Origin of the sequence: Arundinibacter roseus (genome assembly GCF_004348825.1) — a bacterium.
In the GTDB taxonomy this organism is placed as follows: Bacteria; Bacteroidota; Bacteroidia; order Cytophagales; family Spirosomataceae; genus Arundinibacter; species Arundinibacter roseus.
The window spans coordinates 57,672-115,342 of sequence record NZ_SMJU01000002.1; the positions used below are offsets into that span (position 1 = coordinate 57,672).

Consider the following 57,671-nt stretch of genomic DNA (forward strand, 5'->3'; position numbering starts at 1 on the left):
TGATTCCTGATTCCAATTCCGTAAATTTGTCATATTAATAGATAGCCAAATATAACATGCGTTTAAGTATTTGTATCGCAATTCTCGTTTCGCTTGGGCTGCTTGGATGTGTAGATTCACCCAATTTTGATAATACACCAAGCATTCAATATAATAGTATCGATAAATTTACCATTTTCGATACCTTCTCTCAGGCAAATGCGGATTCCCTCGTAATCACGATTGACTTTGAAGACGGTGATGGTGACCTTGGTGTACCTCCTGAACAAATCAGCGATACGGCCTTTGTTAATCGTGTCTATAAAGATTGGGGAAATTATGAACTGACTGTTTTTGAGCGAAATGAAGACGGAACCTTCAAGCTCCGGCCTTTGGCGCTTTTTAGTTCTTTGTTCTTTCCCGTGTTAAAACGTGACGGAAAACCCGGACCAATCAAAGGTAAACTTGATCTTCGGCAGACCTTTCCGGCGACTCGGTTTGGAAAATTGACTACCGTAAAATTGCAGGTTCGCATTCGGGACCGCGCTTTGAACGTAAGCAACGTGATTGAAACCGATACAATTTCAATTTATCTGGATTAATTAACTACCTGCCGAAGGTACCGGAGCTGTGACCTGCATCATAATTCGGAAGGTTGTGCCGTGGCCCGGTTCGGAATGTTTCACAAAGAGTTTGCCGTGGTGGTAATTCTCAATGATTCGTTTGGCAAGTGTAAGTCCTAAACCCCATCCCCGCTTTTTGGTGCTAAATCCCGGACGAAAAATCTTACTCAAATTACTTTTACTAATGCCTTTTCCTGTATCCTGAATGTCAATAAATACTTCATTCAGATGTAACATCGGGATCAGGGAAATGCGGATTTCGCCAACGCCACCCATCGCATCCACCGCATTTTTACAAATGTTTTCAATCACCCATTCAAATAAGTTGCGATTGAGGAGCACCCGCTGCCCTTCGGTTAGCTGATCATCAATATAAAATTTGACTTTCGATGAAACCCTTCGTTCGAGATACGTTACAAATCCGGTCACGATTTCGGCCAAAGGTTCTTCTTTGAGCGTGGGCATTGAGCCAATGTTGGAAAATCGGGTCGTAATCATTTCCAGGCGCTGTACATCCTTTTCGATCTCATCCGCAATGGAAGGGTCCATGTCCGGATCTGATCGAAAATATTCGGTCCAGGCCATTAAGGAAGATAGGGGAGTGCCAAGTTGATGAGCGGTTTCTTTGGCCAACCCTACCCATACCTGATTTTGTTCCGCTTTTCGGGCCGAGCTAAACGCAAGATATGCCAGAAATCCAATGATAAAGATTCCCGAAAGCTGAATGTAAGGATAGTAGCGTAGCTGAGTAAGCAAAAAAGAATTGCTGTAATACACATATCCAACCCGATCTTCGCCAATTTCAACCGGAATCGGGTTGTGTTCCTGCTTCATTTTGGCGAGGTTTTCCTGAATAATCCGTTCCTGATTTTCAGGACTTACGTTTTCCGGGAATGCAATGTTATTATGAGCAGCAGGCATGTTGTTTTCATCAAGGTAGATGGTCGGGATTTCGTAAAAACTATTGGCCTCCCGAATCATCTCCATGATTCCGTTCAGATCTTCGTCATAATCACTGTTGATGGCATAGCGCATCCATTCTGCAAAAAGCTTGATTTGCCTTAATTCCCGCTCTTCAAGTTTTTCGACCAGATCATTGGTATAAAAAAGTGAACCGATGCTGATCAGAAAAAGATTGAAGCCAATGATGACCTTATAAATATTTTTTTGACCATAAGAGTCAATCAATGAGCGCCTTAGCTTCAAACTATTGAATAGTGCCACGGGACTCTTATAATTTTTTGTACGCTTTTTCCTGCTTTGGGGTATCTGTTTCATACTTGCCTGAAACGCCTTCATTCGTTGAGTAAAGGCAACGGAAAACGATTTTTTAGAATAACGAATTAAAATAGAAAACAGGTAAGACCCGGCCTCCGGCAGGCGAAGTCAGTCATAAATGTGACATTTGTCATAGACATAGAATCTTAATCTTGTGAATTTAGCAGAAATAAATCAGAACAATTTATATAGTTTCTAAATAAACTTAACTGCTCTGATTCCGGTTTTCATATATGAACATTGTGGTGTAAATTTGCCCTTAGAATACAGAAAAACAGAATGTACAATCAGTTCAAATCCGTAAGTATCTCGTACCGAACCGCTCCCCTGGAAATTAGGGAGCAAATTGCACTCAACGAAGAAGAAGCCAAAGCCCTCATGCTTCGTCTTAAAGACTTCTTTGACCTGTCAGACGTTCTGATCGTGTCTACCTGCAATCGTACCGAAATATATTACTCATCTCCCAATGATTATAATTCCGAACTGATTTCGTTGCTTTTGATCTCGAAAGGATTGACAAACACAGAGGCGTTTGCTCCTTTATTTGATTCATACAGCGAAGGTGAACTTACAATTCGGCATCTGTTTGAGGTTGCCACCGGTTTGCATTCACAGGTGGTTGGCGATATGCAGATTCCTAATCAAATCAAGCAGGCATACCAATGGTCTGCTGATCTCAACATGGCGGGGCCCTTTTTGCACCGTCTGATGCACACCATCTTTTTTGCCAACAAACGGGTTGCGCAGGAAACTTCCTTTCGGGATGGCGCCGCTTCTTCGTCCTATGCAGCCGTAGAATTAGTAGAAACACTGACAATCAGTCCCCGTATTTTAGTGGTAGGATTGGGCGAAATAGGAACTGACATTTGTAAAAATCTTGCTCAAAAAGATAATTCAGACATTACTCTCATCAACCGTACCCGCTCCAAAGCCGAAGAACTCGCTGCTACCTATGGGTTCAGAGTGAGTGATTTTGAAGTGATGACTCAGGAACTGGAACGAGCCGATGTAATAATTTCTTCAATTGCACTTGATCAGCCTTATTTTACCAAAGCAATGGTGCAAAAAGCCGGTGGCCTATCGTATAAGTACTTCATTGATCTTTCAGTACCACGCAGTGTAGATCCCGAGATTGAGCAAATTGCTGGTGTTGTTTTGTATAATATTGATACGATTCGTGAGCGTGCCAACGATGCTCTTGCCCGTCGTATGCAGGCGATTCCGTCGGTGCGTCGAATTATAGATGAGTCCGTAGCAGAGTTCAACGATTGGTCCAAAGAAATGATCGTTTCACCCACGATTCATAAATTGAAAAATGCTCTGGAACAGATTCGCCTCGAAGAAATGGCACGGTTTACCAAGATGCTCAGCGAGGAAGAAATGACCAAAATGGACAAAATTACGTCCAGCATGATGCAGAAAATCATTAAACTGCCCGTCTTGCAACTTAAAGCAGCCTGTAAACGTGGGGAAGCTGAAACGCTGATTGATGTTTTGAACGACCTCTTCAATTTGGAAAAGAGCGTTGAAAAAAATAATCACTAAATAAGTAGCTATTAGGCTATCAGAAATTAGGGATTATGTTGTTGTAAATCAGCACTTTGTGATCCTTTTAAGTATCATCTAAATAAGCTCAAATACTTAGATAAGTGATTATTGAAGAGCTGAGCCTCCAAAATCTTCTGTGTAATGAATGTCTCCGGCAAGTGTTCGCAGTTGCACCCAATCCACAAATCCTGTCCCTTTGAATTGTAGCGAAATAGCCTGCAATTCCCCGATTTGGCCTTCATAAGGCTGCCGATGCCGCAGCTTTTCATTGACGTACAGTTCAGCAACTTTGTTTTTGCAGACAACCTTAACCGTAATCCAATCCGAAAGATCTACACCCAGCGCAGGCAAGAGTTTGCCCAATTGCTGATTGGCGTGGTCGTAGCCTACCTGCGTGTCGGCAATTTTTAAATATCCATACTGAATACAACTGGGGTGTAACAAGTTGAAAGCCAAGGATGATAGCTTGTTCTCGCTATTGCCAATCAACGCTATTTCACTATCGAAACAGCTAATTCCACCTTCTTTCATCGGATTTTTTATTCGCGCTTCAAACACCATTGTGTCCATGCTGCAGGTAAAAGGCTGAACATAGGAATACTGCGTATAAAAATCTTCCTTTATGGTTTGAAAAGGAAGTTGTGAAAGCGGGAGGTGCAGGGTGTTGCCCTGAATGATTTTATCGGCTGGAAAAAAAAGACTCTTCCCAATTTGCGCCTGCCAATGATCCGTTTTGATCGGAATCTGAAAAGACTTCACAAAGTTCTTTCCATTTTTTACAATTCGGATATGCGCAAGTGTAACCTTCGGGTGGAAAAATAATTGACTAACTGTGCCCGACGGACTGCTTAATATTTTCTTTCCATCGCCAAAATTTATAAAGGCACTATCATAGGAATTTTCGCCCAGGTCGTATGCGAATTTTATAAGGGAAGGTGCTTTTTGAGCATTGCTTGCTGATACGATACGAAGATTAATCTGCGAAAGGACGGGTGCATTGCTGTTTACGGAAGGAGCCTGATCCGGGCGAACGAAAAAATAGGCCGTGAGCGAGGCCAAAAACCAGGTGACGGCCAAAAGCCCCCAAATCCAGTTTTGAGATTTAGATTCCGTGGGGATCGGTAAAGGCGGAGCGGGTATTTCTTCCGTTGCTACTTCCACAGGCGGGGGCGGAATACTGCTTGCGGAGCTTTTGTCTACAAAATCTTTCCAGGAATCGTAGCCCGCAAAAACGGCAAAAAGGTCTTTATTTTGTTCGTAAAATTTGCCGGTATAATTATCAAGTAAAAAACGACGTACCGTATCGCGGCTTATCGTTCGTTCGCCAGCTGATGTGTTTGGGTAGCGTGCGTGATACACGACAAGGAGTGTGTTGCTAAGGGCTTCATAAAATTTCGTTTTTTGCGTAACTGTGGCATAACTCGGACCAAAAGAACTCCATTCGTTGATCCATTGTTTTTGAAGCACGGCTTCTACTTTCTTGCGCAGGGAACCTTCCAGATAGTGATTTCTTGATTCATCAAATGAAGGATTTGATGCAAAGCTCCTTTGTGCAATTTTTTTATATCCAAACGATTTCATACCTACGCAAATTTTCACCTGACTGATACCCTATCTTCTCAATGCCTCTGCTTTTACATGCAAGTAGGCAGATGTACCAAAAAAGACCAACTTCCTTATTCAGAGATTGCTATCGATTTAGTTGCAAAACTTGCATAATGCAAGTTACTACTTGCATGCAAATTTACTAGGCCTGCATTCTGATTAATGGAATATTTGTAGAAAGATTTTATACTATATCCAAGGGCAACGTTTATTCGTTGGAGCTTTCCGGTATTTCTCCGCACCTTAGTTCTTCGGGCAACGAACCCGAAGAACTTTTACTTTAATCCCAATTCCTGATAGGAAATTAGTACGATTGCCAGGATCGCTATGAGAAGACCGATTTTGTTTACTGTGTTAAGTCGTTCACGAAACAGCAGAAAGGCGGTAGCTGAGGAAACCATCATTGTGAGGATATTATAAATAGGAAAAACGAAGGCTGCACTATTGCCAAAAGCTGCCAGGGCTTTTAATAAAAAGTAAAAGGATAGGAAATTTGGTATACCCAAAATCAAACCTCCTACGACACTGCGAACTGCAACCTGATCACCTTGTACTCTTACACGAATTAGTAGTAAAAGGGTACTGACGAGGGCAGCACCTATGCATGAAATAATCATAAAAAGAGTTACTTCTTTGGGTTCATAATACTTCATGCTTAGAAAATTGATGAGCGTATTATTTGCACCCGTCGCCAAAAAGGTGAGCATCGGTAAGGCGAGGGTTAACAGGCTTACAGATGAGCCAGCTCCCTCGCCCGATGCGGTGGCAGGAGCCGTTGTTCGCTTCTGAATAGCGCCTAGCGCCAGGGCAAGCAGCGCTAGAAACAGCCCCAAATAATTCCAGAATGTGAATATTTTGTTGGCGTTTTTAAAGATAAATAGGCCAAACAAAACCGGAATGATGAGCGACATATTTGCCGATAGGGAAGTCGCCGTGACGCTAACCTTCTGCGTTGTTTGACCAATCAATACAAAAGCAAGCACAAAAAGAGTCCCTAGCGCAAGCGTAAGCAGCGTAGCGGGTGACTGCCACTCCACCTGTTTGAGTTGTTCCAAATCTTCTGAAAGTACCAGGCCCGTAGCTACACAGGCATAATAATTGAAAACAATTGCATGGAAGGAATCCACTTTGTAGGCCGGATAAGCCCGCATGATGAGATAGAGGGCAACCGTAAAGATGACGGCGAGCAGGAAGTAAAGCATGTAACGTAAACTAAATCAAGTTGGTAATTTTTTTTCTTCCGACAAGAGCAGGCTATATTCGACCGCCGGATACGATCGTCGCTTCGGGTTGCAATGTAAATAGTAATGCCTAAATTTTTTGTATGGGAACACTTAAAGACACACTAAGTTTATACGCAGGCGTAGTTCGGCGCGTAGGATACACACTTACCGTTGGGCTTGGCAATGCGCAGGAGCGCAACCGGTTGCTTGCGCTTTATCAGGTATATGCACAACCGACAACTTTGGAGGATCCCACTCCTGATGATCCGCATATTCTGCCAAAAACAGATATTTTGGAATTATTAAAAAATGATGAAGCGGTTTACGAAGGGGTAAATGAGTGCGGGTTTGGTCATACCACCGAGTTTGAACTGAAAGTGATCAGCAATTTGGTGCGAATGAAGCAACCGAAACGAATTTTTGAGATTGGTACTTTTCAGGGAAGAACTACCCTGAATATGGCGCTTAATTCGCCCGCTGATGCCCAAATTGTGACTTTGGACCTTCCCGGCAGCGAATTGGACAATACACAAATGAAAATTGCCGTAGGCGAAGCACGCTATGTAAAGAAAGATCGCTCCGGTGAGCGTTTTCTTGAACATCCGCTGCGTTCAAAAATTCAACAGGTGTTTGGTGACTCGGCCACGTTTGACTTTTCGCCGTATAAAGCTTCTATGGATTTGATTTTCATTGATGCCTCACACGCGTATGAGTATGTACTGAATGATACACAAAAGGCGTTGGAAATGATTCGTCCCGGAGGCATTATTTTATGGCATGATTATACCAATTGGGAGGGCGTAAGAAATGCACTGAATGAACTTTATCAAAAAAATCCGAGCTGTCGAAATCTGCGCCATATCGGCGGAACAAGCATTGCGCTGCTACAATTGTAAGAGTAGATAGATGTAGATACGCACAAAAATCCCCCGGTGAAGATTTCTTCCGAACCGGGGGATTTTTACTTATACTTCCAGAAGTTCCTGCGATTCCCTCTTCTCGGTCTTTTCGATTGCCAAAGGCTTGGGTTTAATGATCAGGCGTAGCGACTGATCGTAGGTAATGTAGTTCCAAAGCCAGTTTATAAAAATCATAATTCGATTTTTGACACCCACAATTGACATGAGGTGAACGAACATCCAGGTAAGCCAGGCAAAAAAGCCCTGAAATTTCCAGAAAGGTAAATCAACTACGGCAAGATTGCGACCAATTGTGGCCATAGAACCCAGGTCTTTGTAGCGAAACGGTTTCAACGGTTTGCCATCCAACTTGTTGATCATGTTTTTTGCCAGATTCTTAGCCTGCTGAATAGCCGGTTGGGCCAACTGCGGATGCCCCTCGGGGCTTTTTTCATCGCCCTGCATAATGGCTACGTCGCCTAATGCATAGATCGAAGAATAGCCTTCTACCTCATTCATGGCATTTACTTTCAGACGACCGCCACGACCCAGCGTTTGTGCATCGAAGCCTTCCAATACGCTTGCTTTGACGCCGGCGGCCCACACCAGATTTTTGGTTAGTAAGGTAAGTCCCTGTTTGGTTTGAACAACATCACCATCAAATGAAGTAACCATTTGTTCGGTCAGGACAATTACACCCAAATTTTCAAGATATTCCCTTGCTTTTGCTGACGACTCGTCGGACATCGCCGCCAATACCTCGCTCATGCCTTCCAAAAGGTAAATCTGCATGGAGTCGAAGTTAAGATCGGGATAGTCTTTGGGCAAAATACAACGCTTCATTTCTGCCAGGGTTCCTGCCAGTTCAACACCCGTAGGGCCACCGCCAACTACCACCACGTTCATCAGCGCAATCCGCTCTTCTTCGGTTTCGGCGGTAAGTGCATCTTCAAAGTTTTGCAAAATACGGTTCCGAAGGGCCAGCGCCTCAGCCACAGATTTCATCGGGATGGCCTTTTCTTCAATTTCCTTCATGCCGTAGTACGTAGTGTCGGCGCCGGTTGCAATAATCAGCTCGTCATACGTAATTTCTCCCAATCCTGTCACCACAGTTTTACGCTCAGGAATGACCCGCTTGACGTCGGTAATTCGGATGTGGACGTTTTTACGCGATTGAAAAATTTTGCGTAACGGAAAAGAAATTGAGCTGGGTTCCAGCCCGGCCATCGCCACCTGATAAAACAGGGGCTGAAACTGATGGTAATTATTTTTATCTAATAAAACTATCTGTAATTCAGGTCGTTTTGAAAGTCTTTGCGCTATTTCCAAACCCGCAAAACCTGCGCCAACAATTACGATTCTCTTCTTGCTATTTTTTGGGATGTTCGGAGTCATAGTTTTCAGGGGTTACCAGTAAATCTCTTATTAAGTAACATCCTTATACTACTAAATGTTCGTGCCAGAACAACCAAAAAGGGAACAGTATCTGCTATTTTCAGACAACTGTTCCCATGATTTATATAACTGAAAGTATATTATTTCAGTGCGCAGAGTGGCTTGCTTCCAGAATGCGTTCGTAATAGTTTTCGTAAGCAGGCAAAATCCGCGTAATATCAAACTCGCGGGCACGTGCCAGGGCATTTTCTTTAAACTTTGGCAGGTTTTCATCCTGCAAAACCACCACCGCTTTGGCTACCATATCGTCCACATCGCCCAAATTGCTCAGAAAACCTGTCACCCCCTGAATATTCAGTTCGGGTAGGCCACCCACGTTAGTCGTAATCAGGGGCACTTCGCAGGCGAGCGCTTCGAGAGCGGCCAATCCAAAACTTTCGGACTCAGAAGGCATCAAAAATAAGTCGGCTACGGACAATACTTCCTCAATTGCGTCTAATTTCCCCAGAAAACGGACATCAGGATACATGTCCAATTCCATGCAAAGCCGTTCAATGCGGGCACGCTCGGGACCGTCGCCAACGAGCAAGAGCTTGCTCGGAATCTGCTTTCTTAGTTTATGGAAAATCATAATCACGTCGTCGATCCGTTTTACCTTCCGGAAATTAGACGTGTGAACGACCAACTTTTCGCCATTTGGGCAAATCGCCAATTTGAAATGTTCTTTCTTTTGGCGTTTGAACCGTTCGAGATCAATGAAGTTTGGAATGACTTCTATGTCCTTAGTTATCGCAAAGTGACGGTACGTATCGCTTTTCAAAAATTCTGAAACGGCTGTAATTCCATCCGATTGATTTATGCTAAATGTAACTACGGGCTCATAGGAGGAATCTTTTCCGACAAGCGTGATATCCGTTCCGTGCAGAGTCGTGATTACAGGAATATGAATGCCCTGCGCAGCCAAAATCTGTTTGGCCAAATAGGCCGACGATGCATGCGGAATGGCATAATGCACATGCAGCAAGTCGAGTTTCATATACTGCGCTACGTGTACCATTTCGCTCGACAGCGCTGACTCGTAGGGCGGGTATTGAAACAACGGATACGCCGGAATATTGACTTCGTGGTAGTACAGATTCTCGTTAAAAAAATCCAGTCGGGGCGGTTGGGAATACGTAATAAAATGAACCTGATGACCAACTTTTGCCAACGCTTTTCCTAATTCTGTGGCTACAACACCACTCCCGCCAAATGTGGGGTAACAAACAATGCCAATTTTCATGTGTAGTTTTAAAAAAGACAGTGGGAAAAAGCAGTTTTTTCTCGCAATGTCGAACTTGTTTGACTGGTTTTGGATTAGTAACACAAAAACAAGTCTTTTTTATTCCAAAAGTTTGTATAAAGATTTTATTAAGAAGCGTAAAGCGGTCATTTGTATCGAAATAGATTATTTTTCTCTGACTAATTCATCTCTCATCTCCTTGTGACGATCCACCGAAAACCCACTTCCCGCGCTATTTTCGGCGGCTTGCTTCGTCTGATTCGGATCCGGAATTTGGTCATCATCGTCCTTACCCAATACCTTGCCCGCATCCTGCTGATTGGCCCGCGTCACGAATGGAGAGAGCAACTTTTCGATCCGAAAATGCTGCTGCTGAGTATTTCTACCGTATTCATTGCGGCAGCGGGATATATTATTAATGATTATTTTGATGTAAAAATCGACATTGTAAACAAGCCCGAACGTGTCATTATCGGACGCTATCTCAAACGCCGTGTTGCGATGGGAGCCCATCAGTTTTTGAACGTTGCGGGGGTATTTCTGGGTTTGCTAGTCAGCAAATGGGTTTTTATAGTCAATGTTTTTTCGGTAACGCTCCTGTGGTTTTATTCTGAGCGCTTCAAACGATTGCCCTTTGTAGGTAACGCCGTTGTTTCCATTCTTACGGCCCTGAGCCTGATTGTGGTTTCGGTGGTATTTCCTGAAAATCGGCACCTCGTGTATATCTATGCCTTATTTTCGTTTTTCATTACGCTCGTTCGGGAGATAATCAAAGACATGGAAGATGTTCGCGGCGATCAGGCCCACCGCTGTCGCACGCTGCCTATCGTGTGGGGAATCCGTCGTACCAAACTGTTTTTGTATGTTCTGATTGCTGCGTTTATCGTGTTGCTGTACCTGATGGCGCACTCGCTGAACAACCTCATGCTTGGTTGGCTTTTTACTTTTTTACTTCTCCCCATAGCCCTGCTTGTTTATCGGCTCGTGATGGCCGACACCCGGCGGGAGTTTGCCCGGCTAAGTGGCCTGTGCAAGATCATTATGCTGCTCGGACTGACCACTATGCTTTGGGCCTGATCACTCAGTAATTGGTGCCGTTTACTGGTTATGATGTGCAATGTATAGCGTGATTTAGTATTTTTGATTCTTTCCCAAACAGTAATCTTAATCCGATGAACAGCATGAAAAAACTAGTAATTGCCCTTCTTTTGTTGGCCTCCTGGACAACCAATTTTACATATGCTCAGGAGTGTATGGGCGTGGCTCTGAAAGTAGGTGGCGGATTTGAAATGATAACTTATGATGGCAGAGGCAAAGAATCAGGTAGGTTAACCTACGTCATCAAGAATATAAGTAAACAAGGCGCTGATACAAAAATCGACATGGAGTTTGAGTCTATGGACAAAAAGGGAAAATCAGAAATGAAAACTACCTACACGATGCTTTGCAATGGCAATGAACTTCGGGTAGATGCCAACGCATTTTTGGGCGAAGAGCAGCGCAAATCCTTCCAAAGCTTTGAGATGACATTTACTTCCAAAGACATTGTTTATCCCGGAAATCTATCCGTCGGTCAAAAACTGCCGGACGGTTCGTTGAGTGGTGAAGGCGCCACCGGACCGATGGCCATAGAAGTAGATATGGTTATGAATAACCGTAAAGTGGAAGCAAAGGAAAAAATTACGGTGCCGGCCGGGACCTTTGATACCCACAAAATTACCTCGGACATGAACGTTTCTACAAAAACAATCATGAAAATGGCATTCGATTTTCAGACGGTTTCGTACCGTGCCAATGGGGTTTTGTGGGACGTTAAAACAGAAACCTACCGCAAAGGAAAATTGATAAGTTCTACTGTTTTGAGCAAGTTGTTTTGATTCGGAAGTAGAAAAAAGTGTATAACAGGAAGCCCGGGTTTTGACTGAAATCCGGACTTCCTTTTTTTAATGCCCTTCAGGACCTAGCTTTGTAGCTCATGTTCTTGATTTTCCTTTTTTGTGCCTCGGTACGCCCTTTTTTAATGAAACGCATTGCCATTTTTGCCTCCGGCTCAGGTACAAACGCCGAGCAGATTTCCCGATATTTTTCAGAACGCTCTGACGTGCAGGTTGCGCTCATCCTGACCAACAACCCTGGCGCAGGAGTCATTCAGCGGGCCCGCAAATTGCACATCCCGACCTTGATTTTTGATCGAAAACTCTTCTACGAAACCGAAACAATCGCCGAATTCCTGACCAATCAGCACATTGACCTTATCGTGTTGGCAGGTTTTATGATGCTTGTGCCGGAATATTTAATTAACCGTTTTCCAGATAAAATCCTGAATATTCATCCGGCTTTGCTGCCAAAATATGGCGGCAAAGGAATGTACGGGGAGTTTGTTCATCAGGCGGTAGTAGCCAACGCAGAAAAAGAATCCGGAATTACGATTCACCTCGTTAATTCCCGCTACGACGAGGGAAAGGTTATTTTTCAGGCAAGTTGCACACTCGATCCAACTGACGACCCGGCCGCTGTGGCCGGGAAAATACACCGTCTTGAACACGAACATTACCCCAAAGTCGTTGACGCCTATTTAAGAGAACTTACCGATTGATAGGGTAGCAAAGATGGTCAACATCCATTCGAAGCCATTCTTACTGATATGCAACCTTTCTTCCCGGACGAGTGAAACTCAACTTATATTTTTTCGTTATATTCGTAGAAACAAAAGTTTTTTTTAGCCGAACCAATGCCTGTCACGTATGAAGATTCTTTTTAACATATTTCTGATATTTTTACTCCTGACTGCTTTTGTACCTCCTTTTCGTCGTCTTATTTTCCATTTATTAGTCGGAAGACAGCTCGTGAAAGAGCAAAGGAGGCAGGAAAGAGCCCGGCAACAAGCCCAACGGGAAGGAAGTATTCGCGTCGATGTCAATCCAAATGCCAATAAATCAAGGTTTAGCGGTGGCGAATATGTCGACTATGAGGATGTAAAGTAGCGTACTTATCCTTTCAAAAAACTGCATGCAACGAAGGCTGTCTCCAAAGGGCAGCCTTTATTTTTTGTAGTAGCATGTGAAATGAAACGTGTATTTACTAAAATAAAAACGGCCTGTTTCCGCTAAGGAACAGGCCGTTTTGGGTATTTCAAATACAACTTTACAGATTCTTTTTCTTCATTTCCTTTACTGCATAATCGACCGCCCGCGCTGTAAAAGCCATGTAGGTGAGCGAAGGATTTTGGGTCGAAGTGGAGGTCATAGAAGCGCCGTCGGTAACGAATACATTAGGCACGGCATGCAGCTGATTCCATTTGTTGAGCATTGATGTTTTGGGGTCTTTACCCATGCGAACACCGCCCATTTCGTGAATATCAAGCCCGGCGGCCTGCTTGCTATCACTTGTACGTATATTGGTAAAGCCCGCCATCGTGAACATCTCGGTCATTTGTTCAAGATAGTCTTTCACCATTTTTTCGTCGTTGTCGTCATAATCTACCGAAATCCGGAGTTGCGGAATCCCGAAGGGATCTTTCAGGGAAGGGTCAAGCGCCACAAAGTTACTTTCTTTCGGAATTGTCTCACCCATCATGTGCGAGCCCACATTCCAGTTGCCGGGCGTCGATTTCAGTAAATTAGCCTTCAATGATTCGCCCGCACCGCTTCGGTCGGTATGTGACGAACGGTTGGCACCAAAACCGGCGGCATAGCCGCGCAAAAAGTCGGTTTCCTGTTTGTACAAATTCCTGAATCGGGGAATATAGCTGCTATTCGGGCGGCGTCCGTCGGTTGTGGTATCCAGAAAACCTTCGTACTGTCCGGATACACGGGCGCGGTAGTTGTGAAAAGCTACATATTTACCCAGCGTTCCGCTATCGTTGCCCAGGCCGTTGGGGAAGCGCGACGAAGTAGAATTGAGCAGTACGAGGTTGGTGTTTATGGCGGCGGCATTTACGAAAATTATACGCGCATAAAACTCCATCATTTCTTTTGTTGTGGCGTCAATCACCCGTACACCAACGGCTTTTTGTTTTTTCTCGTCGTAAATAATGGAATGTACGACGGATTGTGGGCGAAGGGTCATTTTACCAGTTTTCAATGCCCACGGAATAGTGGAGGCGTTGCTGCTGAAATATCCACCAAACGGACAGCCCCGCTCGCAAATGCCCCGATGCTGACATTTGGCCCGTCCCTGATCGTAATGAATCTGCTGAGGATCAGTGATATGGGCCGCCCGGCCAATGATAATGTGCCGGTCTTTGTATTTTTTTGAAACCTGCTCTTTGAAATATTTCTCGACGCAGGTCATTTCGTGTGGCGTCAAAAATTCCCCATCCGGCAGGGCGTCAATGCCATCTTTATTTCCGGAAATACCGGCAAAACGCTCCACGTGGCTATACCAGGGCGCAATGTCGTCGTAGCTGATGGGCCACTCCACTGCAAATCCATCGCGGGCGGGGCCTTCAAAATCGTACTTACTCCACCGCTGCGTTTGCCGGGCCCACAGCAGCGATTTTCCTCCCACCTGATAGCCCCTGATCCAGTCGAAAGGCTTTTCCTGCACATAGGGATGCTCCTTATCTTTTACAAAAAAGTGCGCCGCCGATTCTTTGAAATTATAACACTTGCTCACAATCGGATTTTCCTCTACGACTTCGCGCGGCATGCGTTCGCGGTGTTCAAACTCCCACGGCATCATGTTGGTGGTGGGGTAGTCGATGTTGTGTTTTACATCGCGGCCACGTTCGAGCACCAGCGTTTTCAGACCTTTTTCGGTCAGTTCTTTCGCTGCCCAGCCGCCGCTGATGCCAGAGCCGATCACGATGGCGTCGTACGTACGAGCTTTTTGGCTATCTATATTAAAATTACTCATTTTCAAGTAGTTGATTCAAATGATATTGCCTGCAATCAGGCTGGAATTTAGAAAAAAGAAAGAGGTAGATCAGGTAGTTTTGACGGGAACACAGCCATGAAAACGCCCCGGAATCATCTCGTAGTGCGTCAGGTTTGTCATCACGTATTCAGATGACATATAGCCCTGAATCGTCAGACCTTTCACCATTCCGTAAAACGATTTGCGGGCCGCATCATCGCTCAGTTCCATTCCTTCCAGAATATGAATGCGCTGTTTGGCGCTGCATGCAGTGAAAGATTTTCCAAAGGTACTTTGACTAAATGCGTCCAGCGAGGCCAAACCTGAGACCAGCGAATCCTGCGCTTTTTTATCGTAACAATCGGTAATCATTGTTTGTACAAACTGATGTACGCCCAATTCTTTGGCACCGGGTGTGTCCGTTTTTGGAATAATTGTTTCCACGACTTCGGCCAAAAGGGAGTTTTCTGCCGGATTCAGAAGAGCATTGTTTGAAAGCTGCTGCCGATTCCAACCGTTGGCCCAGGCTGGCAGGGCGACAAACGCTCCTATGGTGGACGCTACATTTTTGAGTGCTGTGCGACGTTGCATTTTTTGTAGATAAAAAGATTGTTATGATATAAATAAAACCAGAAGTTGGGGAAATCTAATGATGGTTCAGCGATGTTTCTTATCAGTAAATTGCCTTATAAAACGATTGTAAAACAAATTCCGTACAAAGGTTATTTTTAAAGGCTGTATCAATGAATCGCCACGTAGGTTTCGCCATCTGAAAAAATCTCATGAATATACTGTTTTTCATCGTTAGGAATGGTGTATCGAACCGAATTCCCGACAAAAAAACCTCTTGACAACGTGATTGTACCCGTACCGATATTTACGATTTTCCAGGTTTGCCCGGCGCGGGTAGGAGCGGGCGGAACTTCAAAAACCGCATCGCCACCCTTGTGAATATAAAGTTCAATTTCGGGAGAAAGCGTCGTGTTGTCCGTAGTTGTCAGGAAGCTGCGCTGCCCGGAATTTCTCCGATGAACCACGCCTTTGTCGTCAATCGTCAGGACATCTTCCTGCTCAGCGCCGTAGGTGAGTCCGGTTAGCTGCACCGGATCGGCCGGTGCAGCCACGGTCAGCGCGTGTGCAATAACCGTGGTGCCAATGCCTACCTGCCCGGAAAAGTAGTTTTTGAGCTGATTGGGTGCAATGTACACGCCCCAGCCATTTTTGATAATGGCTGGATTTACACCCCGAAAATCTTCCAGACGCAGCCCGTAGAAATTTTCGATTTCGGCCATATTCCCGGCAGTGCTACTGTTGAAAAAACGAAGGTTGATTAGGTCAAAAGCATCCGTTTTGTAATTCCGGCCATTGTTGGCAAAGGTACCCGTTGCCCGAATCGCCGCCACTTTCGAGATATGTCCGCCATCCCGAAAACCAAGCGAATCGGGAAAACCGCGCAGGAAATTGAACTCCGAGGTTGTGGTGTGCACATCGGGAAACGTCATTCCCGACTTATAGTTGGCATAATTATTCACAATTAATCCCTGCGAATTGGCATAGCTTTCGGTGGCCAAACCTACGGTAGTTGAGTCCGGTGATTCGAGGTCATATCGAGGTTCGTTGATTCCGACATAAATTCCGCGTGAAAGCAAGGTATCGTATTTTGTCGTCACGAGCAGCATATTATTGAACGGAGATGCATACTGTTGCGAGATAGAAACGGCGCCACTTCGCCATACCTTTGCGGTGTCATTTTGATTAAATAACGTCGTATCAGCTACCGTTTTCCAATTGGATTGTGCCCAACTCCCCATCGAAACAGTCGACAGAACTACCCAAAATACTAATCGTATGTACTTCATTTCCAATAAATGTTACATGAACTAGTGAAATTAGTGAAAATATGTAGACTTTAAGTCCTGACTGATTGCAGAGAACCAAAGAGCAACCCAAAATCCCCCCAACTGCTCCCCAAAAACCTCCCATCCGAATTGAGGGAATCATTATTTTTCAATTCCAATAAGGTACGATTAAGGCAAACCTGCTCGAAACCTTCGACAAAATCTACATTATATTTCAATTCCAATAAGGTACGATTAAGGCGTGTTGGGCGAGAATGATGATGATCTGCCGTTGACGCATTTCAATTCCAATAAGGTACGATTAAGGCGTTTCCGACCGAAAGCAGCCGTCAGGATACGCACCATATTTCAATTCCAATAAGGTACGATTAAGGCTTGTGAGCTTCTGTGATTCTAAAACCCCTAAATCTTATTTCAATTCCAATAAGGTACGATTAAGGCTGAAGGCATGATTAACGTAACACGCCTAGAAGTCATATTTCAATTCCAATAAGGTACGATTAAGGCCCGGGGGTGATTCTTGTTGATTGATATTTATTTCATTATTTCAATTCCAATAAGGTACGATTAAGGCAATCCCGGCAGACGTTAAGCACCACAAAGCACACTTATTTCAATTCCAATAAGGTACGATTAAGGCATCAACTGCCGCTGCACCTGTGCCTACCTTCCCGCATTTCAATTCCAATAAGGTACGATTAAGGCAAGACCTCATCCACGAATTTTTCAGTTGCTACACCGCATTTCAATTCCAATAAGGTACGATTAAGGCAAAGCATATTCGACAATATCAAGAGCGATACTTACATTTCAATTCCAATAAGGTACGATTAAGGCCCTCTGTGGCTGATGTGGAGACACGCTTTAAAAACCTATTTCAATTCCAATAAGGTACGATTAAGGCGGCCTCTTTTAAACCCTTAATCCTGTCATCCGATTATTTCAATTCCAATAAGGTACGATTAAGGCCTAGAAAAAGCATTAAAATCAGGCACGTATTCAGAATTTCAATTCCAATAAGGTACGATTAAGGCAATTTTCACGAAGACTGCATGTATCGAATTAAACCATTTCAATTCCAATAAGGTACGATTAAGGCAACGACGTAGCACCTATTACGGTATTCCGAATCCCATTTCAATTCCAATAAGGTACGATTAAGGCACCCTCTAATAAGTTTCGTAGACTATCTACGTTGTATTTCAATTCCAATAAGGTACGATTAAGGCGCATGCAGCCAACCAACAAAATAGTAGTTCTGAATCTATTTCAATTCCAATAAGGTACGATTAAGGCCTGCAAAGCCCGCAAAAGCCCCCGCCGCACTTTCTCCATTTCAATTCCAATAAGGTACGATTAAGGCGCTTCTTTGTCCTGTCCGAAGTGATACCCGCCTTTTTATTTCAATTCCAATAAGGTACGATTAAGGCACTACAATCCTGATGCACACGTCAGGGGAATGGATATTTCAATTCCAATAAGGTACGATTAAGGCAACTACATTTCACCGAAGCCGAAAAAGCCGAGGTGCATTTCAATTCCAATAAGGTACGATTAAGGCGTAAGGTGTTTTGCCGGAAACAGGGTAAGAAAATTGCATTTCAATTCCAATAAGGTACGATTAAGGCGAATCCGCCCGAAAGGAGTTCAAAATAGCGGACATTCATTTCAATTCCAATAAGGTACGATTAAGGCTTCATCGATAATTACAAGTGTGTAGGAGCCTAAAAGATTTCAATTCCAATAAGGTACGATTAAGGCATGCAATAACCGCAATCAGGGGCGCTTTGGATAATCTATTTCAATTCCAATAAGGTACGATTAAGGCCCTAAGCGCCCCGGCTCTTGCCCTGCTTAAATCTTTCCATTTCAATTCCAATAAGGTACGATTAAGGCGCCTGTGCAAGAGCTGCAATCGCATCGGCAAGTTCATTTCAATTCCAATAAGGTACGATTAAGGCTTCCTCAGTGGGAATTGGTGATACCTCCATCGGAATCATTTCAATTCCAATAAGGTACGATTAAGGCAGGCGAATGAGGTCCACAGGGTTTTTGTTGGGTCAAATTTCAATTCCAATAAGGTACGATTAAGGCTTTTAGAGGTTGCATCACTATTCGGAATTACAGAAAAATTTCAATTCCAATAAGGTACGATTAAGGCATCGACCGATTGAGGTCTGAATGGTTATACCGCCCATTTCAATTCCAATAAGGTACGATTAAGGCCTCGAAACAGGAAAACTAAATTCGTTTGCTAAACTTATTTCAATTCCAATAAGGTACGATTAAGGCTAACAAATCCACAGGTTAGAAGGAACCCTAAGCGCATTTCAATTCCAATAAGGTACGATTAAGGCATACCGGAATAGCTGATGGGTAGAACGCCAATTTCATTTCAATTCCAATAAGGTACGATTAAGGCACATGAAAATTCTTGAAGAAATGTGGTTTGATTACCTATTTCAATTCCAATAAGGTACGATTAAGGCAACCCGCTACTTGGTCAACGAGCTTTCATCTATTTTATTTCAATTCCAATAAGGTACGATTAAGGCAGGAAGAAAAGGAAGCCCCAAAGGATGTAGAGTTATTTCAATTCCAATAAGGTACGATTAAGGCCCAAATACCGCCCGTTCACAGCGCAAGAGGCGCTATTTCAATTCCAATAAGGTACGATTAAGGCAAAAGCAGGAAGGCGCAGTGAGTAAGGAATGGATACTATTTCAATTCCAATAAGGTACGATTAAGGCCAAGTTGTTGAGATTGAAAAGGTAAACGGCAGGATATTTCAATTCCAATAAGGTACGATTAAGGCAAAAATATTGCTTCACTTGCAGTCGTTGAATTGTTATTTCAATTCCAATAAGGTACGATTAAGGCTGTAAAAGGTTATAGGTCGGCCCCGGTACAACTTCATTTCAATTCCAATAAGGTACGATTAAGGCCTTACGAAGTATAAACCATCTTCCCGAACCTCAAAATTTCAATTCCAATAAGGTACGATTAAGGCTCTATCAAATTTTGACAAAGCACTTGACAAAGCACTATTTCAATTCCAATAAGGTACGATTAAGGCAAGGATTTAATCCGCAACGCTAAACCCGTACCGATATTTCAATTCCAATAAGGTACGATTAAGGCACGAGTCCGGCAAGGTATATGGCTGTTAGGTAGTTGCATTTCAATTCCAATAAGGTACGATTAAGGCTCAAATACGACCCTTCAAAGGGAAGGTCAATGTTATTTCAATTCCAATAAGGTACGATTAAGGCTCCCGCTGTACTTGCTTTCCGCCCATTCAATTAAATCCATTTCAATTCCAATAAGGTACGATTAAGGCATTGCAGGAACATCAGGACTTCAAGAATTACCAAAAAATTTCAATTCCAATAAGGTACGATTAAGGCATTAATAAACGCAACAACTACACCCCCAAAGAAAAATTTCAATTCCAATAAGGTACGATTAAGGCTTTGTAGGTTACGAAATAACCGAACGGCATGCAGAAAATTTCAATTCCAATAAGGTACGATTAAGGCAACTAGGTATTCATCATAATCAAAACCCCAAACAATAATTTCAATTCCAATAAGGTACGATTAAGGCTTGGAGCAATTCCATTGGACTTATAAACCACTGTGTAATTTCAATTCCAATAAGGTACGATTAAGGCGGGCCAAAAGCCCCTTTTTTTTGCGTACCTCCAACAAAATTTCAATTCCAATAAGGTACGATTAAGGCGATTTGCGGCAAGTATAATCTAGTCTACGCCCAAATATTTCAATTCCAATAAGGTACGATTAAGGCCTTAAAAGCTATGCATAAAAACATAATGCCACCCTAATTTCAATTCCAATAAGGTACGATTAAGGCTCAATGTACCAGCAGGGGCGTTAAATGTCAGACTATAATTTCAATTCCAATAAGGTACGATTAAGGCTACGCATGCATTAATCAGAATCCAGGAATCGGCTATATTTCAATTCCAATAAGGTACGATTAAGGCCTAAAATATAGGGCTTATTAATAACCTGACTTGCTATATTTCAATTCCAATAAGGTACGATTAAGGCATCCATATCTTTGACCAAAGCCTCTACGCTTTCTTCATTTCAATTCCAATAAGGTACGATTAAGGCGGTGGTAATGGAAAATAGTTGCCGCCCCAAATAATTATTTCAATTCCAATAAGGTACGATTAAGGCCTTTCCAATTGCCGCCTTTATCCCGATATTGAACTTCTATTTCAATTCCAATAAGGTACGATTAAGGCGTCCCGTAATTTACATCCCAACAAAGGAGCGATACGAATTTCAATTCCAATAAGGTACGATTAAGGCTGGAGCAATTCCATTGGACTTATAAACCACTGTGTAATTTCAATTCCAATAAGGTACGATTAAGGCTCCCTGCCGTATCCGTCACAACAGCCGCTCCATTAAGATTTCAATTCCAATAAGGTACGATTAAGGCCTAAGCCCACGTTCCTTGCCGTTTATGGGGAACTAAATTTCAATTCCAATAAGGTACGATTAAGGCGCTTTAGGTGTAGCACTTTTGCGGGGGTTGATTTACTTATTTCAATTCCAATAAGGTACGATTAAGGCCCGTGATGAAAACGGGCTTTGGAAGCAAAGAAAGCACTTTTTTAGATGATTTTTTGCTTAAATTATCGTCGATCAGCAATACAAGGATTTTGCCTTTCCTTCGACGACCGTTGATTTTCAGTAAGTTAAAGGCTCTGTGCGCCTGTAAACCCTCTTTTCAACATGTCAAAGAACAGGTCCGTAGGACATGCGACGACTCCGTGTCTACAAAAAGTTGTCCGTACTCATGCGTTCCTGACCAATCACTTCCTTTTCCAGCCATCGCTCATCCCGGCTTTTGAACAGGATCAAACTGTCCTCTTTTTCCTGCATGATCTGCCGCGCACCGTTCAACATTTCCTTCAATTTTACATCTGTAATTTCTCCCTCAAATACCGAATTCTGTATCCAATTCAGGTACTTTCGGCAGTGTTTGAGCATTTTTCCTACCCGCTTTTCACCCATATCATACACCAGTATTACATACATAGCAAAGTCCGTTTGGTTTGTGTTCTATTGTCTTTTTCACCACATCATTTTGAATGGGCGGTAGGTTTCTATGCCCAATAGGTGCTTGCTTAGTTTGTAACATTCCAGTTTTACCAAATGCCGATAACTGACGTTCCGACCCAACGATCTATGCTTGAAGGTCTCTTTTAACCGATCTTCCAGCGCCTGCACAAATAGTTTGCGCCCGCCTTCTTTTAAGGTACAGCCGTTTAGCTCCATCCGAAAGTCCGTAGCCTGAATCTGCCGCTTGTTTAATAGGCTGAATATAGTTCGATCGATGAGTAAGGGCTTGAAGATCTCGGCCAAATCAAGCGCCAGTGAGTACCGCCTTGCCCCCGGTTCGTGTAAAAAACTGATCGTAGGGTTGAGTTGGGTGTGGTAAATTTGGTCCAGACACACGGTATAGCACATCATATTGCCAAACGATATCAACGCATTGACTTCATTCAGCGGGGGCTGTTTCGTACGATTCCCCATCTCAAAGTCTGTGATGATCGCCCCGAAGGCCTCGTAGTAAGTTTGCCGGATGTTGCCTTCTATGCCCATCAGCTCGTCAATGCGTTGAGCATTGGGTATGAGCAAAATATACTGACTGATGCGCTCAATCGGAACCGAAAGGTCCCGGCCCCGCGCCTGATAGTATTTCAGATTTCTCAGAATATTGGCAGCAGCGCCTTCCACCAGCAACCGGGCAATCTCCATGCGCTTTTTGGGTGTCAGGTACGCACGCGTCTGTTCTACCTGCATCTTGCCAGCCAACAAATACTCCTTGGCCATAAACGACCCGGTATAGTGTTCGTAATAGTCGAAAAAATGCACCGAAACATGATTTTTACCCAGAAAATTGTACATCGCCGAGTTAGCATCCAAACTGCCAAAGCAGTACAGATTGTCCACACCCTCAATCGGAATATGGCGCGGTTGCCCTTCGTTGCCGTGTTCATCCACAGGCGTAAAACACAGCGTGTTATCCTTGCGACTCAGTCGGCCCGGATTGAAAAGATAGTAGCTTTTTTTCATAGAAAAGGGTTAGTAAAGAAATCCAAACAACCAAAGCGGAAGAGTATTCCCAAATCCGGTTTCGCTGTCATCTTTCACCAAATAAGCGTCTTGAACTCCCTCAATTTGTTTTTTGCCTTTATGTTTTCCTCCCACTTCAAATGTATAGATTCCGTCAACCAAAAAATCGCTCACGGCGGACTCCTGTACCGAATGCCCGTAACTTACCTGATTCAAAAAAAAGGTTTCCCGCAGATTTCCGATATCCGGTTTTTGTAGAGATAGCGCATAGGCTAAATTGGTATTTTCAAGGTAGATTTTTTCAGGTTTTTGCAAAACAGTCATTCCGGTTCCGCCCCGATATAGCAACTTTATCAATTTTGCCTGCTCCAAAAAATGCAGATAATTGTTGACCGAATTGCGATGAATGCCGCTTTTATCGGCCAATGCGGATACATTGGGCTTGAAGGGCACATTTTCGGCCAATACGTAGAGCAATTGGAGCATTTTTTTAGCATTTCGAATATCAAAATCTTTTAGTTCGGCCATATCATACTCCACAATCATCCTGATCAACTGCTGAATGCGCCGTCCGTAGCCGCCGGTATCTTCCCTGAAAAAGGGGTAATAGCCTGAACGAAGATAGGCTTCAAAATGCGCCAAAGGCCGAAATCCCACCGGAAAGAAAGATTTCCATCCTTGATTTTCCGAAAGCAATAAAGGCAACGTCAGCGCTTCCACCGTGATGATTCCCTCAAAAGCCAGGTATTCGCGGTACGACATGCCCGGTAGCTCATACATCAAAACCCGTCGGCTCAGATCCACTTCCTGCCGGGAAATATCAACGATGGACGAGCCCGTAAATACCACCTGCAAATCGGGATAAAGGTCATAGAGGTTTTTGAGGTGCGTAGCCCAATGAGGGTATTTGTGAACTTCGTCCAAAAACAACACCCTTCCCCCTTTTCGCCGGAATTCTGCGGCGGTTTCCACCAACGAATGTGTCGTAAAATAGAGGTCGTCCAGGGTAAAATATGCCGCTTCGGTGGCCGACTTACCCAATGATTTCAACCGCTGAAGCAGCAAGGTAGTTTTGCCGGTTCCGCGTGCGCCTTTGATGCCGATCAGGCGGTTATTCCAATGAATCTGTCCGTAAAGTCCGCGCCGAAAAGAATCCATCGTAAATTCCGTCAAACGCTCCGAGGTTGCCAGTAATGTTTCCATTTTGCATATTATAAAATGCAAATATAACTTAATTATGCATAACGAAATGTGCATTTTCCCTACTCTTCCCCAATCCAGCAAAAATCAAAATAACTGCATGAGCGGCACTTGCTGACGGGCAATCGCGGCGGACAGTGCTCTTTGGCCAATAGTTCCCCAATTTCGTGTACCCACAGCTCCATCTGTTTTTCTTCGACTTCGTCCAGCGTTACCCGCTCGGTAAGGCGCAGTTTAGGATACTCGATCAGTCCATGACTGACCGCTACGCCATTCTTACGCAACAGATACAAGTAAAACTGCACCTGCGCCGTGTGCGCTTTTTCTTTGGCATTCGACTTTTTGGTTTCATGAACAATGCCCTTTTTAGCGTCGAAAAAATCAATTTTAGCCGTTAGAACTCTCACCACTCCCAACCCGTTAGCGGCGGGCAATTCGTACGAAACCGCCACTTCCTGATTTTTCTCGGCGCGTTGCGGATAGCTTTCTTCACCAATGAGCTTGCCCTCATACACGATGTCAGACGTATGCTCCATGCGGATCGCGTGGGCGTGCAGCCACATCTCCCGCTTGCAGATATGGTAAAGGTTGACGAGAGTGGCGTTGATGTTCATAGGTCAGCGGTTCAAAAAATACTGCCTGAACTCCTCCATTTCCTGTTTCTCGATGTCGAGATACTTCTGGAAAATAGTTTCTCCTACCTGTTCTCGAAGGGCCGAAATCCCTACATCAATGAGCCTTAATCCCTTGTCTGTCAAAAGGATATTGTCAAAAGCTAAGCCGCCGATTCCCGAAGGACGCTTAATGTCCCGGTGTACAAACCCAGCCTGATGGAGTTGATGAAGCTCATCCTCAAACACATCGAGCCACAACTCCCTGATACTCTGTTCGTAAGCCCTGAAATCCATTGGTTTGAGCCTTTCCATTACCAGCAGCTCAGCTTGTAAGTTTTCGTCAAAATCCAGACGAATAAACCTAGCTACCAGAGAATTAACTTCATTTGCAAATTTCATTTTTGCCGCTTCTGAACCAATATCCGACCGGGTATCGCCCACAAAAAGCTTGGCAACTTCCGAATCCGAGAGCGCAATGACCACATTGTTTGCACCCGATGATAAGCGATTGGGGTAGTTCATAGGGGAATGGGGATTGATGTTTACAGGATGATTATAGAAATTGTTAACAAGCTAAGAATAGTCAAGAGATTGATTGGTTCTGTAATCAGAAAAGTAATTAATGATTATAAAAATTGAGTTTCATTACTCTCGAATTTTTTGTCATCCATACCAAAGTTTACATCATAAAAATCCTTCCAGAAATGAATGTATTTATATCCAAACTCACTTTTAACTTCATCTGAAAAATGAACAATTTGCATTTCTATTTTTTTATTTGCAAACAATGAAAAGATGAATTTGGAAAGAATCCCCTGTAATATTTTCTCTCCAATCTTTTGTTTTATAAACTCTCGTTTATTTTGAATAAATGATACATACAGGTTGAAGACTTCTTCACCATTAATGCAATAATCAAGAGTTGGTTCTATACCATGAATTTTCAAAAAGGTTAATTCATTTTTTGAAAAAATCAAATCCTTTGTACCATTGACGATTCCTTCTACTTCAATCGGGATGTTAAGCGGGATAAAACATGAAATATTTTCTTGGTCTATTAACTTAAAATCCCAATGAATTGATTTGAAATGTAGCTTTTCAATTTTAGAGCGATAAAACTTTAATTGTTCGCTGTGATTTTCATTGCTGATTTTATCTGAAGTACCCCAATAGTTTATTTTCGCAAAAACTGAATTATACAAAAAATCAAAGTCCTTATTCTTTAAAATGTTCTGATAATCAGTTGTTTTCAACTTTTTTGTCTCCTGATAGCGCAAATCCTGCCCATAAATTATTCGCTCTTTGTTATAGTTAAAGAGGTACAAAGTACATTCTTTTTTATTAACATTTCGATTAATACGACCTGCTAACTGTTCTTCACTGTCAATCATAGAACGGTCCTTAAAGCCTAAGTCCATGTCAATATCTACGCCTGCTTCCACCACTTGCGTTGTAATCAACAAAACTCGTTTTTGTCGGGTAGCCGGATTTTTCAGGAGATTAATAATTTCTTTTCTCCGATGTTCTAAAATTGTGCCAGAAAGCACCAGTATTTCATCAAAGAAGTTGTTATTGATTTTACTTAATTCACCATAAAATTCAGTCGCAGACTTCTTAAAAATGAACTCAACGATACAATACACACTTCCTTTTGGCTTGGCTTGGCCAAAATCATAAGTAGCATATTCTTTCGATTTTTCTAAAAGCGTTGTTGCAATTTCTGTTAACTCTAAATCGGTACGCTCGAACAAATCAAAGTTAAACTTTACTCGCTCACTGAAATTGGGGTTCAGGAAATAATCTTTTTTGGCATTGGGCAGAAGATAAACAAAGTCGCTAACATACTCTTTATCAATAACCTGCAAATTTCCTAACTTGGGTAAAGTAGCAGACATCAAGATAAATTTGATGTTGTAAAGCTTGGCATAGTGGGAGATGAAATACAGCATCTTATCCCAATGGGCGGGGTCATAAGATTGAAGCTCGTCAATCACCACAATTGAATTGGCCAATCGGTGAAGCATATAGTTAGCTTCTTTTTCATTGGTTTTCAGCAAGTCAAAAAACTTAACGTGCGAAAGTAAGCAGAATGGATAATTGACAAAAAGGTTATCAATATAGTTTTTCTTTTCATCTCCATAAGCTCCATCTACTTGTTCTTCCTCTATTTGTTGCTTGTAACCTGCCTTTGAGTGAAGTTGAACTAACTCATTTTCAGTTAGCCCAAGCGTTTCTTTAATTGCGGTATAGGTTTGCGTGATAAGAGTTGTAAATGGAAAAACATAAAAAACTTTGTTAGTTCTGCCTGCACTGGCTTTTAGTAGTTCAACAGTAGCCAACATAGAAAGATTAGTTTTACCTCCACCGGTTGGGGCTTCAATGTAAAATAAGTTATTATGGCTATTGGTTCTAATGTTTCTGATTACTTCCAAAGCCATTTCCATTCGCAACAAATTCAAATTTTCGTTGCTCTGATCTGTGGGATTTTGCAGTTCATAGCCGATCTCTAATTGTTGGTAAGTAGCTTTGTTGTAGTTCACTTTGCCATTTAAAAGTGAATTGCTAGAACTTACAAAATTGTACAATTTAGTGATTCTTTCTGGGCTCAAAACACCAAATTCTTTTATTTCAATGCCCGTCATATACTGGCCTGACGCTAAATAATCAGAAGCTGTGAGCAAAGAAAAACTAAGACGTACTAACGAATAGAGAGAAAAAGGCTTTAACAAATTTGGTACTGTATCAAGTTTTTCAAAAGCATCTTTCAGATGTAGTGGCAGTAAATCGGTAATCTGAGGTGCTATTTTATACTGATAATTAGCTACGTACACTTTCATGTTAGCGACCTCATCGGATGTAAACCCAATCTTTTCTTTATATTCGTCATTCAAATATTTACCATGATGCTTAAAAATAGGATACGAAAGCATTAGTGTAGCCAACATGGCAATTGGGTTGAACTGAGATTCTACTTGTACTCTTGCTTCGTCAATGTGCTTGACAATAAATAAATAAGCCCCTAAACTTGAATGATGGGTAGAGAGAACGCTTTTTGGTTTTTCTTTGCCCCTAAAATGGGGATTATTCATTTTATCAGGGCTTGCCTGAAAGTTCTCGTTGATTTTTCCAAAATCATGGAAGACGACGGTATTGACAAAAAGCCGTTTGAGAAAATCACCTAACTTTTCACTTTCTATTTTCTGATTGCCTAGAAAATCATGGATTAGGTTATCAATCACGACATCTAGTCCATGATTTTTCGTGAGCAACTCAAATTTTTTTAGCACTAACTCAATATGCTCTTGAAGAGTTTCAGGCGGGAGTGGATTAACCGCATTTTTGGGTGATATGTGTGCATAATATGAATCTGCATCTATTAGAAAGGTCTTAATAGAAGGCGTTGCATTTAAAATATCGGAAACCGTTTTATAAGAGTTGGACATAATACTCCGAACCAGTTAGATGAAATAGATTATCAATATTTGCAGACTGCTTTATGCCAAAAGTAGTAAAAACAGAATCCCCCAAAACGTATTGAAATAAAGTGAGATCGAAGCCTCTAGGAAGTCTTTCAAAGTACATGAATGGAGTTTCTTCCTCCCAAAAAGACATGAAATCAAACAATGGAGTAGTTTTCTGTTGATTGATAATATCTTTTTTAATGAAGAGCGTTTTGATTTTGAAAATACCGAATGGGTTTTCAATAGCTTGATAATCATGCTCTTGAAAATTTTCCCACCAAGCGGCAAATTCATTTTTACCGAAATAGGGCAAGTATTCAGCCTTACCCTCTTTAAGGTATTCATACAGCAAGTGTTGCTTATCGTTCTCTAAATCCAGCAACGCATAAACCCGATAACCGGGTTTAATGAGCGTTGCCTCTTCGGTCAAATAGGTAGAGCCATTATTGGCGTAACCCGCTGTATTTGAGTATTTAATGACAGTTTTTTGGAAATTTCCTTTTTCGTGATCCAGAGGCTCAATCCCTATTTTCAGGTCTTTAAACTCCTCATAATATTGTGGTACTTCCCCTTTTCTTTTGTAGCCTTCTAAGCCTACAATAGCCCCAAAAATGCCCAATAGGGCAGGTTTATGGAGCATATTATAGGATAGATTAACAGTATTGTTGGCATCGGGCTTGCGGAAAAAGCCAAAATCACTTTTTAAATCAATCGATACTAATTTTTCCATTGTGTCTTCCGGATTTATAGTTCCAATTTGATTGCATCCGCAGGTTCATTGACTATTTTGGTGATACCCGTGTTGTAATACAACTCAATTCTTTCGATTTCTCCTTTCACGTGTTCTTTGGATAATATTTCAGTAACTTTCTGAAAATCAATTGTTTTGTCATTATTTATAGTAACCAATTCCACGAAAGAAGGAAGCACCAATTTTGAGTTTTCTTTCAACTGAACCCAAAGCAATAGTTCGTTTTCTGTACCCGCTTTCGCTGCGGAATCATAGTAAGTAACCCCCTTTCTTAGTCCTTCTTTCAATTTCTCAATATCATCAATTGAGATTCCATCCACTCCCACACGCTTTACATCGTCTTCAATATTTCTAGGATTCACAGAAAAGTGATGCACATAATGCCCTTCTTGAAGCTTTGACTGTGTGCCAAGCGTAGTCATGGTGCTATCGTTATTTTTCTCACTCGGATTTCTAAATGGCGACATGATTTGTTCAGAATAAATCACATTTTCGCCGAAGCGATTAACACCATGCGTTATTTGACATGCACCATGGATTGAAATATTGGTTTTACCTGCATAAGTGCCTCCGAAAAGACGAACATCTATATAGCTCATTATACTTTTAAGTACTTCTATCCTGAGTTTATTCTTATCAGAAATTTTGAAAATATCTTTTCCAAAGTGGCTTTCAAATGTTTCGTCTAATGTTCTGGGACTCATATTTTCATCAAAGGTCTTTGAATAGAAAACATTAGAATTGAGATTTTTTTTCCAATAGTTTCTTACCGACCATTTTAAGGTTTTATCAGTCGCATATACTGTTCCATTTGGTAAGGTTCGAGGTTGATGCGAGAAATCAGCATTATAGTTTGAATTGATAGATTTGATAATGGCACAGCCAAATACACGATTATTGAACAAGTTGCTCATGATTGATAAGGTTTGAAAGTTTTTGATTAGTTATTATCTTTTTGTTTGTCAGCAAAGAGCTGGTTTTCTGAAAAAACGCCTGCAAGTAACTCTGGCATAAAGTCTTTCATGTTAATACTCTGTTCATTTTCTTCCCTGTAACTCAATACAAACGCTGCTGCGTTTCTAAATTTTTTAGAGAAGTTTTCATGCCTATATCTATCAAAATCCTTGGCAATAGCCTTTCTAAATTCTGATAATTTAGACTGTTGCAAATACGGTTCGAGTAGACGATAGCTTGTATCATCAGACCTGCTTTTTCGTAGAATATAGTCTATCACCTGCCCTGCGGCAAAGGCAAAATCTGCATCAGTAGCGGTGTCAGTGTCGGCTTCGCCCATTGAAAGGCGAGCCACAAATTCTTGATATTGTTTTAGTTTACTGGCCATTGTTATTTCATTTTTGCGGTTTTTGGGTTGAAAATTTTCGTATAAACTGAACCAGATGTTCAATTTTTCTTTGATGCTATATCCATTGTTCTGCTTTAAATCGTCTTTGATATGGCTAAAAACCATATCCGAAAAAATGTGCTCATCAATTCCTTGCCTTTTTGATTTATAGACAAAATCATACACAGCTTTTCGGTATTTCGAAAATGCTTGAAAAGTATTCCCTAAATGTTCATAATCTTCATTTTTCAAGTCACTGAAATAGTCCAAACGAAGATATTTGTTTTGAAGTAAAGGTTTAAAAACAGCTTGCTCAAAGGTAAAAATATTATTGATTTTTGGATAAAAAACAAAAGATTTTCCTCCCTTTTCTTGAATTTCAAAAAAATTCTCAATTTGTGCATCAAGCTCATATTCAAACTTACTTACAAAATCGAAGTCTTTGAAAACTATATCTTTTCCAACATACCAGTTTATTAAATAGTAGTTGTTGAAATCCTTTTTATAGTTTTCCCAAAGTGAATTGATTATTTCTGTGAAGGTAAGCAATCTATTTTGGTTGTAGAGAGCAATGACTTTCTCTTGAAGTTCTTCTTGGTAAATAAATAAAGGGAAGGGATTTGGTATTACTTTGGGTTTTGCACTTACAACGTCTTTGAATTGCTTCAAAATATTTGCATCTACACCGTTTATCTTGTATGTCTCAAAAGTTGCTGTTTTGTGAGACATAAAGGGTTTCTTATCAGGAAAAGTTGAAATAAAATCGTTATCGTTAAATTCATTAGGTGGATATTCTCCCATGTAATATCTTTCATAAGCATCTTTCCACTCATCTAATGGAATATCTGTGAGATAAACTCTTATATAGTCTTTTTCCTTTAATTCTGATAATATAGAAACATCAATAATTTCTTGGACATCTTTTTTCTTTGAAATATCTTTTTTAATTTTCATTTTAGGTATTTCTTCAAAAATTTGGTTTAAGCAAAATTTTTCAAAATTAGTAATTTTGCTTTCTAAATCTTGGTTAATCACATCCAAGCAAAGTTTCTGAGCATTTATAAAGTAAGCAGGTATGCTTTCTTTAACTAACCCCATTTTATATAATTTAATTTGTAGTTCAAGTTCATCTTTATCATTTGGATCATCCATTTTACTTTTGATCTCTCTAATGATGGTTTCAATCTTTTGCTTATCGCTTCCCAAGCTAAAATTAAAAGCTATTGAAAATGGTGACGCAGAATGAATTTTTTGCTTTTTGTCGAATTTTTGTTGCTGATTCATAGATATATATGAACTATATCTCTCAAATGACAATATTTGTGATAGGTCTTCATCCAATTCAGCGACGCCATCATAGTAGACATATTTTTCTATTCGTGAATCTCCTTCCTGTGCGATATTAGTTAGTATGTGTAACCCTTTGCTTGGTCTGTAAGCAAGATTCTTAAAATCCTCACCAAGGTTTTGCGTAAAGTTGACTATTTCTTTTATCATAGTTTTATAGATTCTGTGGTGTTCAAATTAAATTTAACAGCAAGTGAATTTTCATTTGGGTTGGAAATTTTAAGTAAAAATAAAAGAGATCATTTAGTCAATAGTCTCGGTTTCACCCACTCCCCATCACCTCACAGCACCCATTTCCCATAGAAGAAAACCGCCCAAACCCACCCAGATACCCCACTTCCAGCAGTTCGGCGGGGGCCGTGAGTTCAAACTGAAAGTTGTGGTAGCCTACTACCTTTGTTTCGGCGTCCTTATTTTCCTTTACCTTCATTTTGCGGACTTTCAGCCGCTCGGGCTCCGTCAATAGCCTGAACCTGACCAGGCGTTCGGCCAGGTGAGCGTCCATTTCGGGCAGGGCGTTGGGGGCTATTGAGCGGTATTTGTCTACCAGATTCAGGGCAAAAAGTCCGGCAAAGGCCTCGTCGTCAGGGCGCAGGTATTGATCCAGGCCATTGTGCTTGTCGGCCACTATCATCGGCGACAGTGTCCGAAAGGTAGCCGTAGTTGTACCCATCCATGTAGTATCTGTGGGTAACGTTTCAACGCGCTCTACTACAAAATCTGCCTGATGTTCGTGGTTGTACAAGCTCAGCCGCTGATCCTGAAACAATCCAACAATGAAATGTTCGGCGGCTTCTTCTACATAAAAGGATAGTACGACTGTACAGATTTCTGAACGGATAGTCATATACGTATCGCCCGGACGAATCCGATCCATGCGGGGAATGTGCAGCGATGAGAAGGTAAAATGTTTAAAACTCTTGGTGCTTTGTGCCGGGCTGTATCCGGTCTGATGCAAAAAGGTAGCGTAGGCTTCGTCGGCCTGCCGTAAAAGCCCGTAGAGCCAGCTTTGCAGGGGATACTGATAGTTGAAGAGCAAGGGCTGACGGTCACGAAGGGGGCGGAGGTAAAGTTTAAAGCGCATAGAGTATGGATTTGTCGGGAGCATAGTTACAGTTTTTACAAGATAAGTACAATTAATTTGTGCCTTATTTTTAAAATATTATTCTTATTTTGACACGTCAAAGTTCACACCCTCCCGTGCAATCCACTTGCACGGAATAAACTTTTCTAAAAAAAAATGACAACCCCTCAGTACGATCGCCTGAAAAGGCTCAACGAACGCCTCAACCAATGGGGCGGGCGTCCTGTTCCCAAAGCCGAACTGCTCCGGCTAACCTCCGTGTCCGAACGGACTTTCAAAGAAGACCTCGCGCTGATGCGAGAGGAGTTTCAGGCACCCATTCAGTATTGTCGCCGCACCAAAGGTTTTTACTACGCCTCACAATTTGATCTGATGGCCTCAGTTGCTCTCAACGACCGGGACGTGCAAACGCTCGAAACGGCCGTAGCTGCTTTGGCACAGTTTAAAGACCTGCCGCTTTTTGCCGAGCTGCGCGGAACCGTCGATAAAATTGAAAGTGCGGTGCGGTTTCGGGTGCGGCCTTCTCCACAGGCTCAGCGCATTCAGTTTGAATCGGTGCCGTATTTCCAAAATATTGAGCTCATTGAGCCGCTGCTCCACTGCATCGTTCAGCAGCAGGTCGTCGAGTTTGACTACCAAAAGCACGATCAGGCGCAGGCCGAGCGCTACGACCTGCATCCCTATCTCATAAAAGAGTACCGCAACCGATGGTATGTGTTGGGACACTGTCCCAAACGACACAGTTTGCGGATTTTTGGGCTGGATCGCATCGTGGCCAACAGCCTTCAATCGACCGGGGCATTTTTTGATGAGCCTGATTTTGATGCCTCGCAGTATTTTGCCTACACGCTTGGCATTGCGGTCTATGATCAGCAGCCCGAAGAAGTTGTTTTATCCATGACTCCCGGTCACGGACGGTTCTTTAAATCACAGCCTTTTTTTGCGTTTCAGCCCGACGATATTCTGATGGACACACCCAAAGAATTCAGGATTCGGTTTCCGCGCATTAGTATCAACAAAGAGCTTGTGATGGAGCTCGTGCGCTGGGGAAATCAGATTCGGGTAGTTTCGCCGGAATCTTTGCGGCAGAAAGTAGTGGAGTATTTGCAGCGGGCATTGAATCAGTACGAAACATAACTGCCAATAGTTTTTGGTTGTGCGAAACAGTTCAAATAGCGTTGCATGTCACACGTACACAACTTTTTTGCACGCATGTATATGGTGCGTTCTGTTTGCAATAGCTGTGGTTTCTCCTCAATCCTGATGAGCTCCCCCACACGCTGCAAAGGGGTCGCTCCCAGGGGAGCTCAAAAGGATGAATATTCTGGATGACTGGCTACAAACAGGCAGCTCCTCCGGAGCATTTTTGGGTGTTTCGGAAAAACTCCTGTTTGATAGGCTTTATTTAAGGAGATTTGTGGTATAAATGTCTATAAATAAAGATTTTGTATAAGTAATTAAGCAAACTTAGTTTAGAGTATAATTTTTTAATGGGCATCTCTTGAATACTAGTACTACTTATGCCTCGTAGAGGCTTACCGTTAGTAGAATAATGTCCATTTATCTCTCATGAGCTCCGTTAGGAGCGGCCCGTGGGGGCTGCTGATGATTCGCTCTTAACGGAGCTAGTTATACTCATTATCAACAAATTGGCTACAAACCGTTAGCCCGGCATGGAATGCTCCTGCGGAGCATTTGAGAGATCATATTTTAAAAATATAATCTAATTCTGCTTGATTACTTATCTATTGTGGCTGTTAACCAGTAGCTAGCAGTTATAATTTACTGCACCTGCTGTTTCCAGGCCGCATATTTGGTCCGCATAGTGGCGAGCCGGGTTTTGTAGGCAGGATCGGCCACTACATTTTTGGTTTCAGAAGGATCTTTTTTCAGGTCAAATAATTCCTCGTAGCCGTGTTCCGTGTAAGTCATGTACTTAAAGGGTGGCTGTACAATGCCTTCTACTTTCGGGATTTTGGGGCTGCCCATGAACGTGTGTTCATAAAAAAACTCCTGCCGGTTGGCCTTGGACTTTTTTGGTGCACTTACTTCCTTCACCAGGTCAATTCCCTGCATCTGAGCGGGGATTTCCAACCCGGCAAGCTGCAAAATGGTTGGCGCAATGTCGATATTGAGCGCAATGTTTTCTTCTTTCTTGCCCTTAATTTTAGCATTTCGGGGATCATACACAATCAGCGGCACGCGAATCGACTCCTCGTGGCCGTACCATTTTCCGGCGAGGCCGTACTCGCCCAGGTAAAAACCATTGTCGCCCATGAAAATAATGACCGTGTTGTCGGCCAATCCTTTTTCTTCTAATTTCTTCACCAGATTTCCTACTACTTCATCTACGCCGCTAATCAGGCGGTAGTAATTGCGGACGCTTTCCTGATACATCCGGTTGTTTTCAAACCGCAGGTGCCAGCGTTCACGGGCGATGTTCTGTTCGGTACGGAAAAAATCCGGGAACGAATTCCAGTATTTTGGGTCTGCCTTGGGCGACTCCGCGATAGAATCCGCCGCATACATCGGTTTGTAGCGAGGCTGAATAATGAACTGCCGGGGGTCGTTGTCCTGCACGTGTGGAGCCTTAAAACTCACCGACAGGCAAAAAGGCTGATCCGTAGAGCCGTCAATAAATTTCAGGATGTCTTTGTTGACCTGATCCGTATTGTGAATATCGTTTCCGTTTTCGTCCTTCATCTCGTAGTCCGGCTGACTTTTGTTGGTGCAGGCCCAGAAATCAAAGGCGCTTTGTGGCTGATCTTTGGGAGCGCCCACGCCATATTTCCCCACAAAACCAATGCGGTAGCCCGCTTTTTTGAGCAGCATCGGATAGGTTTGGGCCAGGGCTTCGGGTTTAAAACTCGTGTTAAAATCTTCAATCCCGTGCCGCGACATATATTGTCCGCTCAGCATTGTGGCCCGGCTCACGCAGCAAATGGACGTAGTGACGTAGGCATTTTTGAAAAGTGTACCCTGCCTTGCCAGCTGATCGAGGTTAGGGGTTTTAATCAATGGATTTCCCATAATTCCCAAAGCATCAGCTCGTTGGTCGTCCGTAAGCAGATAAATAATGTTGGGTTTGGCGGGTGGTGCGGTTTTCTGGGTCAGATAAAAACCTGTACTTATTACTACCACAAAAAAGGAAACGATCAGGGTACGTATCATGGGTAAAAAATAAAAATGGCTTAACTCTATTCTATTAACTTCGTCGGCGGTGTAAACAGCAGCGGCGACTTCATTCCAAAATGGGTTTACCTTCGTAATTTACCGTACGGTAAGGCACGGTTTCGGTTTCATCAATAAGGTACTTCCACTGCTTTACATACTCTAATCCGGGCTTAAAAGCATCCTTCCGTTTCTTCAACTCACGTACAAGCGCTTTTTCCATCGTGGCCTGTAATTTTGCAAACTCAGGCTTTCCCACCAGATTATTGAGTTGATACGGATCTTCCTGATTGTCAAAAAGTACCCACGGACCTTTCAGGTCGCGGGCGTAGGTATAGCGCTTCGACACCACGCCCCGGTATTCTTTGCCGCCCATTTTTCGGGCCCATTGACCAAAAGGCTGAACGCAGGAAATCAGCGTGTATTCGACAGTATTTTTCTTAAATTCCCGCAAAACGTCCGAATAATCAATACCCTCAACCGACGCCGGAATTGGCAGCTTACACATGCCCAGGAGCGTAGGCATGATGTCGGGCGTATTGAGCAGAACGTCTGATTTCCACTGCGTGTTTTTTCCAAATAGTTTAGGATAATGCAATAGAAATGGTACCCGAATACTTTCCTCGTAAGGTTGTTGTTTGTTCCAGAATCCATGTGCACCCAGCAGATCGCCGTGGTCGGAGGTAAAAACCAGAATCGTGTTTTCCTCAATCCCTGTATCTTTCAGCGTTTGCCAGAGCTTGTCCACCGACTCGTCAATGGCAGCCATGTGGGCGTAGTAGCCTCTCAGGTCGCGGGTTGCTTTTTCGCGGTTGGCTTCGGGAATATTCGGATTGAGAATCATCGGTTTATTCTCAAACATCTTTTTGTATTTTTCAGGAGCCGTCTGATACGGATCGTGTGGGGCACCCATGGAAATAAACAGCACAAAAGGCTTTTCCTTTGTCGCCTGATCTTTAATGTACGTGATGGCGTCGTCAGTTTGGGCAATGACATCATAGCCCGGCCATTTCAGTTTCACATCCGAGTCGCCGGCGTAGTAGGCCGAGTTGTTGTAATCGTGGGTGCATTCCAGCGCTTTCCAGTAGCCAAATCCCTGCTGCCGGGTCGGCGGAATGTAGCTATTGCGCCCGTGGCCGTCGAGGTGCCATTTACCAATGTAGCCCGTGGTGTAGCCGTTTTGGTTAAAAACTTTGGGTAGCGTGATCCGGTCGATGCCCAACAGCACGTCGTTCATGAAGACTCCGTGCGTCAGCGGATATTGTCCGGTAAGCAGCGAAGCCCGGTGCGGCGAACAAACAGGCATGCCCGAAACCGCATTTCGTACGTGCATACTTTCTTTCCTGAGGCGGTCGAGGGTAGGGGTGTGGGCGTTTTTATCTCCCAAAAAACCCATCGCCTGCGACCGCCACTGATCTACCAGTACGTACACAATGTTGGGTTTTTTGTCCTGCGCAAAGCCGTTGGTTACAAGGCCAGCTACGAAAAGTATTGTACAAAATAATCTCTGTGATAAATTCTTCATGAGAAATAATTTTAAAAGAACGCTGAGCAGAAATTGATTAAAGAATCGATCTTATTTCCACTCAGCGTCAGGTGTTTGCTATGTTTTTGTGAGGTTTGGCTTTCATAAAAAGACAAAAGCCAGGCCAACCTAATATCCGGGATTTTGGGTCAGTTTGTTTACCAGGATTTCATTGTTCGGAATGGGCGCCAGCAGCTTATTCGGTGTGAGCGTATAGGCACCATCGTACAGATACGGTTTTTTGGCAATTTCGCGCTGTCCGTGGGCGGTCATCACTTCGATGGCCTTTCCGGTACGTTTCAGATCGTACCAACGGTGATTTTCAAAACACAACTCCACGCGTCGTTCGTTGGCAATGAGGTCTTGCAGCTCAGTCTTAGACAGCCCCGAAAGCGGTGAAGTAAGTCCGGCGCGGTTGCGAACCAGTTGCACATAGGGAAGTGCTTCACTTGCTTTTCCCTGCTCGTTGAGCACTTCGGCATACATCAGCAGCACATCGGCGTAGCGCAGCACGGGCAGGTTGTCGCCCGCACGGTTGTCGGGGGCTGTTAGTGGTGGCTTGTACTTGGCGCAGTAGGGTATTGGCCGTACCTGATTGTCCCAGTCAAGGCCGGTCCAGTAGCCAATCGCCACATCTTTGCGGGTATCGCCGGGCTCAAAGGCATTGATCAGATCATCCGTTGGCTGATTCCAGCCTGCACCCACAATGTTGATGTTGGGCCGCTTCGTAACAGCGCCGCCGGAGGTGTGCGGTGCAAACAAAAAGATAAACTGATTGGCCACTTCGGCGCTGCTTTCTGAATACTGAATGGCGAAAATGGTCTCTTTGTAATCTTTTTTAGAAGGATCAAACAAATCTGCATAGGAGGGTAGCAGCTGATACTTCCCCGCCGAAATGACCGCCGAAAGGGCTTGCTGTGCTTCGGTAAATTGCTTGCGGGTCAGGTATACTTTTCCCAGCATACCCTGAGCCGCCCATTGGTTGGCGCGGCCGGCTTCTTCCACGTCCGAGGCTTTGGAAAAATGCGTAACGGCTTCCTGTAAATCTTTAATAATCAGTGCGTAAATCTCGTCCTCGGTGGCCCGTTGAATGTTCACCGCTTCCTGCGAAGTGATGGGTTTATCTACCAGCGGCACTCCGCCAAACTGTCTGACGAGGTTGAAGTAGTAAAGGGCCCGCAGAAAACGTGCTTCGCCGGCACAGCGATCTTTGTACGATTGCTTCGAGAAAGTCACACCCTCCCGGTCCAGTTCACTGAGCAGCTTGTTGCAGCGGGTGATGCCCCGGTAGGAAAGATTCCAGAAGTCGCGGTAGGCGGCGTTGTCTGAGCCCAGAATAAACTGATCAATTACTCCGCGGGAGGCTTCGCCGGTACGGATGTTGTTTTGCTGTGTACCATTGTCCGAGCTGAGTTCGGCAAGTACCCAATGCTGGTTTTTTTCGTAGTCGCGCATGGGCAGGTAGCAGCCGTTGGCCAGGAGAATAAATTCTACCTCGGATTTATAAAAGTTGCCTTCATTCAGGGAGTCTTCGGGATACAGTTCCAGGAAATCGTTGGAGCAGGACGTCATCAGACAGATGAGTAAAATACTGGCTATTTTTTTCATTATAATTTCATTTAGAGATAGATAGCTTAAAAATTTTCATCAAAACGAAACATTGATTCCGATGGAGGAAGTCCGTGAAAGCGGGTACGACGACATATCAAAACCCGGCGAGAGCGTATTGTCAATGTTGCGCGACTGAGCTTCGGGATTTGCGCCTTCGTAGTTCGTAAACATCGCCAGGTTTTGGACCGTGGCGTAGATGCGGCAACTGCTGATAAATCCGGTTTTTTTCAACAGTGTTTCAGGAATGGAATACCCGAAATTGAGGTTGGCGATCCGGAGAAAGGAAGCATCTTCTACCCATAGCGTATTGACGCGGTGGCCCCAGCTTGGAGTGAGTTTGGGCACGCCCGAAAGCATGCCATCGCCGGGGTTGTCTGAGCTTCTCCATCGATTTACCCACTCCTGACGCACGTTAAAAAAGCCCTGTAAGTTATCCACCGACTGCCGTAGGCCGTTCATGACCTGTCCGCCCTGCTGCCCGTTGATGATGACTCCCAGCGTAAAACGTTTGTAGGAAAAATTATTGGACAAGCCAAAAATGAAGTTGGGTTGTGGGTTACCGATAATGGCGTAATCCAGAAGGTCGCTCACGATGCCGTCGCCGTTGGTATCCCGGTATTTGGGGTTGCCTTCGTACACCTGCGGAGTTTTGACAATATCCGGGTTTGCGATATCGGCAGCGCTATACACTCCGTCGTTAATGAAACCAAAAAACTGCCCGATGGGCTTGCCTACCACGCTGATGTGGGTCGGATTGCCATCGTTATTCCCCGACAAAATCCGGTCGCTGTTATCATTCAGCGAAAGAACGGTGTTGCGGTTGAACGCAATATTTGCGTTAATATCCCAGCGCACGGCCCGCACGAGCGGACTGCCTCCCAGCGAAATTTCAAGACCCCGGTTGCGAACATTTCCTTTGTTCACAATCTGAGAATTGAATCCTGTGATTGCCGGAATAATATCGTTCAGGAGCATGTTCTGGCTTTTGCGGTTATAGAAATCTACCGTCAGCAGGAGGTTGCTTTTGAACAATTCCAGGTCAATACCGGCGTCAATTTGGCTGGATTCTTCCCAGGTTAGAAAAGGGTTGGACAAGCCCACAAACGAAGCCGTGACGAGGTTGTTGGCAAATACATAGGAGTTGGCGTTAATGGATGCCAAATGGGAGTAATTTCCGATGTTGTTGTTTCCGCTTGTGCCGTAGCTTGCCCGAAGCTTGAGCGAACTTATTGCCTTGCTGTTTGCCAGAAAACGTTCTTTTGACACCCGCCATGCGCCCGCAATGGACGGGAAAGTTGCGTAGCGGTTGTTGGCGCCAAAGCGTGAAGATCCGTCGGAACGGATGGTGGCCGTCAGCAGGTATTTATCCTGAAAGTTATAGTTGATCCTTCCCAAATACGATATAATGCTCCATTCGTTTACGTTCTGATCCCAGGTGCTGATCGCCTGTGCGGCGTTGATGGTTTCGATGAGGTCGTTGGAGTACGGACTGGCGTTGAGGCTGATGCTGTTGCCGGTACTTTTCTGTGTGGTGTAGCCACCCAATACGTTGATCCGGTGATTGCCAAAGGCTTTGTTGTAGGTAATGGTATTTTCAATGAGCCAGTTAAAATTTTCGGCTCGTGAGTTGGACGACATACCCGTTCCGGCAACCGGCGGACGGTTGGAGCCGCCGACGGTACTTGGGGTAAAGCTCGAAAATTTTGAGGTTGACCAAATAGTATTTAATGACGTTTTGGCCGTCAGCCCCGGCAGAATGTCCCATTGCAGGTAGGCCGAACCCAGGTTTTGAAATTGTTCCTGGGTTTGGCTCGTTTCCCGCAGCACAAAAAGCGGGTTTGCAAAGCTCCACGCGGAGTGATATTTACTTTGGGGAGAGCGTACGTAGGGTACCAATTCTCCGTTGGCATCATAGGGCGTTGTGAGCGGATTGGCCCAGGTAGCCACGCCAATGACGTCTTCCCGGTTGGAGTTGGTGTTGGTTCTATTTTGTTTAATAAACGTTGGCTGAATCGTGGCACCCGCCGTTACGGCACGACCGAGGTTCGTTTCCATGCTCAGTTTGCTGCTATACCGCTCCACACCGGTATATTTCAGCACGCCATCCTGTTTAAAATAACCCAGACTAAAATCCATCCTCGAATCTTCCGAGCCTTTTTGTACGCTTACGTTGTAGTCGCGAATGGCGGCATCGCGCAGCAGCAGATCATACCAATCGGTGCCGTCGCCCTGCAATTGATCCAGATTGCGGTATTCTACCGGGTAGTCGTCGAGGGTAGAAGCACGGTTTTCGGCTCTGCGCACCGCAATGTCGATTTTATTGCGCTGATAGTCAGCAAAATCACGCTGATTCATCATGTTCGGACGCCCTTTTTGGGGCACCTGCTGCACGCCCATCATGGTCGAAAACTGCACTTGCGTACGATTGAACGTGCCTTTTTTAGTATTAATTAAAATAACTCCATTGGCTCCCCGCGAGCCGTAAATGGCCGTCGAAGAAGCATCTTTCAAAACCGTAATCGATTCAATATCATTGGGGTTAATCAGCATGAGCGGGTTGAGGTTTTGGTTCAAACCTGCTGAGTAAGGCATGCCGTCTACTACGTACAAAGGCTCATTGCCCGCTCCCAGCGAGCCACTGCCCCTGATCCGAATGGAAGTACCGCCGCCCGGAGAGCCGGACGGCTGCGTGATTTGTACCCCCGCTACCTGCCCGATCATTTTTTGATCGAGCGTAGCTACCGGCCAATCTTTCACCAAATCCTGATTGATCGTAGAAACAGCTCCGGTCAGGTCTTTGGCTTTTTGAGTGCCATAGCCCACCACCACTACTTCGTTGAGCGCTTTGCTTTCGGGCACCATGACCACGGACAGTATGGAGCGTGTGCCTACGAGTATTTCCTGACATTTATACCCCACAAAACTAAAAACCAGAATATCCGAATCGTTGGGTACATCGAGTTCAAAAGCGCCTTCCGAATCGGAAGTGGTGCCACGCGTGGTGCCTTTGATCACCACGCTGACGCCCGGAAGTCCGCCGCCCGTTTCGTCGCGGACGGTGCCATTGACGAGCCGGCGGGGAGCCACGGTTTTTGCGCTTTCCGTTGGGTTTGTCAGTTCTTCTTTTCCGGTTGGAACAGAAGATTGTTCGCGTATGGGGTTGGTAATGGATTCTTCACGGGGTGTTTGCCGGGGTTCTTCTTTGGTGATGACGAGGTAAGCACCCGACTTGGTTTTTTTGAACCGCAACCCATGAGGCCGCAAAACGGCATCCAGATTTTTTTCGAGTTTTTGCCGGGTATCGACCTGATCCGTAGTTGCTTCCAGATTCCGAACCACGGTATCAAAGTACAGAATATCAACTCCGTAAAATTCCTTCAACTCGTTCAGAATTGTGGTCAATTGCTTTTTGGCTACCGTTGGCGCCGACCTGCCCAGGGGAGCGCTCTTTTGGTTTCGGGCAAATACCTGCGATTGAGCAAATCGAGGAAAATAGCCCAGCACCAGGGTCACCAGTAAAAATAGTAGTACTCGATTTTTCATATACTTATGGGTTTAGGATGATCAGTTAACTTTGGATTGAAGTATTATTTTCCGCTTTTCTTTTTGATAGGTTAGCGTAGAAGCTTCCGAAAGTGTTTGAATAAGTTCCTCAGCCGAGTGAGCCGTAAATGAGCCCGAAACGGTCATTTGGGCTACCTGCTGTTCGGGGATAATGACTTTCACGCCAAAAACCTCGTCGAGCATCAAAGCAATTTCGGAAAGCGGCGTTGCCGAAAACACGAAGCGATGGTCTTTCCAGGCAGAAAGATCTTCGATGGTGGCTATACGTTTGATGTCGATATGTCCTTCCGGGTCCAGGGTCGCTACCTGACCGGGTTCCATAAATTTTTCCTCCGAACGACGGTCTTTCAAGTGCGACAGCAGCTGTACCTTTCCGCTGTTGAGCGCTACCCGGGTCGCCCGGCTTCGTGCCAGAACGGTAAAATTTGTCCCCAGCACAATCACATCGAGCGAGGTGGGCGTTTTTACAATAAATCGTTTATCCTGTGGGGTGTGAGTCACCTGAAACTGCGCTTCACCTTCCAGAAAGACGGTTCTTGACTCATTATCGAATCCAAAACGAGGTATTTTTAAGGTAGAATTGGCATTCAATGTCACCTGACTGCCGTCCGGCAGGCTCAGCGAAAGCGTTTGGCCGTACTCGGTTGCGAAGGTTTTATATTTCAAAATGCTTTGGTACATCCAGCCCGCCGCCAGCAAAAAAAGCGCAACCGAAGCGGCAGTCAGCCAACGAACGGGAAATCGCCGCCGAGCTGATTCCGGATAGGCCAGATACTCAGTCTCTTCTGGCAAAGTACGCGCCATTCGCTCCTGATGACGGCCAATGGCCACCAACGGATCGGCGTAGTATTGCAGGTTGTTTTTCTCCCAGTTGGCTAAGGCATGGTAAAACATTTCCAGGTTTTTTTCGTCTTTCGCCCATTCTTCAATTTGTTTTTTTTGAAAACTGCTGGAATGTCCCGAGAAGTATTGATAGAGTTGTTCGTATGTGATGGATGATTGCATGGAAGTTCAGTGAAAGTGGAAGAAACTAATCCAGAAAAAACAGAAGGAGCATAAACCATTTGGCACTCAGTTGATTCTTAATTTGCCGTAACGCCTGGTACAGATGCGCCTCAACGGTACGTACTGAAATACCTAATTCGGCGGCAATTTCCTGACTTTTTCGGCCATCAAATCGGTGCATGATGTAAATCTGCCGCCTTTTGATGGGCATTGAATCAATGGCGCTTTCTACGTCGTGATAGAGATCTTCGTACTGCGTAATCGAATCAGGCTCCTGCCCCGGCTGAATAGTGACGTGTGACGCGTGTTCCAGGGAGTTGCTGCGCTGCATTTCCCGACGGACATAGTCAAAAGCCCGGTTGCGAACGGCGGTAAACAGGTAGGCGCGAAACGAAATAGTGATGGTTTGATACAAATCGCGGGAATGGAATTCATAAAAAATATCGGAAACGATATCCTCCGCAATTGCTCGTGACGAAACGAACCTTACGGCGTGGCTGCACAGCAAAGCATGATAGCAATGAAACAGACACAAAATGCCATCGTTGGGATTAGCCTGAAACGCTTTTCGGATCATGGATTCAGATAAGTCCGTCTCTTCCGAATCATTTTTTCGCTGATCCAAAAGCGGCTCCCGTATTTTTTGAAATACGCTTTCATTCAACGGTTGGTAGGATTTCTTCGGCATTTTTCTACCTCTTTATTTAAAAATGAAAATAAAATACATGAATAGTATTATTTCAGGTCTTTTAATGAGAGACGATTTAGAGAGGCTAATTACTTAGTGCCGAGAGGAAAAAGATTGAAAATAAAAAATAGCAGCTGTTTTGGAGTTTGTATTAATCGGAAATTCAATGATCATTCGGTAAATAAATCAATCCACCTGTAACCTCGTGAGGCTTAGAATCGCAACAATAGGCCACCTGTTTTTCCCACAAAACACAGGATACTAAATTTTCATAAAATAGCCTCAGCGAGGCGGCCTGTTTGTAGAGATGTTGACGCCAAAAATGCGCTAGCTCCGTCAGGAGCGGCCCATTGGCAGAAGGCAGTTTGTACGTTCCTGACAGAGCTGCTGTTTATTCAATCTATGAATATCTTACAAACAGGCCCGCCCGTCATGAAATGTCTCTACAATGCTTTTTCAATGGACTGTATCCATGTTCAATTAGATTCATTTTGGGATAGAGTACTACTTTGTAAATTTATCTCTTTGCATTAATGCCATTATAGTGAGGTGCATATCGTCCTTTTGTCGTCACATGATTAGGTAAAGGAAAAAATCAATAAAAAATGAATAGGAGAAATTTTGTAAAAATGGGCGCACTTGGCGCCGCCGCGGGCGTGTCGGTAGTGCCGTCGCGTGTGTTGGGTAAATCCCTGGGACACGTAGCTCCCAGGGACAAGGTGAATCTGGCATGTATCGGAATTGGCAACCGGGGCGGCGAAATTACACGTGCGCTGCACGCCACCGGACTGGCGAATATCGTTGCGTTTTGCGACGTAGACATGGGCGCTCCGCACACACAAGCGGTTTTGAAGCAATTCCCGGACGTTCCGCGTTTTCAGGATTTTCGGGAAATGTTTGATAAAATGGGAAGTAAAATCGAGGCCGTAAGTGTTGGTACGCCCGATTTTTCGCACTTTCCCATTACCATGCTGGCGATGTCGCTGGGCAAACATGTGTACGTAGAAAAGCCCATGGCCCGCACATTTAAGGAAGTGGAGCTGATGATGAAAGGGGCAGAAAAATACAAGGTCGCTACCCAAATGGGTAATCAGGGCCACTCGGATGCCAATTATTTTCAGTTCAAAGCCTGGACAGAAGCCGGAATTATCAAAGACGTAACGTCCATTACAGCCCACATGAACAGCCGCCGCCGCTGGCATGACTGGGACCCGAAAATGACGAGCTACCCCGCCAAACAACCGATTCCCGATACGCTGGACTGGGACCTATGGCTCATGACGGCGCAGCCGCACGACTACCAGAAAGATTTTGTAAACGGACAGTGGCGCTGTTGGTACGACTTCGGAATGGGCACTTTGGGCGATTGGGGCGCGCACATCATCGACACGGCGCATCAGTTTCTGAACCTGGGATTGCCCTACGAAATTGATCCGGTCTATCTGGAAAGTCACAACCCATTTTTCTTCCCGATGTCCACCACGCTTTCGTTCAAGTTTCCGGAGCGTGGAAACATGCCGCCGCTGGAAATCAAATGGTTCGACGGCCTCACCAATATCCCGGCGGTTCCGGCCGGCTACGGCGTTTCGGAGCTTGACCCCAACATTCCACCGCCAAGCAACGGTACCATGCAACCGGCCAAGCTGAATCCCGGAAAAATTATTTATGGCAAAGACCTGACCTTCAAAGGCGGCTCGCACGGAAGTACGCTCTCCATAATTCCGGCGGATAAAGCCAAAGATATGGCGTCCAAACTGCCCGAAGTGCTGGCGAGTCCATCCAACCACTTTGCCAATTTTCTGAAAGGCTGCAAAGGAGAAGAAAAATGCCGCTCTTCTTTTGACATCGCCGGACCGCTCAGTCAGGTATTTTCATTAGGCGTACTGGCACAACGCCTCAATACAAAACTGCTGTTTGACCGTGAAACGCAGCGCATTACCAATAATCCTTTGGCTAATTTCCTATTAGAAGGCGCCACCCCGCGCAAGGGTTGGGAAGAGTACTATTTGTTGTAAAAAAAACGTGGTAGCTACGCAAAATTTTGCGTAGCTACCACGTAAATATAGAGACGTAATATACCCTCTCTACTATTCCATGGGATATTCTTTCAGTAATTTCTCGGGATTATAAAACATTCCGTCTTTACTGGTTTTGGCCCGTACCTGTTTTACTTTTTCGGGTGTAATCGCTGAGGCTTTGTTGCCAAAGGAATTACGTACATAGGTAAGCACGGCAGCGACTTCCTGATCGTTGAGCATACCCCCGAAAGGCGTCATCGGCACTTGCCCCGAATACTCTTTTCCGTTGACGGTCATCGGTCCCATCAATCCTTTCAGCACGATTTTTATCAGGCGTTCTTCGTTGCCCGTCACCCACTTGGTGCCGGCAAGCGGCGGGAAACCCGAAGCTGTAAGTCCCTGACCATCGGGCTGATGACAGGTATTGCAGAAGCCGTCGCGGGCATAAATTTCTTTTCCGGTCTTGAAGAGTTCCAATTCATTGCCCGTGAGGGTAGTTTTGGCTACAAACTCTTTTTTCTTTTGCACAAACTCCCCATTCAGGTGGGCTTCGGTGGTTTCGTAGGCTTTTTCCATCCAATCGTCGATGGGCATTTTTTTAGCTTCGGCCAAAATCGCCAGCCCTTTGTCTTTTTCAAGCCACGAAGCCGCTACAACTGCTTCCAGCCGCACCCGACCATGCGGATCTTTTGCCGCCTGAGCCAGCAACGCTGCCTGATTGGGCAGCTGATGTCCCGTATACCGAACCACCCGTACGGCTGCCGCCCGGGCGTGGTAATCTTTGGCCGTAAGCATTTGGTTGAGCAGTTTCTGATCTACTTTGTTTAGTCCCCAGGTAGCCCACATCGCTTCCAGGACGTGGTGTTCGTAGCGGGGATCTTTCTTGTCGAGACCGGCTACCCATTTGGTGATTTTGGGTAGTACTTCGCTTGCTTTACGTCCACGGAGTTCGCGTTGGGTCCGGTAGCGGGTGCGATATTCGGGCAATTTCAGGTTTTCCAGCAGCTGCTCCACGGTTGCGCCGTCAACTTTGGCGGGCGTCACGAGCGGGCGGGAAGGGTACGTAATCCGATAAATACGACCATGCACGTGGTCACGCAGGGGGTCGCGGGCGTTGTGCTGCATGTGACCAATCAGAACGTTGTGCCAGTCAATAAAATACAGCGAGCCATCGGGTGCAAACTCCATGTCCACGGGCCGGAAGTTGCGGTCTTCACCTTTGACAAGATCCATCACAAAATTGCTCTTATAACCCGTGCCGTCATCTTTCAGCGTATGCATTTTCATGCCCAAAAATCCAATGGTATTGTTGATCAGGAAGGAGCCCTGCACGTCGTCAGGAAAGTGACGGCTCGACACAAATTCCAGACCCGACGTAGGCCGTACCCGGTGCTTATCTTCAATCAGTTGCTTCGATTTGTCCATGGATTCACCGTACATAGGTTTTACGCTGCCGGGCAGCATCCACCGCACGTCCGGGCCGGAGGTTTCGGCAAAAATCTGCTGTCCCCATTCATCAAAGGCAATTCCCCAGGGATTGGGAATCGGCAATTGCGCTACGCGTTCGAGCTTGTGAAGCTGCGGTGCATAGCGGTAAAACCCGCCGTTGGTAGCCCGGACGGTTCCGTACGAAGTTTCTACGTTGGTGTGCAAAAACACGCCTTCACCCATATAAATGGCACCGGACGGATCGGCTACGTACGCACTGATTTCGTGGTGCGTATCGTGGTCATCAAATCCGCTCATGATAATCACCTCTTTATCCGCTTTGTCGTCTCCGTTGGTGTCGGTATACAGCATCAGATTTGTTCCCTGCGAAACATACACGCCTTCGGGCGTTATCTCAAACCCAACGGGAACGTGCAGGCCATCCTTAAAAATGGTTTGCTTATCGGCTTTGCCATCGTTGTTGGTGTCTTCAAAGATGATAATCTTGTCGTTGGGTTTTGAATCACCCGGTTTATAGTGCGGATAGGAAGGCATGGTTACGACCCACAGGCGGCCCTTGTTGTCGAAGGTCATTTGTACCGGATTGGCCAAATCGGGAAATTCCTTTTCTGAGGCAAAAAGGTCAATCTTGTAGCCCGGGGGTGTTTGCAGTTTGGCAAGTGCCTCTTTGCCGTACAGGTACGTGAGGCTGCCGTTAGCTTCGGGGTTATAATTTGTCTTTACCGATGGTAAATCCCGGGTGCGCTGATCTGCCGCTGCCAGGTTAAAGCTCTGATTTTCGCAGTTGCAGGCCGTGACCCACACCAACGTATCGCGGTTGGCGGTCATTTGCCGGATTTTCTCAATTTCTGCGGGATAGTTATCCGGCCCAAACGGATTGAACCGACGGCCCCAGGCGTGTACTCCGTTGGGGATTTTATAGTCATTTTGCCAAAACCAGTTTTTCTCCTGCACTGCCTCATGCACAGCAGTCCGGTTTACGCCCGATTTTGGTCGCTCTTTGCCAAAAAGCTGATCTGCCAGAAAAGCACCAAAAATTTCGTAGCCTTTATCGGTCAACTGCGTTCCGTCAATTGTCAGGGGCTCATCGTTTTCGGCATACCATTTTTGAGAAGGCGTAAACGCATCGACAAACAGCACGTTGTTTTTGTCGGCTACCTCTTTCATGGCTTTTGTGTAAAGCGCCAGGTTGATATTTTCTTTCTTGCCATTGGGCACATCTACTTTGTCAGAAATATCCTCGTAGGCAATCGGCGAGACCAACGCCAGTTGGGGGGCAGATTTGCCATTGTAGCGCTGTGCCTTTGAATGTTTAACAAAGGCATCCAGTTCGGCTTTGAAATTCTCCACTCCGGCGGGGCCTTCAAAGGATTCACTAAAACCAAAAAAACCGATGACAATATCAGCTTTCAGGGTGGTGAGCCATTCGTCGTCACTAGGAAAAAAACCTTCGCTTGCGGAAGGATTGGCAAGTTCTGTCTGGAAATTTTCGGCACCCGGAAAAGCCCAGGGTGTATTACGGGCCGAGCGGGGACGGAATCCGGGCGTGTCGCCGGGATCGCACATGTTTCTGATAAAAAGTTGATTATCAGGGTAGCGTATCTGCATTTCAGTTTCGAAATGATCGTAATTCAGCATACGAGAACCGAGGTTTCCGCCTACCATAAAAATACGGGAGCCTTGCTCGATTTTCAGCGTTTCGGTTTCTACAAGATTAAAGGCACTAAATAGCAGAAATACAACTGCGAAAAGGCCGAGCAATCCTCCAAGGCCTCTTTTGACGGGTTTAGACATAGTGTTTGTACTGAATTTTATAGGGTAAACTGCTTAATTCAAATGACTTGTAAATTACGAAAGTAAAAAGAAGTTTTTCGGAAATTTATACCCCAAAAGTAGGTTGGAATGCATGGCAAGCAGTAGTTTTTTTGATGGATTTGAAGATATGAATAAAAATATATTGGTGTTTATAGGTTCAAAAAATTCAAGAATTTAAGCCATGTATAGGGGCCTACACGGTACGCTCCTAACGGAGCTAGCGAAATAGAATAATTGGCATCAACTATAAACAGTTAGCTCCTACGGAGCATTTGGAGGTACCTGCTGTATTATTACAATGGACTAAAAAAAGCCTTAAAGTCCCAAATATGCCTGATTTTTACAAGAAAATAAAACCACCCGAACTTTCCCTAAATGAGAAACCGCAGGTGGTTTTGAAGAATAGAAATATGTAAATTAATTTTTCCTTACTTCTTTTTTGCTAAAGGAAAAATTTCAGATTTGACGTGCGCTTCTTTCAGGACATTTTCCATTTTTGAAACAACTGCCGGGTTGGCCGCTGCGACGTCTTTGCTTTCCTGAATATCGGTTTTCATGTTATAAAGCTCAATTTTGCCTCCATTTTGGCTACGCTTTACGGCTTTCCAGTCGCCCATGCGAACGGCCTGATCAAAACCCCGCTCGTAAAATTCCCAGTACAGGTACTCATGTTTGGGCTGATTTTTTTGTAGCAGAGTAGGTACAAACGAAACTCCATCGGTATCTTTTGTGGCAGGCAGTCCGGCCAATTCGTAGGCCGTTGCGGCTACATCCCAAAACGCACCGACGTGATTGGTCGTGCTGGCGGGAGCAATTTTACTTTTCCACTGCACCAGAAATGGCGTCCGGATGCCGCCGTCGTACATATCCCGTTTCACGCCCTTCAAAGGACCGCTACTGGCAAAAAATTCTACGTCCTGTAAGTTGCGGCCACCTTCCAGGTGGGTGCCATTGTCGCTCGCAAACATCACGATGGTATTTTCGGCCATCCCCATTTCTTCAAGTTTCATCAAAACCAGCCCTACATAATCGTCTACGGCAGTAACCAAACCTGCGTACGCAGCTTTCGGATTGGGCTGTCCTCCATAGTGCTGCCCGTCTTTCCAGGGTTTTTCGGGGGCAAAAACGCTTTTCCCGGACCCATCCATGTAAGCATTCAGTACGCGTTGTGGCCCCCGCAGCTCCGCATGAGGAATCGTAAAAGCCAGGTACATAAAAAACGGTTGTTCCGATTTTTCCTGCATAAATGTTAAAGCATGCTGCGTAAAAAGCTCATTGGCAAAAGCTTTGGCAGGATTGGGCACCGGAACCAGCGCTTTATTTTTGATTTGCCAAAGCGTATCGGGCTGTTGGAAATGCGCATCCACATGATGCGTCAGTCCAAAATAGCTATCCCAGCCTTTGAGGTTGGGGGCGCCGGGTGTACCGGCTACGCCGAGGCCCCACTTGCCAAACATGCCGGTGCGGTAGCCTGCCGTTTTGAGTTTTTGAGCAATGATGACATCTTCGGCCCGCAGCGGAATCTCGCCATTGCCGCGGATGTAGGCATGTCCCATGTGCTTACCCGTCATGAGCGCACAGCGTGACGGTGCGCAAACGGTATTCCCGGTATAAAAATCGGTGAATTTCATGCCGTTGGCGGCCATTTTGTCCAGATTTGGCGTTTTGATTTTTTTCTGTCCATAGGCTCCCAAATCGCCATACCCGAGGTCATCTGCGAGGATAAAAATGATATTCGGTTTTTCTGCCGCCGGAGTTGAAACCTGTGTACTCATCATGAAGCCGCAAAGGCTCAACGGGACGCTCAGTAGCAGCAGGATTTTTTTTTGCTTGTTAAAAGTCATTTTCTTTTACTTTAAGTGGCTGAAATAGAACGATTTATTTTAGAATAAGAGTTTAGGAATAGTATTGTAAAAATGGTTGATTAGAAAATTAAAAACCCCGACTACCTCACAAATTCCCAGGCCGACACATGCGAAGGGCGGTGCTCCGTTTGGACAATCTGATCCATACGATTGATGATTTCTGGATGTTGAGCGGCAAGGTTAGCTGTTTCAGAAGCGTCTTTTTCCAGGTCATAAAGTTCCCAGGCTGCTTGCTGATTTTTCTTCATATCAACTTTCACACCTTTCCATTTTCCCAGCCGCACAGCCACCTGACCGCCTTTTTCGGGGTATTCCCAGTAAAGAAATTCGTGTTTTTTCTGATTTTTACGTCCCAGCAGCGTTGGTAAAAACGAAATCCCGTCGCCAGGTACCGGCTTCTTTTGGAGTAAATCGACCATAGTGGCCAGTACATCATAGTGTGCACCCACGTGGTCGGTGACGCTCCCGGGAGCGATTTTTCCCGGCCATCGGGCCAGCATCGGCATTCGGATGCCGCCTTCGTACACGTCCATTTTTAACCCTCGAAAGGCACCAACACTTTCAAAAAAAGCGGCGTCAACGCCTCCATTGAAGGTAGTTCCATTGTCGGATGTAAAAATAACCAGCGTGTTTTCGTCCAGTCCCTGTTCTTTGAGCAGTGCCATCACTTCCCCGATTTTTTTATCCATGTACGTGATCATCGCTGCGTAGGTAGCTCGCGGGTAGGGTGTAGAAGCATAGCCATTTTGGCCATAGTAAGGCGTTTCCTCAAATTGCCCTTTATACTCCGCTACGGCCGCATCCGGTGCTTGCAGCGATACGTGCGGTATGGTAAACGGCAGGTACAAAAAGAACGGTTTTTCTTTGTTCTGCCGGATGAAATTCAACGCTTTTTCGGCCATTTTATCAATGGCGAAATCCTTGCCTTTGAAGTAAGCGAAGTCCGCCTCCGTAGCAGTTTCGGCGTTGAGCCGACGATGAACGTCCATGACCGGATTTTGGAGCGTGTCCCACTGTCCGTTTTCCCAGAGATGTGTAGGGTAGTAGTTGTGGGATTGCTTTTGGTCATAGTAGCCATAAAAATAGTCGAATCCCTGCTTGTTGGGACTTCCCGAGCTATAACCCATGCCCAGTCCCCACTTCCCGATGCAGGCCGTTTTGTAGCCCGCCTCCTGGAAAATTTTACCGAGCGTGAGCGTATTTTCGGGCAGGGGCATTTGTCCCCGTTCGGTGGAGTCAGGGAAGCCACCTAGTTCAAAATTGCCCCGAATGTACGAATGTCCCGCGTGCAGGCCCGTCATGAGTTGGCAGCGTGAAGGCGCACAAACAGGCGTGCCGGTATAGTAATTCGTAAATTTGATCCCTTCTTTGGCCAGTAGATCAAGGTGGGGCGTGCGAATTTTCTTTTGACCGTATGCGCCCAGTTCCGCATAGCCGAGGTCGTCGGCAAAGATGTAGACCACGTTGGGGCGGTGGGGCTTTGCCTGATTAGTAAACCAGTCAAAGCCCCAAAGGCCAGTAGTTAATGTGTAAAAAAGAAGAATCAGAAAGCTGCAAAATTGGATCATCAGAAAAAAGAAATTGTTTATCGGGAAAAGCCCTTCCTGTGTATAATCTCATGAGCGGCTCTTCCTGGTATACACAACGAATCACTGATTATACCCCGGATTTTGCGTCAAATTCTGATTGAGTTGCGTGGCAGTCGTTGGAATTGGCCACAGATAGTCCCGTGCGGGGTCGAAGGTTCGGGTATCTACCCGATTTCCCAGCCAGTTTTTTGCCTCGCTGTTCATGACCACCTCAGCGATTCGCCAGCGTCGGATGTCAAAATAATACAAACCTTCGCCCGCCGTTTCGATGCGCCGTTCGTGGCGTATTTCCTGGCGCATTTGATCCTTGGACAATCCGGCCGGAAAGGCAGGCATACCCGCCCGCGCCCGAAGGAGATTCAGCGCTTCGTAAACAGAAGCGTCGGGGCCGGTGGCCTCGTTTTGGGCTTCGGCGTAGTTGAGGAGTACTTCCCCATAGCGCAGCACAATATTATTTAGATCCGAAATATTATCCACTTTTCCCGCTGGAGGGGCTTCGTTGTCTTTATAGGTAGTGCCTTTTTTAAGACCAAAGCCCGTTTGGGGATAGGTAGTGGCAATTACCGGTCTGCCTTTAAACATACTTCCCACAGTCATGATGGTAGCATTGAGCCGGGGGTCGCGGTTTTCGTAGGGCTTTGCAGGGTTATATAGTGGCGAACTTGTAATCGGTTTACCATCAATCATATAAAAATCATTGACAAGATCCAGCACAGGAGCAAAGCCATTGAACTGATCATAATTGATGTCGTTGCCATGTACATATTCAGGGTTTTTGTACTGAACATCAAAAATTACCTCCGTATTACCTTCGTTTTCCTGCATAAAAAGCCCCCTGAAATCGGGAAAAAGCGTGTACGTTTTGGCGTCCATCACACTTTTGGCCGCTGCCGCTGCTTCGGCCCAGCGGCTGGCGTAAAGTAAGGTGCGGGCTTTAAGGGCCAGCGCTGCACCCGAAGTGGCTCGTCCCCGGTCATTGCCGCTATACGTTTTTGGGAGGTCTGCCGCTGCTTCGTCAAGGTCTTTCAGGATCTGAGCCAACACTTCATCGGCAGAATTCCGGGGAAGCGTTCCCTGCTCAGCATCGGGCGCTGACACGATGACCGGAACACCGCCATATACCGACCACAGGTCAAAATAGTACAAGGCGCGCAGGAATTTTGCCTCCCCGATGTATCGCTTTTTGTTTGTTTCGGACATCTGAATGGCCGGAATTCGTTCGAGCAGCGTATTGGCCCGGCCAATGCCAGCGTAGGCCTGATTCCACCGGGTATTGATAATCGGTGTGTTGCTTGCATCATGAATGCCCCGGGCAATGTTGCCGGTTGCACTTTGGTAGGCGTAGGCATTGGGCGTAGCGGCTTCGAGCTCACCCATAATTTGGCCGCCGTGCAGTGAACCGCCAAACAGCGAGTTATAAATGGCATTGAGACCCGCTACGGCATGTTCTTCGGTTTGCCAGAACGTCTGATCGGTAAAACGATCGGTGGGGTTTACATCAAGAATGGATTGGCTGCATGCGTTCAATAGAAAGCTGAGCAGGAGTAGGCTGTATTTTTTCATGAGTAGGTTCAATTAAAAAGTGGCGGTAATTCCTCCCGAAACAATTTTGGCAATTGGATAGGCAATGATGCCGCGTTGGTTGGCGTCACGCTCCGGGTCTCCATCTCTGAACTTGGTGAAAGTCAGCAGGTTTTGTCCATTGACAAACACCCTCAACTTGCTCAACCCTACCTTTTTGATTGCTGTTGCCGGCAGGGTATAGCCCAGCTGAATATTTTTCAGGCGGAGGTAGGATAAATCCTGCAACCAGAAATCCGAGAAAACGAAGTTTTGCGGGTAACCCGTCGCAGTGGTCAGGCGGGGTAGGGGAGCATTGGGATTTTCGGGTGTCCACGAGTCCGTAAGCCAATCGCGGGTAACGCCGGCGCCATTTTTATAGGGCTGTGCCAGGTTGGAAGTAACATTGGTATTGATGCCTTCAACTCCCTGAAAAAATATGGCGAGATCGAACGCTTTAAAATCGCCACCGGCCGTAAAACTGTACGTGTAGCGCGGAACGGAACGGCCAATGACTACCCGGTCGTTGTTGTCAATAATGCCGTCGTTGTTCTGATCTTTATAGCGCAGATCGCCCGGATTGAGTACCCGATTTTGGAAAGGCGCATTAGTAATTTCTTCCGTAGACTGAAAGATGCCAATGGCTTCCAGACCAAAAAAGGAGTTGAGCGGTTGGCCTTCCTGTGTGATTCGCATTCCACCATCGGCAAAAATGATTTCACCGTTGGTGTTTTCTACTAAATTTTTCAGGTAAGTTACATTAGCACCCACGTTGTAGTTGAGCTGACCAATTCGGTTTCGGTAGCCCAGGGTCAATTCAACGCCTTTGTTAGAAACCGAGCCAATGTTGCGAAGCGGACCGCCGAGGTTGCCCACCTGACTGGGCAGGTTTACCCGTGCCAGAATACCGTCGGTGAATTTGGAAAACAGATCTACCTCAAAAGTTAAGGTATTGTTGAAAAAACCTCCATCCAAACCGATGTTAGAGGTTGTCGTCGTTTCCCAGGATACGTTCGGGTCGGCCAGCTGCGTTATCGCTGCGCCACTCACGAGCGCATTATTAAAATTGTAATTTGTACCCAACGTGATGCCGTTGATGTAGCTAAACAAAGGAATATTCTGATTGCCAAGCTGTCCCCAGCTCGCCCGAAGTTTGAGGTTGGAAATTGCCCGTACATCTTTCAGGAAATTTTCTTCGTTGATGCGCCAGCCGACCGATACAGACGGGAAAAAGCCCCAGCGGTTTTCGGGTGCAAAGCGGGACGATCCATCAAAACGGAAGTTGCTTTCAAACAAATATTTATCATTCAGAACATAATTTACCCGCCCAAAGTAGGACATAATACGCGAGCGTGCGGACGATCCACTTACGAGCGGATTAATGGTACCCCCGCTTAATTCGGTGATTTCATTGCCCAGATACCCCTGATTTTGGGCGCTGAAATTGGAATTATAAAAATATTCGACGCTCGTTCCGACCAGAAGATTGAGGTAATGGCGCTCCGCAAGGGTTTTCTCCCAGTTTAAGGTCTGGAAGTTGGTGAAGTTAAACGTCTCAAAACCGCCCTGCCGCACGCCCCGAGCCGGAATGTTGCCCATCGGTACACGATCGCCGGTTTTGGGATGCGTCAATAAAATGACCGGATAGTTGTATTTCTCGGACGAGAAACTGACATTGGGAGCCGCCGTGATTTTGTAGATAATTCCCAATGGCAGATTAACCTGTGCGTACAGATTCAGGATCGTGCGCAGCTGCTTGTTGAGCCGGTCTCCTTCAAAAGATAAGGCGTAGGGATTTCTGAAAAAATTGTGACCCGGCACCCGAATCCACTGATCCGCATAGGAGCCATCGGCCGCAATCGCCGTTTGCATCGGCAAGCCGCGGTACGTTAGGCCCATAATGCCGCCTTCGCCATTGCCTTCGTCGGCGCTGTAAGCACTTTCCCGATCCTGCGAAAAAGTACCCAACAGGCTGCTGCCAATTTTGAGCCACGGAGTCACGTCTGAGTCAATGCTCGTGCTCAGCGTATACCGGTTAGCGTTTGTGTTGGGCATAATTCCCTTTTGATCCATAAATCCCAGGGAAAGCGAATAGGCAGTTTTGTCGCTGCCCCCGGCAAGCCGAACATTGTGCTGCTGAATCGGGGCGGGGTTAAACATGATGTCAAACCAGTTGGTATTGGCATAAATAAATGGATCCGTTCCGGCCCGGTATTCATCCATCAGGGCCTGCGAGTATTCGGGTTGACGCCCCTCGTTGGCCAATGCCCGGTTTTTTCCTTCCATGTATTCCAGCGAATTCCAGACCACGTTTTGAGGAAGTCGCGAGACAGTCTGCACGCCGTAGTAGCCATTGTAATCCACGGTCATTTTTTTATTGCGCTGCCCTGATTTTGTCTTTACCAGAACCACGCCATTTTGCGCCCGGCTTCCGTAAATAGCCGCCGAAGCCGCATCTTTTAATACCGTAATACTCTCAATATCATTGGGGTTTACATCCGATAAAGGGAACTCAATACCGTCTACCAGCACAAGCGGTGCGGAGCCCGAAAAATACGAATTAGCCCCGCGGATCGTGATGGAAGCGCCATCGGCGCCCGGCCGTCCTTTGTTCATATTCACAAACACGCCCGGCAGTCCCTGCAAGGCCTGCGAAGAGTTGGTGATGGGACGATCAGCCAGAAACTTGGCATCAATGGTTGCTACCGAGCCCGTCAGGTTTACCTTTTTCTGCGTACCGTAACCTACGACGACCAGTTCATCGAGACTTTTGTCTTCCGGCACCATCGCTATTTCCAGCGTGGACCGATTGCCCACAACCAATTCCTGACTCACATACCCCACAAAACTTAACACGAGCACAGATTCGGGGCTCGGTACATCAAGTTGAAACGCGCCTTCTCCGTTGGTGGTGGTGCCTCGGGTGGTGCCTTTGATGACCACACTCACCCCCGGAAGCCCGGTCCCGGTTTCATCAACCACCTTCCCATTCAGGATTTGTTTGGGAACTGTTACCCGAATTTCCTCCACCCAACTCGACTGCCGGGGCGATGCCGATTGGGCTGGTGAAAGGATAATTTTGCGGCCTTCCAGTTCATACGATATTTTGAGGGGTTTTAGCAAATTGTCTAAAATCTCGCCCAAAGTAACGTTGGTTTTCTGGATCGACACCCGCAGCGAACTTCCCACGACCTGCGAGCTGTACACAAAACGAACATCCGTAGCTTTCTCAATGTCAGTAAGTACCGTTTTTATTTCCTGATTGTACACTTTCAGGCTGAGCCTCTTGTCCAGGTACTCCTGGGCTTTGGTCGGCAGGGCGTAAGAAATACCCGCCATGACTAGCAT

General features: G+C 45.1%; 39 protein-coding genes and 1 CRISPR repeat array (2 of these 40 cut by a window edge). Of the genes, 9 read left to right on the plus strand and 30 right to left on the minus strand.

Features of this window, described 5'->3' with window-relative positions; translation table 11 throughout:
- Window positions 1–16, minus strand: the 5' portion of a protein-coding gene (locus EZE20_RS02795; RefSeq protein ID WP_132114285.1) for an acyl transferase. The gene continues 1,037 nt to the left of window position 1, outside the view; only the first 16 of its 1,053 coding nucleotides appear in the window; the start codon lies at window positions 14–16; its stop codon lies beyond the left edge, outside the window.
- 40 nt (window positions 17–56) lie between these two features.
- Here EZE20_RS02795 and EZE20_RS02800 point away from each other — a divergent pair, with 40 nt between their 5' ends.
- Entirely contained in the window at window positions 57–581 is a 525-nt protein-coding gene (locus EZE20_RS02800; protein ID WP_132114287.1) for a hypothetical protein, read from the plus strand.
- Here EZE20_RS02800 and EZE20_RS02805 read toward each other — a convergent pair whose 3' ends face one another.
- On the minus strand, window positions 582–1,880 hold the full coding sequence (locus EZE20_RS02805) for a sensor histidine kinase (protein WP_132114289.1): 1,299 nt from the start codon (window positions 1,878–1,880) through the stop codon (window positions 582–584).
- 279 nt (window positions 1,881–2,159) lie between these two features.
- Between EZE20_RS02805 and hemA the strand changes: the two genes are divergently transcribed.
- Window positions 2,160–3,425 (plus strand): glutamyl-tRNA reductase, encoded by a 1,266-nt coding sequence (gene hemA / locus EZE20_RS02810; protein ID WP_132114291.1) that lies wholly within the window; start codon window positions 2,160–2,162, stop codon window positions 3,423–3,425.
- Between the two features lie 108 nt (window positions 3,426–3,533).
- Here the strand turns inward: hemA and EZE20_RS02815 are convergent, their stop codons facing one another.
- Together EZE20_RS02815 and EZE20_RS02820 are read right to left on the minus strand one after the other, a co-directional pair.
- A complete protein-coding gene (locus tag EZE20_RS02815) occupies window positions 3,534–5,009 on the minus strand; it encodes a hypothetical protein (protein WP_132114293.1) in 1,476 nt (491 codons plus the stop codon).
- A gap of 299 nt (window positions 5,010–5,308) precedes the next feature.
- Window positions 5,309–6,235: a hypothetical protein gene (locus EZE20_RS02820; RefSeq protein WP_132114295.1), complete on the minus strand. Its 927-nt coding sequence runs from the start codon at window positions 6,233–6,235 to the stop codon at window positions 5,309–5,311.
- A 122-nt stretch (window positions 6,236–6,357) separates the two neighbouring features.
- Here EZE20_RS02820 and EZE20_RS02825 point away from each other — a divergent pair, with 122 nt between their 5' ends.
- Window positions 6,358–7,152, plus strand: a complete 795-nt coding sequence (locus EZE20_RS02825) for an O-methyltransferase (protein WP_132114297.1) — start codon at window positions 6,358–6,360, stop codon at window positions 7,150–7,152.
- Between the two features lie 69 nt (window positions 7,153–7,221).
- Here EZE20_RS02825 and EZE20_RS02830 read toward each other — a convergent pair whose 3' ends face one another.
- Together EZE20_RS02830 and bshA are read right to left on the minus strand one after the other, a co-directional pair.
- Window positions 7,222–8,550 (minus strand): NAD(P)/FAD-dependent oxidoreductase, encoded by a 1,329-nt coding sequence (locus EZE20_RS02830; RefSeq protein ID WP_132114299.1) that lies wholly within the window; start codon window positions 8,548–8,550, stop codon window positions 7,222–7,224.
- 145 nt (window positions 8,551–8,695) lie between these two features.
- Window positions 8,696–9,832: an N-acetyl-alpha-D-glucosaminyl L-malate synthase BshA gene (bshA, locus tag EZE20_RS02835; protein WP_132114301.1), complete on the minus strand. Its 1,137-nt coding sequence runs from the start codon at window positions 9,830–9,832 to the stop codon at window positions 8,696–8,698.
- 207 nt (window positions 9,833–10,039) lie between these two features.
- On the opposite strand from bshA, the gene EZE20_RS02840 reads away from it, so the two are divergent.
- The 4 genes from EZE20_RS02840 (at window position 10,040) to EZE20_RS02855 (ending at window position 12,816) form a co-directional block, all read left to right on the plus strand.
- Window positions 10,040–10,909 carry a geranylgeranylglycerol-phosphate geranylgeranyltransferase gene (locus tag EZE20_RS02840; protein WP_199879870.1) on the plus strand — a complete coding sequence of 290 codons (870 nt, stop codon included), beginning with the start codon at window positions 10,040–10,042 and terminating at the stop codon, window positions 10,907–10,909.
- A gap of 104 nt (window positions 10,910–11,013) precedes the next feature.
- A complete protein-coding gene (locus tag EZE20_RS02845) occupies window positions 11,014–11,709 on the plus strand; it encodes a TapB family protein (protein ID WP_132114305.1) in 696 nt (231 codons plus the stop codon).
- Between the two features lie 143 nt (window positions 11,710–11,852).
- Window positions 11,853–12,428, plus strand: coding sequence for a phosphoribosylglycinamide formyltransferase (gene purN / locus EZE20_RS02850; RefSeq protein WP_132115075.1), 576 nt, complete (start codon window positions 11,853–11,855; stop codon window positions 12,426–12,428).
- A gap of 148 nt (window positions 12,429–12,576) precedes the next feature.
- Window positions 12,577–12,816, plus strand: coding sequence for a DUF4834 domain-containing protein (locus tag EZE20_RS02855; protein WP_132114307.1), 240 nt, complete (start codon window positions 12,577–12,579; stop codon window positions 12,814–12,816).
- 160 nt (window positions 12,817–12,976) lie between these two features.
- On the opposite strand, the gene EZE20_RS02860 is transcribed toward EZE20_RS02855, so the two are convergent.
- The 13 genes from EZE20_RS02860 to cas6 all read right to left on the minus strand — a co-directional run bounded on the left by EZE20_RS02860 (window position 12,977) and on the right by cas6 (window position 32,463).
- Window positions 12,977–14,689: a GMC oxidoreductase gene (locus EZE20_RS02860; protein WP_132114309.1), complete on the minus strand. Its 1,713-nt coding sequence runs from the start codon at window positions 14,687–14,689 to the stop codon at window positions 12,977–12,979.
- 69 nt (window positions 14,690–14,758) lie between these two features.
- Window positions 14,759–15,280 (minus strand): gluconate 2-dehydrogenase subunit 3 family protein, encoded by a 522-nt coding sequence (locus EZE20_RS02865; RefSeq protein ID WP_132114311.1) that lies wholly within the window; start codon window positions 15,278–15,280, stop codon window positions 14,759–14,761.
- Between the two features lie 149 nt (window positions 15,281–15,429).
- Entirely contained in the window at window positions 15,430–16,548 is a 1,119-nt protein-coding gene (locus EZE20_RS02870) for a hypothetical protein (RefSeq protein WP_132114313.1), read from the minus strand.
- Between the two features lie 145 nt (window positions 16,549–16,693).
- Window positions 16,694–21,155: a CRISPR direct-repeat array (repeat unit 30 nt; unit sequence ATTTCAATTCCAATAAGGTACGATTAAGGC).
- Between the two features lie 204 nt (window positions 21,156–21,359).
- Window positions 21,360–21,623, minus strand: a complete 264-nt coding sequence (gene cas2, locus EZE20_RS02875) for a CRISPR-associated endonuclease Cas2 (protein ID WP_132114315.1) — start codon at window positions 21,621–21,623, stop codon at window positions 21,360–21,362.
- Between the two features lie 36 nt (window positions 21,624–21,659).
- On the minus strand, window positions 21,660–22,664 hold the full coding sequence (gene cas1b, locus EZE20_RS02880) for a type I-B CRISPR-associated endonuclease Cas1b (protein WP_132114317.1): 1,005 nt from the start codon (window positions 22,662–22,664) through the stop codon (window positions 21,660–21,662).
- Window positions 22,665–22,673: 9 nt separating this feature from the next.
- Complete coding sequence (locus EZE20_RS02885; RefSeq protein ID WP_132114319.1) at window positions 22,674–23,867, minus strand: ATP-binding protein; 1,194 nt, start codon at window positions 23,865–23,867, stop codon at window positions 22,674–22,676.
- Window positions 23,868–23,926: 59 nt separating this feature from the next.
- Window positions 23,927–24,478 (minus strand): CRISPR-associated protein Cas4, encoded by a 552-nt coding sequence (gene cas4, locus EZE20_RS02890; RefSeq protein ID WP_132114321.1) that lies wholly within the window; start codon window positions 24,476–24,478, stop codon window positions 23,927–23,929.
- A 3-nt stretch (window positions 24,479–24,481) separates the two neighbouring features.
- Window positions 24,482–25,000 carry a protein kinase family protein gene (locus tag EZE20_RS02895; RefSeq protein ID WP_132114323.1) on the minus strand — a complete coding sequence of 173 codons (519 nt, stop codon included), beginning with the start codon at window positions 24,998–25,000 and terminating at the stop codon, window positions 24,482–24,484.
- 104 nt (window positions 25,001–25,104) lie between these two features.
- The gene (gene cas3 / locus EZE20_RS02900; RefSeq protein WP_132114325.1) at window positions 25,105–27,921 is read right to left on the minus strand and encodes a CRISPR-associated helicase Cas3'; all 2,817 of its coding nucleotides are present in this window, start codon (window positions 27,919–27,921) and stop codon (window positions 25,105–25,107) included.
- Window positions 27,905–28,669 carry a CRISPR-associated protein Cas5 gene (gene cas5 / locus EZE20_RS02905; RefSeq protein ID WP_132114327.1) on the minus strand — a complete coding sequence of 255 codons (765 nt, stop codon included), beginning with the start codon at window positions 28,667–28,669 and terminating at the stop codon, window positions 27,905–27,907. Before cas5 ends, cas3 begins: the two co-directional genes overlap by 17 nt.
- A 14-nt stretch (window positions 28,670–28,683) precedes the next feature.
- Window positions 28,684–29,604: a type I CRISPR-associated protein Cas7 gene (locus tag EZE20_RS02910; RefSeq protein ID WP_132114329.1), complete on the minus strand. Its 921-nt coding sequence runs from the start codon at window positions 29,602–29,604 to the stop codon at window positions 28,684–28,686.
- Between the two features lie 26 nt (window positions 29,605–29,630).
- A complete protein-coding gene (locus EZE20_RS02915) occupies window positions 29,631–31,529 on the minus strand; it encodes a hypothetical protein (protein WP_132114330.1) in 1,899 nt (632 codons plus the stop codon).
- Between the two features lie 112 nt (window positions 31,530–31,641).
- Window positions 31,642–32,463 (minus strand): CRISPR-associated endoribonuclease Cas6, encoded by an 822-nt coding sequence (gene cas6, locus EZE20_RS02920; RefSeq protein WP_165933396.1) that lies wholly within the window; start codon window positions 32,461–32,463, stop codon window positions 31,642–31,644.
- Window positions 32,464–32,619: 156 nt separating this feature from the next.
- Here cas6 and EZE20_RS02925 point away from each other — a divergent pair, with 156 nt between their 5' ends.
- Complete coding sequence (locus tag EZE20_RS02925; RefSeq protein WP_132114334.1) at window positions 32,620–33,600, plus strand: helix-turn-helix transcriptional regulator; 981 nt, start codon at window positions 32,620–32,622, stop codon at window positions 33,598–33,600.
- Between the two features lie 645 nt (window positions 33,601–34,245).
- On the opposite strand, the gene EZE20_RS02930 is transcribed toward EZE20_RS02925, so the two are convergent.
- The 6 genes from EZE20_RS02930 to EZE20_RS02955 form a co-directional block, all read right to left on the minus strand.
- Window positions 34,246–35,634 carry a sulfatase family protein gene (locus tag EZE20_RS02930; protein WP_132114336.1) on the minus strand — a complete coding sequence of 463 codons (1,389 nt, stop codon included), beginning with the start codon at window positions 35,632–35,634 and terminating at the stop codon, window positions 34,246–34,248.
- Between the two features lie 70 nt (window positions 35,635–35,704).
- Window positions 35,705–37,159 (minus strand): sulfatase family protein, encoded by a 1,455-nt coding sequence (locus EZE20_RS02935; protein ID WP_132114338.1) that lies wholly within the window; start codon window positions 37,157–37,159, stop codon window positions 35,705–35,707.
- A 129-nt stretch (window positions 37,160–37,288) separates the two neighbouring features.
- On the minus strand, window positions 37,289–38,767 hold the full coding sequence (locus tag EZE20_RS02940) for a RagB/SusD family nutrient uptake outer membrane protein (protein WP_132114340.1): 1,479 nt from the start codon (window positions 38,765–38,767) through the stop codon (window positions 37,289–37,291).
- Between the two features lie 39 nt (window positions 38,768–38,806).
- Window positions 38,807–42,313 carry a SusC/RagA family TonB-linked outer membrane protein gene (locus EZE20_RS02945; RefSeq protein ID WP_132114342.1) on the minus strand — a complete coding sequence of 1,169 codons (3,507 nt, stop codon included), beginning with the start codon at window positions 42,311–42,313 and terminating at the stop codon, window positions 38,807–38,809.
- A gap of 21 nt (window positions 42,314–42,334) precedes the next feature.
- Window positions 42,335–43,339, minus strand: a complete 1,005-nt coding sequence (locus tag EZE20_RS02950) for a FecR family protein (RefSeq protein WP_132114344.1) — start codon at window positions 43,337–43,339, stop codon at window positions 42,335–42,337.
- A 25-nt stretch (window positions 43,340–43,364) separates the two neighbouring features.
- Complete coding sequence (locus EZE20_RS02955; RefSeq protein WP_132114346.1) at window positions 43,365–44,027, minus strand: RNA polymerase sigma-70 factor; 663 nt, start codon at window positions 44,025–44,027, stop codon at window positions 43,365–43,367.
- A 605-nt stretch (window positions 44,028–44,632) separates the two neighbouring features.
- Here EZE20_RS02955 and EZE20_RS02960 point away from each other — a divergent pair.
- Window positions 44,633–46,042 carry a Gfo/Idh/MocA family oxidoreductase gene (locus EZE20_RS02960; protein ID WP_132114348.1) on the plus strand — a complete coding sequence of 470 codons (1,410 nt, stop codon included), beginning with the start codon at window positions 44,633–44,635 and terminating at the stop codon, window positions 46,040–46,042.
- A gap of 72 nt (window positions 46,043–46,114) precedes the next feature.
- Here the strand turns inward: EZE20_RS02960 and EZE20_RS02965 are convergent, their stop codons facing one another.
- From EZE20_RS02965 to EZE20_RS02985, 5 genes are all read right to left on the minus strand, one after another.
- Window positions 46,115–49,288, minus strand: coding sequence for a PVC-type heme-binding CxxCH protein (locus EZE20_RS02965; RefSeq protein WP_132114350.1), 3,174 nt, complete (start codon window positions 49,286–49,288; stop codon window positions 46,115–46,117).
- Between the two features lie 449 nt (window positions 49,289–49,737).
- The gene (locus EZE20_RS02970) at window positions 49,738–51,153 is read right to left on the minus strand and encodes an arylsulfatase (protein ID WP_132114352.1); all 1,416 of its coding nucleotides are present in this window, start codon (window positions 51,151–51,153) and stop codon (window positions 49,738–49,740) included.
- A gap of 101 nt (window positions 51,154–51,254) precedes the next feature.
- On the minus strand, window positions 51,255–52,742 hold the full coding sequence (locus EZE20_RS02975; protein ID WP_132114354.1) for an arylsulfatase: 1,488 nt from the start codon (window positions 52,740–52,742) through the stop codon (window positions 51,255–51,257).
- An 81-nt stretch (window positions 52,743–52,823) separates the two neighbouring features.
- The gene (locus tag EZE20_RS02980; protein ID WP_132114356.1) at window positions 52,824–54,326 is read right to left on the minus strand and encodes a RagB/SusD family nutrient uptake outer membrane protein; all 1,503 of its coding nucleotides are present in this window, start codon (window positions 54,324–54,326) and stop codon (window positions 52,824–52,826) included.
- 12 nt (window positions 54,327–54,338) lie between these two features.
- Window positions 54,339–57,671, minus strand: partial view of a TonB-dependent receptor gene (locus EZE20_RS02985; protein ID WP_132114358.1) — the 3' portion only. The gene runs 69 nt beyond the window's last position; only the last 3,333 of its 3,402 coding nucleotides appear in the window; the start codon falls outside the window, past its right edge; its stop codon occupies window positions 54,339–54,341.

Excerpts from the sequence above, each read along its gene's own strand:
- EZE20_RS02800 (WP_132114287.1), top strand. The coding sequence starts at position 57 with ATGCGTTTAAGTATTTGTATCGCAATTCTCGTTTCGCTTGGGCTGCTT.
- EZE20_RS02805 (WP_132114289.1), bottom strand. The coding sequence starts at position 1,880 with ATGAAACAGATACCCCAAAGCAGGAAAAAGCGTACAAAAAATTATAAG.
- hemA (WP_132114291.1), top strand. The coding sequence starts at position 2,160 with ATGTACAATCAGTTCAAATCCGTAAGTATCTCGTACCGAACCGCTCCC.
- EZE20_RS02815 (WP_132114293.1), bottom strand. The coding sequence starts at position 5,009 with ATGAAATCGTTTGGATATAAAAAAATTGCACAAAGGAGCTTTGCATCA.
- EZE20_RS02820 (WP_132114295.1), bottom strand. The coding sequence starts at position 6,235 with ATGCTTTACTTCCTGCTCGCCGTCATCTTTACGGTTGCCCTCTATCTC.
- EZE20_RS02825 (WP_132114297.1), top strand. The coding sequence starts at position 6,358 with ATGGGAACACTTAAAGACACACTAAGTTTATACGCAGGCGTAGTTCGG.
- EZE20_RS02830 (WP_132114299.1), bottom strand. The coding sequence starts at position 8,550 with ATGACTCCGAACATCCCAAAAAATAGCAAGAAGAGAATCGTAATTGTT.
- bshA (WP_132114301.1), bottom strand. The coding sequence starts at position 9,832 with ATGAAAATTGGCATTGTTTGTTACCCCACATTTGGCGGGAGTGGTGTT.
- EZE20_RS02845 (WP_132114305.1), top strand. The coding sequence starts at position 11,014 with ATGAAAAAACTAGTAATTGCCCTTCTTTTGTTGGCCTCCTGGACAACC.
- purN (WP_132115075.1), top strand. The coding sequence starts at position 11,853 with ATGAAACGCATTGCCATTTTTGCCTCCGGCTCAGGTACAAACGCCGAG.
- EZE20_RS02855 (WP_132114307.1), top strand. The coding sequence starts at position 12,577 with ATGAAGATTCTTTTTAACATATTTCTGATATTTTTACTCCTGACTGCT.
- EZE20_RS02860 (WP_132114309.1), bottom strand. The coding sequence starts at position 14,689 with ATGAGTAATTTTAATATAGATAGCCAAAAAGCTCGTACGTACGACGCC.
- EZE20_RS02865 (WP_132114311.1), bottom strand. The coding sequence starts at position 15,280 with ATGCAACGTCGCACAGCACTCAAAAATGTAGCGTCCACCATAGGAGCG.
- EZE20_RS02870 (WP_132114313.1), bottom strand. The coding sequence starts at position 16,548 with ATGAAGTACATACGATTAGTATTTTGGGTAGTTCTGTCGACTGTTTCG.
- cas2 (WP_132114315.1), bottom strand. The coding sequence starts at position 21,623 with ATGTATGTAATACTGGTGTATGATATGGGTGAAAAGCGGGTAGGAAAA.
- cas1b (WP_132114317.1), bottom strand. The coding sequence starts at position 22,664 with ATGAAAAAAAGCTACTATCTTTTCAATCCGGGCCGACTGAGTCGCAAG.
- EZE20_RS02885 (WP_132114319.1), bottom strand. The coding sequence starts at position 23,867 with ATGGAAACATTACTGGCAACCTCGGAGCGTTTGACGGAATTTACGATG.
- cas4 (WP_132114321.1), bottom strand. The coding sequence starts at position 24,478 with ATGAACATCAACGCCACTCTCGTCAACCTTTACCATATCTGCAAGCGG.
- EZE20_RS02895 (WP_132114323.1), bottom strand. The coding sequence starts at position 25,000 with ATGAACTACCCCAATCGCTTATCATCGGGTGCAAACAATGTGGTCATT.
- cas3 (WP_132114325.1), bottom strand. The coding sequence starts at position 27,921 with ATGTCCAACTCTTATAAAACGGTTTCCGATATTTTAAATGCAACGCCT.
- cas5 (WP_132114327.1), bottom strand. The coding sequence starts at position 28,669 with ATGGAAAAATTAGTATCGATTGATTTAAAAAGTGATTTTGGCTTTTTC.
- EZE20_RS02910 (WP_132114329.1), bottom strand. The coding sequence starts at position 29,604 with ATGAGCAACTTGTTCAATAATCGTGTATTTGGCTGTGCCATTATCAAA.
- EZE20_RS02915 (WP_132114330.1), bottom strand. The coding sequence starts at position 31,529 with ATGATAAAAGAAATAGTCAACTTTACGCAAAACCTTGGTGAGGATTTT.
- cas6 (WP_165933396.1), bottom strand. The coding sequence starts at position 32,463 with ATGCGCTTTAAACTTTACCTCCGCCCCCTTCGTGACCGTCAGCCCTTG.
- EZE20_RS02925 (WP_132114334.1), top strand. The coding sequence starts at position 32,620 with ATGACAACCCCTCAGTACGATCGCCTGAAAAGGCTCAACGAACGCCTC.
- EZE20_RS02930 (WP_132114336.1), bottom strand. The coding sequence starts at position 35,634 with ATGATACGTACCCTGATCGTTTCCTTTTTTGTGGTAGTAATAAGTACA.
- EZE20_RS02935 (WP_132114338.1), bottom strand. The coding sequence starts at position 37,159 with ATGAAGAATTTATCACAGAGATTATTTTGTACAATACTTTTCGTAGCT.
- EZE20_RS02940 (WP_132114340.1), bottom strand. The coding sequence starts at position 38,767 with ATGAAAAAAATAGCCAGTATTTTACTCATCTGTCTGATGACGTCCTGC.
- EZE20_RS02945 (WP_132114342.1), bottom strand. The coding sequence starts at position 42,313 with ATGAAAAATCGAGTACTACTATTTTTACTGGTGACCCTGGTGCTGGGC.
- EZE20_RS02950 (WP_132114344.1), bottom strand. The coding sequence starts at position 43,339 with ATGCAATCATCCATCACATACGAACAACTCTATCAATACTTCTCGGGA.
- EZE20_RS02955 (WP_132114346.1), bottom strand. The coding sequence starts at position 44,027 with ATGCCGAAGAAATCCTACCAACCGTTGAATGAAAGCGTATTTCAAAAA.
- EZE20_RS02960 (WP_132114348.1), top strand. The coding sequence starts at position 44,633 with ATGAATAGGAGAAATTTTGTAAAAATGGGCGCACTTGGCGCCGCCGCG.
- EZE20_RS02965 (WP_132114350.1), bottom strand. The coding sequence starts at position 49,288 with ATGTCTAAACCCGTCAAAAGAGGCCTTGGAGGATTGCTCGGCCTTTTC.
- EZE20_RS02970 (WP_132114352.1), bottom strand. The coding sequence starts at position 51,153 with ATGACTTTTAACAAGCAAAAAAAAATCCTGCTGCTACTGAGCGTCCCG.
- EZE20_RS02975 (WP_132114354.1), bottom strand. The coding sequence starts at position 52,742 with ATGATCCAATTTTGCAGCTTTCTGATTCTTCTTTTTTACACATTAACT.
- EZE20_RS02980 (WP_132114356.1), bottom strand. The coding sequence starts at position 54,326 with ATGAAAAAATACAGCCTACTCCTGCTCAGCTTTCTATTGAACGCATGC.